At 28.5% G+C, this 57,671-nt stretch carries 56 protein-coding genes and 1 pseudogene (2 of these 57 cut by a window edge); 31 read left to right on the plus strand and 26 right to left on the minus strand.

Translation table 11 applies throughout. From position 1 onward, the window contains the following. Positions 1-1,824, plus strand: the 3' portion of a protein-coding gene (locus K337_RS0113700) for a glycogen/starch/alpha-glucan phosphorylase (RefSeq protein ID WP_028857107.1). The gene continues 573 nt to the left of window position 1, outside the view; 1,824 of the gene's 2,397 nt are visible here — the last part of the coding sequence; its start codon lies beyond the left edge, outside the window; its stop codon occupies positions 1,822-1,824. A 49-nt stretch (positions 1,825-1,873) separates the two neighbouring features. Here K337_RS0113700 and K337_RS0113705 read toward each other — a convergent pair whose 3' ends face one another. The 7 genes from K337_RS0113705 to K337_RS0113735 all read right to left on the minus strand — a co-directional run bounded on the left by K337_RS0113705 (position 1,874) and on the right by K337_RS0113735 (position 7,638). Beyond that, the gene (locus tag K337_RS0113705) at positions 1,874-2,548 is read right to left on the minus strand and encodes a phosphate signaling complex PhoU family protein (RefSeq protein ID WP_028857108.1); all 675 of its coding nucleotides are present in this window, start codon (positions 2,546-2,548) and stop codon (positions 1,874-1,876) included. Positions 2,549-2,597: 49 nt separating this feature from the next. Then, positions 2,598-3,362: a phosphate ABC transporter ATP-binding protein PstB gene (gene pstB / locus K337_RS0113710; RefSeq protein ID WP_028857109.1), complete on the minus strand. Its 765-nt coding sequence runs from the start codon at positions 3,360-3,362 to the stop codon at positions 2,598-2,600. Positions 3,363-3,404: 42 nt separating this feature from the next. After that, a complete protein-coding gene (gene pstA / locus K337_RS0113715; protein WP_028857110.1) occupies positions 3,405-4,247 on the minus strand; it encodes a phosphate ABC transporter permease PstA in 843 nt (280 codons plus the stop codon). 22 nt (positions 4,248-4,269) lie between these two features. Then, positions 4,270-5,148, minus strand: coding sequence for a phosphate ABC transporter permease subunit PstC (pstC, locus tag K337_RS0113720; protein ID WP_028857111.1), 879 nt, complete (start codon positions 5,146-5,148; stop codon positions 4,270-4,272). A gap of 143 nt (positions 5,149-5,291) precedes the next feature. After that, positions 5,292-6,125, minus strand: a complete 834-nt coding sequence (locus K337_RS0113725) for a PstS family phosphate ABC transporter substrate-binding protein (RefSeq protein ID WP_028857112.1) — start codon at positions 6,123-6,125, stop codon at positions 5,292-5,294. Between the two features lie 204 nt (positions 6,126-6,329). Further along, the gene (gene dtd / locus K337_RS0113730) at positions 6,330-6,785 is read right to left on the minus strand and encodes a D-aminoacyl-tRNA deacylase (RefSeq protein WP_028857113.1); all 456 of its coding nucleotides are present in this window, start codon (positions 6,783-6,785) and stop codon (positions 6,330-6,332) included. Between the two features lie 46 nt (positions 6,786-6,831). Continuing rightward, positions 6,832-7,638, minus strand: coding sequence for a Cof-type HAD-IIB family hydrolase (locus tag K337_RS0113735; RefSeq protein WP_028857114.1), 807 nt, complete (start codon positions 7,636-7,638; stop codon positions 6,832-6,834). Positions 7,639-7,829: 191 nt separating this feature from the next. On the opposite strand from K337_RS0113735, the gene hydE reads away from it, so the two are divergent. Then, positions 7,830-8,918 (plus strand): [FeFe] hydrogenase H-cluster radical SAM maturase HydE, encoded by a 1,089-nt coding sequence (hydE, locus tag K337_RS0113740; RefSeq protein ID WP_028857115.1) that lies wholly within the window; start codon positions 7,830-7,832, stop codon positions 8,916-8,918. Positions 8,919-9,444: 526 nt separating this feature from the next. Here the strand turns inward: hydE and K337_RS20200 are convergent. After that, positions 9,445-10,334 (minus strand): annotated as a pseudogene (locus K337_RS20200) (PDDEXK nuclease domain-containing protein). A gap of 84 nt (positions 10,335-10,418) precedes the next feature. Between K337_RS20200 and K337_RS0113750 the strand changes: the two are divergent. Both K337_RS0113750 and K337_RS0113755 read left to right on the plus strand, forming a co-directional pair. Next, on the plus strand, positions 10,419-10,628 hold the full coding sequence (locus K337_RS0113750; RefSeq protein ID WP_028857116.1) for a hypothetical protein: 210 nt from the start codon (positions 10,419-10,421) through the stop codon (positions 10,626-10,628). A gap of 106 nt (positions 10,629-10,734) precedes the next feature. Further along, on the plus strand, positions 10,735-11,811 hold the full coding sequence (locus K337_RS0113755; protein WP_037029942.1) for a PQQ-dependent sugar dehydrogenase: 1,077 nt from the start codon (positions 10,735-10,737) through the stop codon (positions 11,809-11,811). 168 nt (positions 11,812-11,979) lie between these two features. Here the strand turns inward: K337_RS0113755 and K337_RS19345 are convergent, their stop codons facing one another. Next, positions 11,980-13,227: a type II secretion system protein gene (locus K337_RS19345; RefSeq protein ID WP_028857118.1), complete on the minus strand. Its 1,248-nt coding sequence runs from the start codon at positions 13,225-13,227 to the stop codon at positions 11,980-11,982. Between the two features lie 322 nt (positions 13,228-13,549). Here K337_RS19345 and K337_RS0113765 point away from each other — a divergent pair, with 322 nt between their 5' ends. Together K337_RS0113765 and K337_RS19940 are read left to right on the plus strand one after the other, a co-directional pair. After that, positions 13,550-14,293 (plus strand): replication initiation protein, encoded by a 744-nt coding sequence (locus K337_RS0113765; protein WP_028857119.1) that lies wholly within the window; start codon positions 13,550-13,552, stop codon positions 14,291-14,293. Between the two features lie 12 nt (positions 14,294-14,305). Continuing rightward, positions 14,306-14,467: a hypothetical protein gene (locus tag K337_RS19940; RefSeq protein WP_156877383.1), complete on the plus strand. Its 162-nt coding sequence runs from the start codon at positions 14,306-14,308 to the stop codon at positions 14,465-14,467. Between the two features lie 225 nt (positions 14,468-14,692). On the opposite strand, the gene bla is transcribed toward K337_RS19940, so the two are convergent. Then, entirely contained in the window at positions 14,693-15,568 is an 876-nt protein-coding gene (gene bla / locus K337_RS0113775) for a class A beta-lactamase (RefSeq protein ID WP_084140902.1), read from the minus strand. 547 nt (positions 15,569-16,115) lie between these two features. Between bla and K337_RS0113785 the strand changes: the two genes are divergently transcribed. Then, positions 16,116-17,378, plus strand: coding sequence for a diguanylate cyclase domain-containing protein (locus tag K337_RS0113785; RefSeq protein ID WP_028857121.1), 1,263 nt, complete (start codon positions 16,116-16,118; stop codon positions 17,376-17,378). A 515-nt stretch (positions 17,379-17,893) separates the two neighbouring features. Here the strand turns inward: K337_RS0113785 and K337_RS18580 are convergent. The 4 genes from K337_RS18580 to K337_RS18585 form a co-directional block, all read right to left on the minus strand. Next, the gene (locus K337_RS18580; RefSeq protein WP_051251795.1) at positions 17,894-18,334 is read right to left on the minus strand and encodes a GNAT family N-acetyltransferase; all 441 of its coding nucleotides are present in this window, start codon (positions 18,332-18,334) and stop codon (positions 17,894-17,896) included. Between the two features lie 142 nt (positions 18,335-18,476). Further along, the gene (locus K337_RS0113795) at positions 18,477-19,493 is read right to left on the minus strand and encodes a PDDEXK nuclease domain-containing protein (RefSeq protein ID WP_028857122.1); all 1,017 of its coding nucleotides are present in this window, start codon (positions 19,491-19,493) and stop codon (positions 18,477-18,479) included. A gap of 105 nt (positions 19,494-19,598) precedes the next feature. Next, complete coding sequence (locus tag K337_RS0113800) at positions 19,599-20,093, minus strand: hypothetical protein (protein WP_028857123.1); 495 nt, start codon at positions 20,091-20,093, stop codon at positions 19,599-19,601. Positions 20,094-20,182: 89 nt separating this feature from the next. After that, positions 20,183-20,833: a hypothetical protein gene (locus tag K337_RS18585; protein ID WP_051251796.1), complete on the minus strand. Its 651-nt coding sequence runs from the start codon at positions 20,831-20,833 to the stop codon at positions 20,183-20,185. A gap of 170 nt (positions 20,834-21,003) precedes the next feature. Here K337_RS18585 and K337_RS0113810 point away from each other — a divergent pair, with 170 nt between their 5' ends. Continuing rightward, a complete protein-coding gene (locus tag K337_RS0113810; RefSeq protein WP_028857124.1) occupies positions 21,004-21,561 on the plus strand; it encodes a VC2662 family protein in 558 nt (185 codons plus the stop codon). 58 nt (positions 21,562-21,619) lie between these two features. Here the strand turns inward: K337_RS0113810 and K337_RS0113815 are convergent, their stop codons facing one another. The 3 genes from K337_RS0113815 to K337_RS0113825 all read right to left on the minus strand — a co-directional run bounded on the left by K337_RS0113815 (position 21,620) and on the right by K337_RS0113825 (position 24,969). Beyond that, positions 21,620-23,026 carry an alpha/beta hydrolase gene (locus tag K337_RS0113815; protein ID WP_028857125.1) on the minus strand — a complete coding sequence of 469 codons (1,407 nt, stop codon included), beginning with the start codon at positions 23,024-23,026 and terminating at the stop codon, positions 21,620-21,622. Between the two features lie 118 nt (positions 23,027-23,144). Further along, positions 23,145-23,369 carry a hypothetical protein gene (locus K337_RS0113820; protein ID WP_028857126.1) on the minus strand — a complete coding sequence of 75 codons (225 nt, stop codon included), beginning with the start codon at positions 23,367-23,369 and terminating at the stop codon, positions 23,145-23,147. 718 nt (positions 23,370-24,087) lie between these two features. After that, positions 24,088-24,969 (minus strand): LysR family transcriptional regulator, encoded by an 882-nt coding sequence (locus K337_RS0113825; RefSeq protein ID WP_028857127.1) that lies wholly within the window; start codon positions 24,967-24,969, stop codon positions 24,088-24,090. 540 nt (positions 24,970-25,509) lie between these two features. On the opposite strand from K337_RS0113825, the gene K337_RS19350 reads away from it, so the two are divergent. From K337_RS19350 to K337_RS19945, 3 genes are all read left to right on the plus strand, one after another. Then, the gene (locus K337_RS19350; protein ID WP_051251797.1) at positions 25,510-26,853 is read left to right on the plus strand and encodes an HD-GYP domain-containing protein; all 1,344 of its coding nucleotides are present in this window, start codon (positions 25,510-25,512) and stop codon (positions 26,851-26,853) included. A 34-nt stretch (positions 26,854-26,887) separates the two neighbouring features. Further along, positions 26,888-28,267 (plus strand): sensor domain-containing diguanylate cyclase, encoded by a 1,380-nt coding sequence (locus tag K337_RS0113835; protein ID WP_028857128.1) that lies wholly within the window; start codon positions 26,888-26,890, stop codon positions 28,265-28,267. 165 nt (positions 28,268-28,432) lie between these two features. Next, positions 28,433-28,609: a hypothetical protein gene (locus K337_RS19945; protein ID WP_156877384.1), complete on the plus strand. Its 177-nt coding sequence runs from the start codon at positions 28,433-28,435 to the stop codon at positions 28,607-28,609. 693 nt (positions 28,610-29,302) lie between these two features. On the opposite strand, the gene K337_RS0113845 is transcribed toward K337_RS19945, so the two are convergent. Together K337_RS0113845 and K337_RS18595 are read right to left on the minus strand one after the other, a co-directional pair. Beyond that, positions 29,303-30,034 carry a YjjG family noncanonical pyrimidine nucleotidase gene (locus K337_RS0113845; protein WP_211226112.1) on the minus strand — a complete coding sequence of 244 codons (732 nt, stop codon included), beginning with the start codon at positions 30,032-30,034 and terminating at the stop codon, positions 29,303-29,305. Between the two features lie 52 nt (positions 30,035-30,086). Continuing rightward, the gene (locus tag K337_RS18595) at positions 30,087-30,647 is read right to left on the minus strand and encodes a DUF6198 family protein (RefSeq protein WP_483826400.1); all 561 of its coding nucleotides are present in this window, start codon (positions 30,645-30,647) and stop codon (positions 30,087-30,089) included. A 181-nt stretch (positions 30,648-30,828) separates the two neighbouring features. Between K337_RS18595 and K337_RS0113855 the strand changes: the two genes are divergently transcribed. Next, positions 30,829-31,500 carry a cyclic nucleotide-binding domain-containing protein gene (locus K337_RS0113855; RefSeq protein ID WP_028857130.1) on the plus strand — a complete coding sequence of 224 codons (672 nt, stop codon included), beginning with the start codon at positions 30,829-30,831 and terminating at the stop codon, positions 31,498-31,500. A 418-nt stretch (positions 31,501-31,918) separates the two neighbouring features. Here K337_RS0113855 and K337_RS18600 read toward each other — a convergent pair whose 3' ends face one another. Beyond that, positions 31,919-32,392: a nucleotidyltransferase family protein gene (locus K337_RS18600; protein ID WP_037029944.1), complete on the minus strand. Its 474-nt coding sequence runs from the start codon at positions 32,390-32,392 to the stop codon at positions 31,919-31,921. 521 nt (positions 32,393-32,913) lie between these two features. Next, entirely contained in the window at positions 32,914-34,329 is a 1,416-nt protein-coding gene (locus tag K337_RS0113865) for an RNA-binding domain-containing protein (RefSeq protein ID WP_037029947.1), read from the minus strand. 833 nt (positions 34,330-35,162) lie between these two features. Between K337_RS0113865 and K337_RS0113870 the strand changes: the two genes are divergently transcribed. The 14 genes from K337_RS0113870 to K337_RS0113940 all read left to right on the plus strand — a co-directional run bounded on the left by K337_RS0113870 (position 35,163) and on the right by K337_RS0113940 (position 45,396). Then, complete coding sequence (locus K337_RS0113870) at positions 35,163-35,786, plus strand: XRE family transcriptional regulator (protein WP_169712891.1); 624 nt, start codon at positions 35,163-35,165, stop codon at positions 35,784-35,786. A 49-nt stretch (positions 35,787-35,835) separates the two neighbouring features. Then, complete coding sequence (locus K337_RS0113875; protein WP_028857133.1) at positions 35,836-36,729, plus strand: GGDEF domain-containing protein; 894 nt, start codon at positions 35,836-35,838, stop codon at positions 36,727-36,729. A gap of 126 nt (positions 36,730-36,855) precedes the next feature. Beyond that, positions 36,856-37,194: a DUF4234 domain-containing protein gene (locus K337_RS0113880; protein ID WP_028857134.1), complete on the plus strand. Its 339-nt coding sequence runs from the start codon at positions 36,856-36,858 to the stop codon at positions 37,192-37,194. Positions 37,195-37,343: 149 nt separating this feature from the next. Continuing rightward, on the plus strand, positions 37,344-37,538 hold the full coding sequence (locus K337_RS0113885; protein ID WP_028857135.1) for a hypothetical protein: 195 nt from the start codon (positions 37,344-37,346) through the stop codon (positions 37,536-37,538). A gap of 340 nt (positions 37,539-37,878) precedes the next feature. After that, positions 37,879-38,526 carry a DUF2628 domain-containing protein gene (locus K337_RS0113895; RefSeq protein WP_028857137.1) on the plus strand — a complete coding sequence of 216 codons (648 nt, stop codon included), beginning with the start codon at positions 37,879-37,881 and terminating at the stop codon, positions 38,524-38,526. Between the two features lie 348 nt (positions 38,527-38,874). Next, complete coding sequence (locus K337_RS0113900; RefSeq protein WP_028857138.1) at positions 38,875-39,498, plus strand: NUDIX hydrolase N-terminal domain-containing protein; 624 nt, start codon at positions 38,875-38,877, stop codon at positions 39,496-39,498. A gap of 52 nt (positions 39,499-39,550) precedes the next feature. Then, positions 39,551-40,012: a thermonuclease family protein gene (locus tag K337_RS0113905; protein WP_028857139.1), complete on the plus strand. Its 462-nt coding sequence runs from the start codon at positions 39,551-39,553 to the stop codon at positions 40,010-40,012. A 340-nt stretch (positions 40,013-40,352) separates the two neighbouring features. Next, positions 40,353-41,063 (plus strand): B12-binding domain-containing radical SAM protein, encoded by a 711-nt coding sequence (locus K337_RS0113910; RefSeq protein WP_245584915.1) that lies wholly within the window; start codon positions 40,353-40,355, stop codon positions 41,061-41,063. 15 nt (positions 41,064-41,078) lie between these two features. Further along, positions 41,079-41,702, plus strand: coding sequence for a nucleoside/nucleotide kinase family protein (locus K337_RS0113915; protein WP_028857141.1), 624 nt, complete (start codon positions 41,079-41,081; stop codon positions 41,700-41,702). A 16-nt stretch (positions 41,703-41,718) separates the two neighbouring features. Then, positions 41,719-42,477 (plus strand): HAD family hydrolase, encoded by a 759-nt coding sequence (locus tag K337_RS0113920; protein ID WP_028857142.1) that lies wholly within the window; start codon positions 41,719-41,721, stop codon positions 42,475-42,477. 15 nt (positions 42,478-42,492) lie between these two features. Beyond that, positions 42,493-42,906 carry an NUDIX hydrolase gene (locus tag K337_RS0113925; RefSeq protein WP_028857143.1) on the plus strand — a complete coding sequence of 138 codons (414 nt, stop codon included), beginning with the start codon at positions 42,493-42,495 and terminating at the stop codon, positions 42,904-42,906. 265 nt (positions 42,907-43,171) lie between these two features. Beyond that, entirely contained in the window at positions 43,172-44,539 is a 1,368-nt protein-coding gene (locus K337_RS0113930; protein ID WP_028857144.1) for an ATP-binding protein, read from the plus strand. Positions 44,540-44,812: 273 nt separating this feature from the next. Further along, on the plus strand, positions 44,813-45,184 hold the full coding sequence (locus tag K337_RS0113935) for a hypothetical protein (RefSeq protein WP_028857145.1): 372 nt from the start codon (positions 44,813-44,815) through the stop codon (positions 45,182-45,184). Next, the gene (locus K337_RS0113940; protein ID WP_028857146.1) at positions 45,157-45,396 is read left to right on the plus strand and encodes a hypothetical protein; all 240 of its coding nucleotides are present in this window, start codon (positions 45,157-45,159) and stop codon (positions 45,394-45,396) included. The genes K337_RS0113935 and K337_RS0113940 overlap by 28 nt, the downstream gene beginning before the upstream one ends. A gap of 299 nt (positions 45,397-45,695) precedes the next feature. On the opposite strand, the gene K337_RS0113945 is transcribed toward K337_RS0113940, so the two are convergent. After that, entirely contained in the window at positions 45,696-46,913 is a 1,218-nt protein-coding gene (locus K337_RS0113945; RefSeq protein ID WP_028857147.1) for a tetratricopeptide repeat protein, read from the minus strand. Between the two features lie 214 nt (positions 46,914-47,127). On the opposite strand from K337_RS0113945, the gene K337_RS0113950 reads away from it, so the two are divergent. From K337_RS0113950 to K337_RS0113970, 5 genes are all read left to right on the plus strand, one after another. Then, entirely contained in the window at positions 47,128-48,357 is a 1,230-nt protein-coding gene (locus tag K337_RS0113950; RefSeq protein ID WP_028857148.1) for an MFS transporter, read from the plus strand. Between the two features lie 25 nt (positions 48,358-48,382). After that, the gene (locus tag K337_RS0113955) at positions 48,383-49,639 is read left to right on the plus strand and encodes an MFS transporter (protein ID WP_281168351.1); all 1,257 of its coding nucleotides are present in this window, start codon (positions 48,383-48,385) and stop codon (positions 49,637-49,639) included. Positions 49,640-49,680: 41 nt separating this feature from the next. Beyond that, entirely contained in the window at positions 49,681-50,919 is a 1,239-nt protein-coding gene (locus K337_RS0113960) for an MFS transporter (RefSeq protein ID WP_028857150.1), read from the plus strand. A gap of 48 nt (positions 50,920-50,967) precedes the next feature. Beyond that, positions 50,968-52,071 (plus strand): TraB/GumN family protein, encoded by a 1,104-nt coding sequence (locus K337_RS0113965; protein WP_028857151.1) that lies wholly within the window; start codon positions 50,968-50,970, stop codon positions 52,069-52,071. A gap of 400 nt (positions 52,072-52,471) precedes the next feature. Next, positions 52,472-54,238: an ABC transporter substrate-binding protein gene (locus K337_RS0113970; RefSeq protein ID WP_028857152.1), complete on the plus strand. Its 1,767-nt coding sequence runs from the start codon at positions 52,472-52,474 to the stop codon at positions 54,236-54,238. Positions 54,239-54,299: 61 nt separating this feature from the next. Here K337_RS0113970 and K337_RS18605 read toward each other — a convergent pair whose 3' ends face one another. The 4 genes from K337_RS18605 to K337_RS0113990 all read right to left on the minus strand — a co-directional run. Then, the gene (locus K337_RS18605) at positions 54,300-55,262 is read right to left on the minus strand and encodes an ArdC family protein (protein WP_051251800.1); all 963 of its coding nucleotides are present in this window, start codon (positions 55,260-55,262) and stop codon (positions 54,300-54,302) included. A gap of 1 nt (position 55,263) precedes the next feature. After that, the gene (locus K337_RS19950; RefSeq protein ID WP_156877386.1) at positions 55,264-55,410 is read right to left on the minus strand and encodes a hypothetical protein; all 147 of its coding nucleotides are present in this window, start codon (positions 55,408-55,410) and stop codon (positions 55,264-55,266) included. Between the two features lie 12 nt (positions 55,411-55,422). Continuing rightward, positions 55,423-55,917, minus strand: coding sequence for a conjugal transfer protein TraD (gene traD, locus K337_RS0113985; protein ID WP_028857153.1), 495 nt, complete (start codon positions 55,915-55,917; stop codon positions 55,423-55,425). 102 nt (positions 55,918-56,019) lie between these two features. Next, positions 56,020-57,671, minus strand: partial view of a MobA/MobL family protein gene (locus K337_RS0113990; protein WP_028857154.1) — the 3' portion only. The gene runs 853 nt beyond the window's last position; the window shows 1,652 of its 2,505 coding nt (coding positions 854-2,505); its start codon lies beyond the right edge, outside the window; it ends in the stop codon at positions 56,020-56,022.

Here is a 57,671-nt window from a genome sequence, read left to right on the forward strand (position 1 = left end):
TTAGGGGGATGTTTAACTCCTGTTCATACGGGGTATGAAACAATCCTAGCGGTTCCCTATGATGTACCTATTGTAGGTTATAAGAATAAGGTTGTAAATAATCTGAGATTATGGAAAGCTCAAATAGAAGGTAATGATTTTGATTTTAATTCCTTTAGTTATGGTACTTTTTCAGAGTTAGATGAAAAGAAAAGAAACGCCGAGGCTATTTCAAAACTGTTATATCCAGATGATACCACTGAAAGCGGTAGATTACTTCGATTAAAACAGGAATATTTCTTTGTCAGTGCCGGACTCCAGAGTATAGTGGACTATAATTCTAAGAAAGGAATTACACCGAATGAATTTCCTAATACCTTCAGCATACAAATAAATGATACCCATCCTGCTCTTTGTGTTGCAGAGTTTATGAGGATTTTAATAGACGAAAAAAAAGTATATTGGGATGAAGCTTGGGAAATCACAAAAGAAGTGATGTCCTATACCAATCACACTATTTTAACTGAAGCTATGGAAAAATGGGAGATAGATAAAGTTCAACAATTAATACCTAGAGTATATATGATAATTGAAGAGATTAACAGAAGGTTTTGTGATGAAGTTTATCAAAAATACGATGATTGGGACAGGGTTATGGAAGTTGCGATTATTAAAGATAGACTAATAAATATGGCACATTTAGCTATTGTAGGAAGTCACTCTATAAATGGAGTCTCAAAGTTACATACAGAGGTCTTAACAAAAAAAGTACTGAAAAACTTTTATGAATTATATCCGGAGAGGTTTAATAATAAGACTAACGGAATAACTCATAGGAGGTGGCTTTTAAAGTCAAATAAAGCACTGACAACATTGATAGATGAGATGATTGGATCTAGTTGGAAAGATGACCCTAATCTTTTGGAAAAATTAACTGAATTTTCAGAAGATAAAAATTTTTGTGAGAAGATAGAGGGAATAAAACTAGAAAATAAAAAAAAATTAGCTGAACTTATATGGCAAGAAACAGGGATAGAGGTTGATATTAATTCTATCTTTGATACCCACGTAAAGAGGCTCCATGGGTATAAAAGGCAGCTTTTGAATATTTTGCATATAATATATTTATACAGAGAAATACTTGAAAATAAAGATTTTACAATGCATCCAAAAACATTTATCTTTTCAGCAAAAGCAGCACCGGGTTATTATTTAGCTAAAAGAATTATAAAATTAATTAATTCTGTAGGAAAGTTAATAAATAATGACGATAGAATCAATAAATTTATAAAAGTAATATTTATTCCAAACTATAGTGTGAGTAAAGCTCAGATAATAATCCCTGGAAGTGACCTAAGTGAACAAATATCCACTGTTGGGATGGAAGCTAGCGGGACATCAAATATGAAATTTATGATGAATGGAGCCTTAACTATTGGGACTTTAGATGGAGCAAATGTTGAAATAAAAGAAGCTGTAGGAGGAGAAAATATATTTATTTTTGGATTAAATTATAAGGAATTAAAAGAAATAGAGAAAAAACAATCTTATAATCCAATAAAATTTTTAAAAGAAAATCCTAAAATAAATAAAATTGTAGAGATGCTCCGAGATGGGACCTTTGGAGGAGATTTTTCAAGTATATACAGCCACTTAGTAGATGAAGATAGATATTTTGTTTTAAAAGATTTTAACTCCTACTTAGAGACTCATAAAAAGATAGATGGTATTTACCGTGATCGCGACAGATGGAATTCAATGGTAGTTAAAAACATTGCAAAATCTGGTCATTTTTCTAGTGATAATACCATAAGAAAATATGCAGAAGAAATTTGGAAGATATAAAGAAAAAACCTGATTTTAAATCAGGTTTTTTTAATTTCTAAAAGAGATTTTATTGTTTTTCGAGTTCTAATTTTCTTAAATTCTCACCACTCATAGTGTAGATAAGTCCCTTCCCAAGCTGCATAATTTTATCTGACAGCCGTTCAAATTTTTTGCTTAAAAGGAGAATGATGGATCCGCCTACAATATTTTCAGGACTTTCCTTCATAAAATCGATTATCTCGTTTACAACTTCTACTCTCATCTCATCTATCTCTTCGTCAGAAGCCAAAAGAATATATATTTTTTTTTCATCTTTTTCTATAAAAGCTTTCATATAGGTTTCAAATATGTCGTTAACTTTTTTTGCCATCTCCTCAATTATATAGAGGTGTTCCTTTGCACCATTACCGTGTTTATGGAGCTTTCTCATAAGTTTGAGATTGTTTTTTAAAAGATCTCCCATCCTCTCTAACATCTTAACACAATCTATGAAGGTTAAGAGGGCTCTCAAATCTCTTGCTGCTGGCTGGAATCTGGCTATAGCTTGGATAGAGTCTTCCTTTATTTTTACTTCGCAGGAATTTATCCTATCTTCAACTACCTTTGCCTCGCCGTAGAGTGATTGTATAAAGACTCTTTTTTCAAGCATCTCCATATTGATTTTAAAAAGTCTGTCTACATTTTTAAACATCTCAATAAATTCTTTTGTTAGTTCATCAATTCTTTCGTGAAGATTTTTCATTTTCTCCTCCTTATTTTTTAGAAGTTTCACTCCTATTTTTCATATTGTTCTATCCAAATTTACCTGTGATATAATCCTCTGTTTTTTTGTTGTCAGGATTGGTAAAGATCTTTGCAGTTTTATTGAACTCCTCCACTATACCCTGATAGAAGAACCCGGTATATTCAGAGATTCTGGCTGCTTGCTGCATATTATGAGTCACTATGATTATAGTGTAATCCTTTTGAAGCTTTCTTATGAGCTCTTCTATCTTAGCTGTAGAGATAGGGTCTAGTGCAGATGTGGGTTCATCCATGAGAAGAATCTCTGGCTTTACTGCAATGGCCCTGGCTATACAAAGTCTCTGCTGTTGTCCCCCTGAAAGGCCGAGAGCAGATTGATGGAGTTTGTCTTTTACTTCATCCCATAGAGCCACTGCCTTTAAACTCTCTTCTACAGTTTGATCTAAGATTATTTTGTTTTTTTCCCCATGAAGTTTTGGACCATAGACAATATTTTCATATATAGTTTTTGGAAATGGGTTTGGTTTTTGAAAAACCATTCCAATTTTTTTTCTGAGTTCAACAATATCATATTTTTTGCTGAAAATATCATCCCCATCTAATTTAATTTCTCCCTCATATTTTGATATATCTATGAGGTCGTTCATCCTATTTACCGATCTTAAAAATGTAGATTTCCCACACCCAGAAGGGCCGATAAGGGCTGTGACTTTATTTTTATAAAAATCCATATTAACATCTTTTAAAGCTTGAAATTTACCGTAATAAAAATTAAAGTTTTTTACTTCCAGCCTAAGTTCATTATTGTTCATTTTTTTCCTCCTAAAATTAAAGCTATATTAAATATATGAAATCTACCTCTGTTTAAATTTTGTTCTTACATATGCTCCTAATACATTGAATCCAACTGTTATTGACACCAGGACAAATAATGTTCCATCCATATTAGCCTTTGGCATATTAGGAACTTGGGTAGATATTACATACAGGTGATATGGCAGTGTCATAGCCTGATCCCAGATACTTTCAGGTAAAAATGGTAGATAGAATGCTGCTACAGTAAACATTATAGGAGCGGTTTCTCCTGCGGCTCTAGATATACTCAAGATAACACCTGTAAGTATCCCAGGTGACCCTGCAGGAAGAATAACTTTCCATATGGTTTCCCACTTGGTAGCACCTAATGCTAGGGAAGCTTCTCTTAAGTGGTTAGGTACCGCCAATAGGGATTCTCTAGTAGCTGTAATGATTACTGGTAGACACATTATTCCCAATGTGAGAGAACCGGCTAAGATAGAAGCTCCCATCTTCATATATATTACGAAGAAGGCCATACCAAAAAGTCCATATATGATACTCGGTATCCCAGCTAAATTAACTATTGTAAGGTTGATAGTTCTTCTTATCCAATTGTCTTTAGAATATTCTACAAGGTAAACACCTGTAAGTATTCCAAATGGTACAGATACAACTATAGTTCCCAATGTAAGGTACAGACTTCCAATGATTGCTGGTAAAATTCCTCCTGCCCTCATCCCATCTTTTGGAGCCTGGCTTAAAAAATTCCATGAAATAGCAGGAACTCCTGTAAAGATTATATATCCTAAGATAAGAACTACTGGAAGTATAGAAAGTAATCCTATAGTCTTTATGAAACTTTCTATTATTTTTTCTCCTTTTCCCTTTAGTATGCTCATTATTTATCTCCTTTTAATATTTTTATTTTCCCATTGTTTTTCTAGATTTATGTATAAAGTGATCGGCTATTGTATTAGTGGCAAAACTGATAGCAAATAATATAAGGGCTACTGCGAAAAGTGAGTAATAATGAGTACTGCCCTGAACTACTTCTCCCATCTCAGCAGCAATAGTAGCTGTAAGTGTTCTTACTGGTGAAAGGATGCCAGAATCTAAGATAGGTGCGTTACCTGTTACCATAAGTACCGTCATTGTTTCACCGATGATTCTTCCAAATCCCAACATAATCCCAGCAAATATTCCTGGAAAAGCTGCCGGTAAAATAATCTTAATGATGGTTTCTAACTTATTTGCCCCTAAGGCTAAAGATGCTTCTTTGTAAGAATTATCAAGAGCTCTGATGGAATCATCCGATATACTTACCATAGTAGGTATCGACATAAAGGCTAATAATATACCCCCTGTAAGTGCAGTGAGCCCTGTATTTAACCCAAAGAATTCTTTGATAGGGTTAGAAAGAACATAGAGTCCTATATAACCCAGTACAACTGAAGGTAGAGCTGCCATGGTTTCTATAAGAACCTTAAGTCTTTCTCTCGTTTTTGAAGAAGCATATTCAGCTATATATATGGCTGTAATAATACTCAGGGGTACAGAAATACCTAATGCCACTAAGGTCACCCAGAAACTTCCCATAAATAAAGGAAGTAATCCATATTTATCAGAAAGAGAGATCCATTCCTTTCCTAAGAAGAAGTTTCCTATAGGGAAGCTGGTAAAAAACTTCATACTGTTTGTAAAAACAAAGAAGAATATTAAAAATACAATTATTATGTTAAATCCTGCTATCCCGAAGATACTATTCTTCATAAGTAAATCTTTAGTTTTTCTTATATTCATTATTCTGTCTCCTTATTTATAATTATTATCTTAAATTTATAACCGACATTTATTTTCAGTTATAAATTTTAAATAATAGAACTTTTTACAATAATCCCTGTATTTAGACAGGGATTATTGAATTATGTATCTATTTATTTAAATTATTTAGCTGGTACAAATCCTTCTGATTTTACAATTTCTTGTCCCTTTGGTGAAAGGGCAAATTCTACTAATTTAGCTTCGTCACCTTTTCTGTCTCCATCAACATACCAGTAGATCTCTCTTGCAATAGGATAACTCTTATCTGCTACATTTTGGAAAGAGGGTTCTATTCCGTCGACAGCTACTTCGTTAACAGAATCTTCCATATATCCCATACCGATATATCCTATGGCATATTTATTAGATTTTACTTCTTGAAGTATCGCTTGATTCGAAGGCATGTATAGTGTTTTAGTTCCATACTCTTTAGTACTTTCTTTTTTACCGTTTCTGACAATTGCTTCTTTGAAGTAAGAGTGTGTTCCTGAAGAAGAGTCTCTAGATAAAACGACAATCTCAGCGTCTTCTCCTCCTAATTCATTCCAGTTAGTGATTTCCCCTGAGAAAACTTTTCCTAATGATTCTTTATCTAAGTCTGCAACTTTATTATCGTGGTTTACAATAACAGTAATTCCATCAAATCCAAGTACAATCTCCTCTATGTTGATACTACTTTCTTTAGCTTTTTGCAGTTCCTTTTCTTTTATAGATCTAGAAGCCATTGCGATATGAACTGTCCCGTTTAATTTTGCTGCTATACCAGTTCCAGATCCTCCCCCTGTAACTGCAATCCTTGCTCCTTTATTTTCTTTCATGAATTCTTCTGCAATGGCCTGAGAGGTATTTAATATTGTATCTGAACCCTGTAATTTAATTACCTCTGATTTAGTTTTTCCCTCTCCACATGCTACAAAGAGTAGTAATGATGCACCTAATAATATTTTCTTTAACATTTCATAACCTCCCAAATTTATTTATTTCTTATATTTAGAAGTTTACGATATCTGTGTAAAAATAATATTTATATGGAGTAAAGATCGTGTAAAAATAAAATTACAGTGTAAAATTATTGTAAAAAATCAACGTGGTGTTACAGCCAAATAAGTATAATTTTGTATAAAAAAAAGCTATCCTAAGATAACTTTTTTTGAAATATTCTATCCTCTAAGTCTTGCAGGAGAATCAATTACCAAGGTAACAGGACCATCATTTAAAAGATCCACCTTCATGTCGGCACCAAATTCACCACTTTCTACATGAACTCCTAATTTTTTACATCTATCTATAAATTCTTCATACATAGGAATAGCTTTTTCTGGTCTGGCAGCATCTGTAAACCCTGGTCTTCTTCCCTTTTCACAGTCACCATAAAGGGTAAATTGTGAAACTATTAGAAGGCTTCCGTCTACATCGGTCAAGGAATTATTCATCTTTCCATCCTCATCTTCAAATATTCTAAGTCCTATGACTTTATTAACCATCCACTCTAATTCCTTCATATTATCATCTACGTGGATACCTAATAACAGTAATAATCCATTGTCTATTTTTCCAATTACACTTCCTTCTACTTCTACACTTGCCCTTGAAACTCTTTGTAAAACGACTCTCATATCCTGTTCCTCCTAGTAATCTTTCAAAAATTTATGATTAAAGCTATTATTTTTGTATTTGAAATATTTCCTCTAATTTCTTAGCTACTCCATCGTCTGTATTGTTTCCAATAACTTCTAGATGCGGTAACGTTTCTTTTAGTGTCTGGCTTCCGTTTTCCATTATGAATCCTTTTCCTACCAGTCCTAACATCTCTAAATCGTTTAATCCGTCACCAAAGGCTATTGTTTCTTCAATTTTGATATCTTCTAATTTTAAAACTTCTACTATGGCAGTTCCCTTAGATACATCTTTGGCCATTACTTCCAAACAGATAGGGAGTGACATAGTTACATTAAGCTGATCAGGATAAAGTCCCTTGATTTTTTCTTCTAATTGCGACATTACCTTTGGATCTTCGTGAAGGTAGAAAAACTTAGTAATTTTGGTATTTTTTAGATCTTCAAAATTAGCTAAAGTATAGGTAAACCCAGATTCAGTATGAAATTCTTCCGTCCACTGAGCTTCTTTTTCTGTATACCAATGATCTCCAGCATATAGATTAACGTAAATTTCCTCATCTAGTTTAAGATCGATTATCCCTCTTGATATAGATAGGGGAAGATCTCTAGCTAAGATCTCTTTATTTTCTTCATCATGGACTCTAGCCCCGTTAGAGGTAATCATAATGCTGTCTAAATCCAATATTTTTTTTATAGCTAATACATCGGTATGGTGTCTTCCAGTTGCGATGAAAAATTTAACCCCACTATCGATGATAGATTTAATAACTGTTTTAGTATAGTCTGAAATTTTATGTTCTGAATTTAAAAGTGTACCATCCAAATCAGAAATAACTGCTTTATATTTCATAAGTATAATCTCCTTTTTTTCTTATTATTATAGCATAGATTGGTCTAAAAAAATCTAGCCTTTAACCTTGTTAAAAATAAAAAAAGAAATCCAAGAAACTCTTAATTAATTTTAGGAGTTTTTTTGTGGAAAAAATCACTAAATAATGGTATTATTTATCTATTGAATAAAGATTTATAGGGGGATTTATTTTGAATATAGAAAGAATATTAAATAAAGAAAAATTAGATCGAAGTGATTTGATCGACTTAATGAATACAAGTTCAGCAGAGGATATAGAAAAAATATTCAAAAAAGCTTATGAAGTTAAGTTAGAAAATATTGGGAATAAAGTTTATTATCGTGGACTCATAGAAATCAGTAATGAGTGCATTAAAAACTGCCTTTATTGTGGAATTAGACGAGACAACGATAATGTTGAAAAATTTAGAATGACCAAAGAACAGATCTTAGAAGGGGCTAAGTGGATATATGAAAATAACTATGCATCTATAGCTATTCAAGCTGGAGAGAGGTGTGATGAAGAATTTGTTAACTTTATTGAGGACGTTGTAATTGGAATAAAAGAGATTTCTAACAATAAATTGGGGATTACTCTATCCCTCGGGGAACAGACATATGAAACTTATAAAAGATGGTACGATGCAGGAGCTCATAGATATTTACTTAGAATTGAGAGCTCTAATAAAGAGATCTATGAATCTCTTCACCCAAAAGATCCTCTTCACAATCATGAGACTAGAATAGAATGTCTAAGAGACCTTAGAAAAGCTGGATATCAAGTAGGTACGGGAGTAATGATTGGTTTACCAGGTCAGACTACAGAAGATTTAGTGGATGATATATTATTTTATGAGAAGATGGATATAGATATGATAGGTATGGGGCCTTATATCCTTCATGATGATACTCCCATGGGGAAAAAGGAAAAAAATAATATCTTAGATAAGAAAAAAAGAGTGGAATTAGGGTTAAAGATGATAGCCTTGACGAGAATCTACTTAAAAGATGTTAATATCGCAGCAACTACTGCTCTTCAGGGATTAGATCCTCTTGGCAGAGAGAAAGGATTAAAAGCGGGAGCTAATATTTTAATGCCTATTACAACTTTAAAAGAGCATAAGGCTAAATATCAACTTTATAACAATAAACCATGTATAGATGATAATGCTGATCAGTGTAAAAGTTGTCTAGGAAAGAGGGTTGAAAGTGTAGGAGATGAGATTATTTATAACAACTGGGGAGACTCTCCACATTTTAAAAAGAAACTGCTTAAATAACTTAGTTTAAAAGATATAAGAGAAATTAAAAAGAGGAAAGTTTAGAGTATATCTAGCTTTCTTTTTTTATTGTCTAAGAAATTATAAAAATCTGAATAGTACTTGTTTGGATGAAACGTTATATTGCTTTTTTATTGATAATTCTGTTTTTTAAAAGACTTTCTTTTTATTAGACAGTAAAGAATATTATGGGTAAATAAAAAAGCTGCTATTAAAAGCAGCAATAAATTTATTTGAAATGACGCACCTAATAGGCATTATTTAAACCTATTTCTATTCATTAAACCCCCATTTTTATTAGGGTTTAATATCAATATTTTACGCGTTTTTTTGAGAAAATTATTTTTTGTCCCCAAACTGTCCCCACGGGATCAATATTTTTAGTATATAATTTGACTCAATTTCTACCTCTAAAGTAATTAAAAAAGATCCTAATTTTTTTAGGATCTTTTATTAGTTTCTGGGGCTTCAAGCACTCTAGTGAGTGCTGTAGTTTAGACCATTTTAAACCTCTATTATTATACTTTTATTTTTCATCCAATTCATTTTCTATTTCCTCTATACTAGGTAACGAGGACTTCAATTCTTTAGGTAAGTTTTGTGTTAATTGATATTCACTAATCCCCATAGGTTTATTTATGTCTTTTAAAGAATACTCTACAACTGTATTATTTTTAGACTGACAAATTAATAAACCTATAGTTGGATTATCTAATTCTTCAGCGAGTAAATCATCGACTACTGACACATAAAAATTTAATTTACCTGCATATTCAGGCATAAACTTACCTGTCTTTAACTCTATAACTAAATAGGAACGTAATTTTATATGGTAAAAGAGTAAGTCCATATAAAATCATCACCATTTACTGTTAATTTATATTGTCTCCCTACATAAGAAAAGCCAGATCCTAGTTCTAATAAAAATTTGGTTATATTTTCAACTAAAGAATCCTCTAACTCTCTCTCGTTGTAACCCTTTGTAAGAGTCAAAAAATCAAAACAATAGGGATCTTTTAATGTTTGTATAGCCAAATCAGAATGGATATCAGGAAGTTTTTCTTTAAAATTAGTTATCGCAACACCTTGTCTGGCATATAGATTGTATTCAATTTGATTCATCAAAACATTTCTAGACCAATTATTTTCTATTATTCCGTTTATGTAAAAAATAGCTTCTTCTATATCTTTAATTTTTTGAATAATCAGTATGTTATGACCCCAAGGAATTTGAAATATTCTTTCTATTTTAAATTGCGAAACAACTTGTTTCGTAATTTCATTTTTGAATATCCAATATTTATACCACTTTCTCATATGTTCTAAATTCCTTATAGAAAACCCTTTGATATTAGGGAATTCTTTTTGTAGATCTTTGCTAATTTCTTTTATAAATCCACTTCCCCATTGTTCGATTTAGTTTAATTTTTTAAATTTGATTTTTTAAAATATTAATGGCAAACTTGAATTGGTAAAACTAAATAATAAATGTGGTGTGAAATGATAGTTAGAAAATTAAAAGATACAGAAGCTGAACAAGTTAAGGATTTATTTTTATATTATATTGATCAAGTTAAAGATCTTGAGATTATCTCACTAAGTAAATTTAGAGAAATTTCTAATAATGGTTTGGTTTATTTAATGCATTCAATTACGGAGCATCAGAGTCCATCGTATAATGATACACTAAAAATTGATGACATAAACTAAAAAACTAGGGCAATCAGCCCTGATACAAAATAACTGCTAGATCATTTTTTATATCCACATATTCAATATAAAATTGATTAAAAATCAAAATCTAAGGAGGTTTTCTATGAATAAAACTATTTTGATTCTTACTTTGTTAATATCTTTAAGTATGAACACTTTTTCGTCATCATACTCTCCTAAAATTGAGGAAGTAGCAAGAGGACAGGGTATCATATGGGCTTTTGATTTTCTGCCCGGGGGTAATATTTTATTTACAGAGAGGGAGGGAAGATTAAAACACCTTGATCTGGAAACGAAGGAGATCACTGAAATAACTGGGATACCAGAGGTTGAAACTGTGGGGCAGGGGGGCTTACTGGATATCCATATAGATAAGAAGCTTCAGGTGTTTTTAACATATTCAGCTAGGGATTCAGAAGCAGGTCTTACCACTGCTGTCTACAGTGCCCGATGGGAAGATATGAAGCTGGTGGAGGGAAAGACTATATTTATAGCCACAACGAAAAAAAACAATGAGGGCCGGCACTTTGGGAGCAGGATAGAGGAGAGCAGCAGGGGAAACCTCTTTATCACAGTAGGTGACAGGGGAGAGAGGGAGTATGCACAAGAGCTAGATTCCCACCAAGGTAAGGTCCTCAGGATAACCAAAGAGGGAGAAGCAGTGAAGGATAATCCTTTTACCAAAAGAAAGGGTACCCTCCCTGAAATATATAGTTACGGACATAGAAACTCCCAGGGAATCTTCTATGACAGGAGTAAGGATGAGCTCTGGATAAATGAACATGGACCCCGTGGCGGAGATGAGATCAACTTAGTAGAACCTGGGAAAAACTACGGCTGGCCTGTGATTACCCACGGACGTGAGTACTGGGGACCTAGTATCGGCGTGGGAACTGAAAAGGAGGGAATGGAACAGCCTCTCTATCACTTCACCCCGTCCATTGCCCCTTCAGGTCTTTTTATCTATAGCGGAAAGATGTTTAAAGATTGGAAGGGAAGCTTTTTCTCAGGAGCCCTTAAACTGACACATCTAAACAGACTTTATGAAGAAGATGGTAGCTGGAAGGAGGAGCGGATAGATACTTTCGGAAAGGAACGGGTACGGGCTATAAAAGAGGCTCCAGACGGATCGATTTTTGTGGGTACAGACTCTGGCAGGATTATCCGTCTCTTCTTCTAGGGACTCTTTCTACAACATTATTTTCTCTATTTTTGATTTTTTTCATACTAAGATGAAATATCAAAAATCAAAAAGAGGGTGACCCTTTTGGATCACCCTCTTTTTAATTAATATTTTTTATTGTATAGTGAATAACACTAAATTTATAGTGTGATTATAAGTTTGATTCTATTCGTTTTCTTCTTCTTTTTTATTTATAGTAATAGGATCACCTGAATTTGTATTGTCTAAAAGTATATCTTTAGATATTTCCTCTGTTGTCCCATCTGGATGAGTAATTGTTAAATTAACACTGTCTTGAGCACTCTTTATTAGGCGTACATTTTGTACTACGTATGTACCGTTTCCAGTTGCTCCATTTTTTACTGCTCCCGATGTCAGTTCAAAATAGGAAACAGGTTCTGTTATTTCAAAAGAATATTCATCTGAATACGACCCTGAATCTCTATAACTGCTCTGTGTAGCGATTGCTTCTCCATTTTTATCATAGGCAGTAATGTTTACTTGAGTAGCGTTTCGACTATTTTCATCAAACCATGAACCTAATCCATCTAGAGTAAAAATAACCTTATTGATATCTTCTCCGTCTACAGCTATTTGTAATGAGTTATTTTTATTTAGTCCTGAGCTAAGATTAGTAGACCCTATTCCATTTCCTTGAGCCCCTGCTCCATTAAATTCTTTTAAATTTCCATTAGCAACTGTAGTAGTAACAATTGTTCCATCCTCTAATATTAATACTGCTTCATTTCCGGTGACGCTTCCCCAATCACTTAACTTAGCTTCATCTCCATCTGCAGTTCCTATATTTATTTGATTTGCATTCCCTGAAACATTATCTGAATCTGGAATATATCTTATTTCTGTATCTGATGAATAGACCTCTCCATCTACAATATCTTCCCATTTTCCATCTTCATTTTTAAATTGTAATTTTCCATAAGATAGACTATCACTACTATTATAAGTTAATTTAGATATAGCCGGTGTTTCTCCACCCCATATTTCATATTCTTCATCTTTTGTATATGCTCCATCTGGTAAATTAGCGTAGATTTCTCCTTCATCCTTATTATATACCCAACCACCCACATTACTTCTTGAATAAGTAACTTCAGAATTAGCTTTATGACTAACCCCTTCTTTATCTGTAAATGAAGGGGTAGGTTCAATACTGTAAGCTTTCAATAAACCTGGATTTAATTTATCATATAAATTTGGGAACTCATCTAAGAGAGATTCGTCTAAAGATAACCGAGATCTGATTACTCCTAAATTATGTTGTACTTTAGCTACTGTACCCTTTCTCATTTCTTTTATTAATTTTGGTGCAACAGTTCCAGCGAGAACACCGGTTATAGCTACTACAATTAATACTTCAAGTATTGTAAATCCTTTTTTTAAATTATGTTTCATAAAATCACCTCAATATATATATTGAGTATACCATAAACAATAATCAAATATAAAGTTCAAATAAAAGAACGCTAAATTTATAGTGTTTTTCTAAGTTTGACTCTATTAATTTTTAAGTGAAAGTTACAAAAGTGTTATTTTGAAACTTTCATATTGTTTTCTTCATCTTTCCCCAAACAATTAAAATATCTGAAATTAATATCTTTTCAATCCTAGCCCACCCCTACAGTTTGGTAAATTCTAGTATATGAGGTTATATATTGACTAACAACCTTACGTAGTGCTATAATCCTTTTGTAATAAAGGTTAAAATGGGATAATGATGAGTAAAACAATAAGAGATAGTAAGGCGGTGAACGATTCATTGATAACAACAGTAAAAGACCAAGGAGTGACTTTGAAAATATTTTATTGTTTAATAGAAAAATTTAATCAACAATACGAGTACGAGCCTTTACAACTAACAAAATCAGAATTATGGGATTTATGCGGATTAACAGGGGAGTATAATAGTAAAGATATACATAAATTAATAGAAGTATTGACGAGATCTGAAACTTATAATTTAAAAGGCAAAAATATCATTAATGGGGCTATATTTGTTATTGAAATACTAGCTAGTGGAAATATAGATATACATATACCAAAGCCATTTAGAAAACATTTATCTTATGAAAGAGATATGAAATTAATGACTAAAGCAAAAAAGAGAGAGAGAATGACTATTGAGGGTTTAGATGATTACGATAGAGAAGTAAAAATGAAATCTAAAGAATTAGTTTTATTAAATAAAGCACATATTTTAGGGCTTACAGGAAAATATAATATAAGGCTTTACACTCTTTTAAAGCAATGGGATAAAATAGGTAGATATGAAAAATCTTGGGGAGAATTTAAAAACATAATGGAAGTACCAAATAGTTATAAATCTAGTGATATAGACAAGCATGTTTTAAATAAAGTTAAAACAGAACTATTAAAAGCAAATATAAAGATCACCAAGATAGAAAAGATAAAAAAAGGTAGAAGTATAGATAAAATAAGAATATTGTTTAAAACTGTTTAAGGAGGTTGTAAGATGAAGTGGGATAAATTCGAGAAAATGTGCAAAGACAAAATTACTAGAAAAGAGCAGAGAGCTTTAGTAAAGAAGGCGGTTGATGAAATTAAAAAAGATGAAGAGAAGATGATAATAATAGTGTTAGCTAAAGCGTTGAGTATAAATCTCAAGAATAGATAGTTAATTTATAGATTTAAAGAAAAAATCTATAAATTAAAATCCTGGCATTCCTAGTTAATAAAATGTACTTTTGTTAACTAGGGATCATAATGGGGAAATAAAGATATTAGTTATTAAAGTCATTCTTTAAACATAAAAACAAATTCTTATTTGTTCTAGTAAATAAAAAGCACACTATTTTTTTTTAGTGTGCTTTTTAACATTATTTTTACAATATTCGGATATTTAATTCTTCAAATATTCATTAAATATTACGTCACCTATTTGAACAATAGCTTCATTTCTCTCAACAAATGTTGCATCCGTTTGAGTTAAATAGACACTGATAATTATAGGAGTTCTATCTTCAGACCAAACTACTGCTGTTATACCTCGAGAGCCATACCCTCCGGCACCTGATCTGTCTGCAATAAGATATTTTTTAGGAAGAACCGCTCTAAAGAGGTTATCTGCGACCTTATTATCCATCATCCATTTTTTTAGTTGCTCTTTTGAAGTGTTAGATAATACTTTTCCATATAATAATTTATTTAGGGTTTTTACAATAGCCTTTGGGGTTGTAGTATCACGTTCATCCCCTTTTAAAGCTTCATTAAGTTCCGGTTCTATTCTATCTATTCTAGTTGTAGTATCACCTATTTCTCTTAAAAATTTAGTTAATTCTTGAGGACCCCCTAAATTTTCTAACATTATATTTGCAGCGGTATTGTCACTCATTGACATAGCTGCTGAACAAACTTCATTTAATTTCATTGTCTCACCTACAAACTCTTTTGTAACTGGAGCATAGCTAAGAATTTCATCCTCATGTATACTTATCTTTTTTTCTAATGATAACAATCTTTGATCTGTTTTATATAAAATATTTGCCGCTGCTAAAGTTTTAAATGTACTCATCAATGGAAACCTTTTGTCACCATTATACTCTGATATTCTATGATCTTTAGTATCATATACAGCCACACCAACATTTGCACCTAGCCTTTTTTCTACCGCAGTTATCTCTTTGATAACTACATTAGGAAGTTTATTTGCAAACGTAATTGAATTTACTAGTAACATACAAACTACAGGAATAAATTTTACTATTTTCTTTATCATACTCTTCTCTCCTTCATATATATTTTTCATTGTTATATTATAATAACAATGTTTTAAGAGGAGTTCAAATTTTTTATAATCAAACTAAAAAAACTAAATTCTAAACATACTATTTAATTTTCAATGTCCACCAAAACAACTCGCTTATAGAATTTGCCCTTCTAAAAACCTTAAACTGAAATAATTTAGTCTTATGATTCCATGGCGCTATCTTAAATTCTAATCCTTTTCCTTTGAGTTTAAATCCTCCAAACACAGCGACACCTTATATTTATCCAGTTCACTGTCTATCTGATCATTGGAGGTCAAATAATCACGGACAAAATTCAAAGAAAATCCAAAGAGAAGTGAAAAAAACTACTAAGAGAACATTAAATGTTAATATAACTCTTCTTAAATAGTGTCTATTAGAGGTTGTAAGCTTTCAAATCATAATAAAATTATGGTATATTTTATTATAGGAAAAAATCACCTACATAAATGTAGATATATAATTTTTTATCTATTATTAACAATTAAAAAGGGCATAGAAAGAGGAGGAGATTAAATGATATTATTATGGACTAAAGAAAACTGCATTGCAAAAATAAAAATAAAAAATTTAGGGTATGATACTCTTCACGTCACTTCTTTTGAGAAAATGATTGAATTACTTAGAAATAATCCAACAATTAATTTGCTTATAATTGATGTCGATTCATTTGATAATGTTATAATTTTTCTAGAAGAAATTTTAGCAATTAAAAATATTCCTATTATATACCTTACGTCAAAACACGAAAGATCTTTGGATGAAAAATATAATAATACTGCTTGTTATGGATATCTCTATAGTAATTCTAATAATTTTGTTTTTGATTCTACAATTAAAATGGCTTTTAGTTTTTTTGAAAAAAACAAAAAATTAAAAAAGTTGGAAGGACAGTTAAAAAAAGGTGAAATAGAATATCAAAATATATTTAAAAATCATCACGCTATAATGTTAATTATAAATCCTAAAACTGGGGATATCATTCGAGCTAACCTTGCCGCTAGTAATTTTTATGGATGGAGTCAGAAAGAACTAAGGAATATGAATATAAGAGATATAAATACGCTAACTAAAGAACAAGTTAAAGCTAAGATGCAATTAGCAAATTCAAAAAATAAAGCCCAATTCTTCTTTAAGCACAAATTATCTGATGGAACTATTAAGGATGTTGAGGTGCATTCAGGATCAATGATGATAGAAGGGAATAAAATGCTTTTTTCTATTATTTACGATATAACCGAACGTAAACAGGCTGAAAAAAAAATTAAATACTTTGCTTACTTTGATTCATTAACAAGTTTACCTAATCGTAAAATGTTTTCTGAAAAATTAAATCAAGCAATTTTGAATTCAGAAAAAAATAATTTAAAATTTGCTCTTTTTTTCATGGATTTAGATTCTTTTAAAAATGTTAACGATTCCTTTGGGCATCTTATAGGAGATCAACTTCTCATTAACGTCGCAAAACGTCTAAAAAAAAGTCTACGTAAAGATAGTAAAATATTTCGTTTAGGTGGAGACGAATTCGCAATAATTGTAGAGGACATTACTACCTATCAAAAGATTTCTATAATTTGTAATAGAATACTTAAAGAATTAGAAAAACCTTTTATCCTTAACAATAACGAAGTGTCTTCTTCTGTCAGCATAGGTATTTCTATTTATCCTGATAATGGGTTAGATGCTAAAACTATTTTAAAAAACTCAGATAAAGCAATGTATAACGTAAAAAAATCTGGGAAAAGGGGATATAAATTTTATTCTTCAGAGATAATTTAAATTTTTCTTTATTTATAAATTTTTTTCATATTCTTCAAATTATTTTATTAGCTAGAGTAATTATTGAATAAATTAGAATAGAAAATAAAAAAGATCCTAATTTTTTAGGATCTTTTATTATTTGAATTTTCATAGTTCTTCTTTAAAAAAGTCCACAATCTGTAGGCTTTTATTTTTAGAATAAAATAGATACCATAGCAAGTATCGTTATGAACCTTTAAGTTTAAACATTTAAATACTTCTTTTTTCTAATTAGGCAACAAGTTATTGCACAATTGTAGATCAATAAAGATAAAAGTTTCTCATGTACTTTTTATTTTAGGATAATGCATTAACTTTTCTAATTTTTTAAGGTATAATGAGTTGATTTTCTTTTATAAAATTCAAAATGATTTTTTCTTGATTATTTAGTATTTTCCCAGTACTTTTGAGTTTTCCAGTACTTTCGTTTCTAAATAATCTAACTCCTACAAAATCATTTATCTCTTCTATAAATGGCTCTTTTAACCCTGCTTTTAAACATGATATTCTAAAAAATAAACTTCACGATTATTTATACTAGATTCTCCAACTCTAACAACTTTAGCTCCGAGCTTAGAGTAGAAATTTACAACTTCTGGAGTAGCAACTAGAGAAAAAGAAGCAATAGATTCTTTTTTACAATAAGAAATTAAAAAATACCACATTATTTGCCCATATCCGCTACCTATCAAGTTAGAAGATATATAAAAATGATTAAGAGTTTTACTAAGAGTTTCGAGAGAAAAAAAGCCTAAAATATTTAAAGAATCTTCTAAAATTAGGACATGATTATTTTCTATATATTTTTCTGTCACTGAATACTGTTCTTTAAATATATCAAGAAATTCTTGCCCAAATCCCCAGTAACCTTCAGAAGAAACAGCTAAATTTGTTAAGAATTTTGCTTCAGTTGGTATAGCTAGCCTAATATTCATAATATCAACTCCCATAAATACATTTAATATTTTATACCTTTATTAAAAAAAATATCAAGAACAATTAAGAATTTGTTTCTAGATTTAATGATTGTTTCAATTTAAAAAATAATAAAAGATCCTAATTTTTTAGGATCTATACTTAACTTTCATCTTCTACTATCTTTTTTAACTCTTCTTTAGAAGGGAGGACTGTATTATATCTACTAGCAAAAATTTGTGTGTTATTTTCAGGGAGAGTTATCTCCACCAAAGTATCATTTTTATTCTTACATATAATTATTCCAATAGTTTTATTTTCATCCTCTAATTTTACATATCTATCATAATAATTTACATACATTTGCATCTGTCCTATATCCTGGTGTTTCAATTTTCCTATTTTTAAATCTATAACTACAAAACATTTTAATATTCTATTATAAAATACTAAATCTACAAAAAAATGTTCTTCATCAAAAGTAAATTTTACTTGTCTACCTTGGAATAGAAACCCTTTTCCTAATTCCATGATAAATTTTTCTATATGGTTTATAATAGCCGTTTCAAGATCATTTTCACTATATTTTGTCAAACCTTCCAAACCTAAAAATTCTAAAACATATGGATCTTTCACTAAATTTTTAGGTTTTTCAATTAATTGCCCTTGTTTTGACAATAGTTTTATTTCTTCTTTATCACGACTAAGTACTAACCTTTCATACAATCCTGTATCAAACTGTCTTTTAAGTTCTCTCAAACTCCAATTATTATTAGTCGATTCTATCTCATAGAAATTACGTTCCTCTAAACTGTCTATCTTGCATAAGAATATATAGTGGGACCAACTCAATTTGAATTGGGCAGACAGTGTCTGCCCAATTGAATATTTTTGATAAAACATTCTCATTTGTTTTAAATTTCTCTCTGAAAATCCTTTTCCAAATTCTAAAGTTAACTTTTTAGAAAGAGTTTCTAGTAATTTCTTTCCGTATTCAGCTCTCTTTTTTCCTTCTTGCTCCTCCACTACTATCATCCTACCTATTTCAAAATAGGTGTTAACCATAGCACTGTTTATTACTTTATTTACATTTTTTCTAGCTTGTTGGAGTAACTCAGAGATATTTTGATAAATATTATTATTTACGTTTACTCTTTCATTTTTTTTTTTGATTTCCATTTATTCCTCCAATCTGTCATTTCTTAATTAATTTTATATATTAACTTTTAGCATAAATTTATATTGTCTTTTTAAGCTCTATTTTCTTACTGTCTCAAATGGAAGTTATAAAAGGGTTATAGCCTGCGCCTTTGCCCTCTCTAGCCTCTTACTAATATGATTTATAGTCTTAATATCATCATTAATCATCTTACTAAACTCTCTTATTTGAGTATCTGATACTTTGCTGATATCTGGTATTATTATATTCCTATGTTCATCATACATTGTCACGCCCTGTATCGTATAACCTTCTTTAAAGTCCTTATGACCCGCTAGTACTATGGTAGTAAGATGTATATCATCTCCACTTCTATCTAATATTAACTTAATTTTAGATTCCTTAGGGATATTCTTGAAATTATTTTCAAAATACTTTTTATCATCTTCTAACCTTGTTTCCTTATCTCTATCATCAGTGTGAAGTTTTATAATACTCATTAGTAATTCATCATTCTCTACATAGTCATAAATACTTGAAACACTATCCTCTAAGACTTTGAGTTCTACTCCCATCGTCAGAGTAGAAATTAATAATAACCCCATTAATATTTTTTTCATTCCTTAACTCCCTTTTTTTAATTACTTTATTGCTCTTAATTATAATCTTTACTTAATATATTTGGTATTGAGGTTAAGATTAATACAATCTATATATTAAGTTCTTTTTTTACACTTTCTAAATTATAATCAATCATTTTCTTATAGCCTAAAAATTCTTCTCTTAACTCCTCTTTGAAATCTTTATAAAAATTATTCTTAAATTTTATAAAAACATATTTTTTAAATTTCTTTGTTCTGTATAATTTTCTTTTATAAGCATCTAAATCTATAAGAACTAATTCTCCTTCACTATTCAGTAAGGCTCCGTCAGTATTATAATCAGTTGGGTATATTTTGTTTTTTAATATTATTAAAAAGTAGTCAAAAAAAGTCTGAAGAAGTTCCTTAGTATAACCACATTCGTGCATATGAATCCCTGCTTTTTCAGTTACATATAATGATTCTCTCTCAAAAAAAGAAGTTTTATTTATCGAAGTAGCCAAAGCTTTTGCATGTGGTATGTGTATTTTATTTAATTTGTTTGAGATATATTTATAATGAACTACAGGATCTTTTTTTAAACCAAAAGCAATGGGAATTTTTCTCCGACCATAGGATCTATATTTTTTGATATAGCAGGTTAATCCATATATATTTTCTACATAAACATTTTTTTTATCTCTGTCATTACTAATACACCTCTTGTTTTTTAATTCTTCATAATTAAAATAACTCTTAAAATAACTCTCTGGCAGCATCTCGAACCTCCTTTAAATAAAACTTTATTATTAATTTATTTTAATTTTACATTAGTTAGCAGATTTTTAATAGATACTTTATTAAAAAAAATTAATTTTAGTCCTAGAAATAATCTGCTATTAATAGTATAGTAATTATAGAAACAAATAAAATATTAGGAGGTTTAGAAATGAAAAGAGTTAAAATTTTATTAGGAATGTTATTTTTGTTATCTAGTATGTCATTTGCGACTGGATTTCAATTTAACGCAATGGGGAGTCAAATGCCAAAATCTGAAAATGTCAGTGGATTAAGATTAAATTTGCTTTATGGTAAAACAACTAATGTAACAGGATTAGACTTTAATCTAATTGCTTTAGGTGAGACTGAAAACTTCAAAGGGTTACAATTTGGACTTTTAGGCGCTAACAAAGTAAATAATTCATTTACTGGTGTTGGATTAGGTATTGCTAATTTACATAATGGATCATCGACTGGTGCTCTTTTAGGGTTAGTTAATATGAGTAATAATGTAAAAGGTGTACAATTAGGAACTGTTAACTACTCTACTGGAAGATCTACTGTAGATCTTGGATTAGTAAACATTTCTCAAGGTGCAGCTTTCCAAATGGGATTATTTAATATGACTAATGATCTTACTGGTGTACAATTAGGTTTAATCAATATGGCAAAAACTGGATTTTTACCAATATTTCCATTCATTAATATCGATGGAAGATTATTCTAGAATTAAAAAAATAAAGGTATCTCTAATTAATTAGAGATACCTATTTTTTAATAACTGTTTAATAGATTTTATCTGTTATATTTTTTTCAACATAATTAAAAAAATCATTGTATCTAAGCCTTCCCGAGACATTAGCAGGAATAACTGCTGTTCCATTTTCTCCTTTAATATTTCCTCCTCCTAAGAATGTATCTTTTCCATAGAGAGGGTTTTCAGGAGAGATAGGTAAAGAAATATGTGCTAATGAAAAAGTATTTTTAGACCATTTAAAGTCTAACTCATTATTCATGTCAATTTTTTGTCCATTACTATACTTTATCAGTTCAACCTTTTCTGTTTTATTCACCATATTACTCACCACTATAATATCGCCAATAATTTTAGATTCTTCTATTTCTTTTTCAAAGTTAATCTCTTTGATTTTAGATTCATATAAATCACTGTATTTTCTGTTAACATCAAAAATTGTAAGTTCATTTTTTTTATTCCTAATTTCCTCCAATACCTTAAATAGTTCTTGAGAGTCTACTGTAGCATCTTGAATAGACGTATAAGAATAAATTGGAGGTAAATCAGCTTTTTCGTTTTTACTAAGTTTTGAAAGGTTTTTTCGCGACTCTTTTATAAGAGTATATACCTGAGCTACAGAATTTTTATCAAAAGAATTATACTTAGCCATATCATATTCTGGATAGATATCTATCCATGCAAATTTATTTAACCCAGGAATCTTACTTACTAAGATATCTAAAAATACATATTTAGCCAAAGGGTCAATCCCCATTGCAGGGGAAAGCCAAAATACTCCATCTGGTCTTGGGAGTTTTTTGTCCTTACTTATGTCGTGGGTAATATATTGCAAAGTAGCGGTTGCTCCTGTGGAGAATCCCAACATATAGAATTTATAATTCTTTATTCCCTGAATTTTATTTTTAACTATTTTTGCTCCAAACTTTGCAGTTTTTGAAAAATCTTTCCAGTTTAAGTTTAGAAGTTCGCCAGGATAAGTTCCATGATAGGGATATCTTAAAGCCAACACATAATATCCCTTATCATAGAAAGTTTTTGCCATTTCTCTCATAGAATAAGGTGAACCTGTTAATCCATGAAGCATTAAAATTCCTCCCTTTGGATTTTTAGGCATCATCTCAAAAGATAGGTTAACATCTTTTTCCAAATGGCCATAAGGGGAACTTTGTGAGCCTCTAATGTATCTATTATAAGACCCCTTCTTTTTTATTTCAACTTCCTTATATATTTCTTCTAAAAATTTTTTTTCATCTGCTAAATAACTTTCGATATCACTATATTTGTCATAATCTAACTCTTTTACCTTACTGATTTTATGCCATGGCATAAGTTTTAAATTACTTTGTCTGTCTAAATATGCTCTTAAGATTTGAACTGTTATTAAGAAAAGCATTAATACAATTAACATTTTAACTATCAATTTAAATTTTTTCATATATAGCCTCCTAGCTTTTTCACGTTCATTCGATACCCGTATAATTATACATATATCTAAAAAGTGAAGATAAATCTTTGTTCACTTATATATATTCACAAAATTTAATATACATTTATTATCTAGATATTAATTGTATATTAAATTTTGAAAAATGATTAGTATCATTTGTGTCATTTTGATATATTTTTATTTGCAAATTTTTATGACCTGTATTCATTATAAGTTGTTCTTGAATTTTAGTTCTATCTACAGTATTGCTAAAGAATGGCTTTATAATAAAAAAGTTAATATAGCCATATGTAAATAAAATTAAAATAATTACCCAAATTGTTTTTTTCATATGTCCTCCATTTTAATGCACAACTTTATTAAGTTACGTATTAAAATTAACTAAAATGTTAAATTAAAGATAACTGGTAGTTATACTTAATATAAATATAGATTCTATAAGCTTTATAAGTCTATAGTTCTGTAGAATTGTTATTTTAAAAAAAATATATATAGCAATGATAACAACCGTTATCATAACAGGTGTTATTGTAACATAGCTTAGCTTAAAATAAAATTAAATAAAATTAATTCTTTTTTATTTTATTTTAGTGAAAAGAATGATTTTAAAGCTTTTAGAACCATATAAGAATGAAAAACAATTAGATGAATCAATTATAATGAAAAATTAATGTTAAATGACAGAAAAATATTTATTTAATTATCCTTTTTTCTCATTTCTTCTAATATTTTTCTTGCTATAGAATACTTAAACAGTTAAAAAAAAATAAAAAGTAACATTAAATATTATACAGCTAATATTGTAATCGCACACATTAGTGCCTACGTTTTTAAAAGTATTTAAAAAAGATCCTAATTTTTTAGGATCTTTTATTATTTAACTCTGGATTTATTAAATTGATCTTGAACTACATATACTTAGTAGTTTTCTACTATGTGACCTACTGGGATTAAAATGACTTTACAAATATTTCTCCCATCAGCTTGTGCTACTAGGATGCCTTTCTTTCTATTCATATAATTGTACAACAACAAAAAGACAACTAAATTTAGTCCATTTTAATAATATGCTTCATAAATTCATTCAACAATGGTGATAACCATTTATTTTTATGATATGATAGTTGAATTGAAAATTTAATTTTATCCCCATCCCCCTCAATAACTCTAATCTTTTTAGCTTCTATTAAATCTTCAACACAATATTGAGGTAGTAAGCTTATTCCAAGATTATTTACCACACATTGCTTTATGGCTTCAATACTTGAAAACTCCAATGTTCTTAATGGTGAAACATCTATATTGTAGAGGTAGTTTTGAAAAAAGTGTCTTAAAGCACATTCTTTTTCTGTAAAAATAAAACATTTTTTCTCTATCGCACCTTTATTTTCTCTGTTAATATTTTTAACATCAAACTCTTTACCACTAATAAATACAAGTCTTTCTTCACTAATTTTATGAGTTATTAAATCTTCAAAATCTCTTTGAGGTCCTAATGTAATAGTGAGATCAAGCTCACCAGTATATAATTTTTCTCTAAGCTTAGAACAGTTATCACTTATAAGTTTTAAATTAACATTTGGATAGGCACGATTAAATTGAGACAATCCTGAATTTAAACGGTATACGACCAGCGACTCCGAAACACCGATATTTAACTCTCCTTTTTCGTCCATTTTATCTACTGAAATATTCTTAATCATATCATAAATATTTAGCAACTTAACTACATACATGTATAATTCATTTCCTGTATCTGTTACATTTATTGTTTTTCCAAGACGATCAAAGAGAGGTGATCCTACCTCTCTTTCAAGGGATTGTATGTGCTCACTAACAGTTGATTTCCCATAATATAAACTCTCCGCTGCTCTAGAAAAACTTTTAAGTTCAACTACTTTTTTAAATGTTTTAAATTTACGAATTTCCATTTACTTAATCTCCTTTTATTTGATAGGTTCGCATTTTCCGAACTTTAAGTTCCAATACTTTGATTTTACTTGATTTTTGATACATGTTATTATAACATAGATTTGTTATTTTATTTATAAGTACATGATTTTCATTTCAAGGAAATATGTTATTTTATTTATGAATGTACTTATATATAAGAATCATGTGATAAAAAACCTTTGGAAATATTGGAATAAAAACTGTAGGTCTATAAATATCAGCCAGTTGCCTAGAGTTTGGGCGTTTTATTGATTTTAACTTAAATACATAACTTATAAAGTTGTGTGTATTTTTATTTTTTGTTTGAATGGAGGATAGTGTGAAAAGAGTAATTGGGATAATCGTTTTAAATTTAGTTTTACTTACCTATAGCTATGCCGGTTTTTCTGTGATAAGACCATCAAATGGCTGAGTGGACAGATTATAAATAAGTACTTATAGATCTAAATCTGGATAAATTACCAGGGCATTAAAAATAAGCCAGATTGATAGTGAAAATAATCACGAAGGAGGTGTTTATGAAAATTAAATCAAAGGAGTCGTTAAAAATCGTTGGATGTTATATTTTCTTTTGTGTTTTATGGATATTGTTTTCTTATGAAATTCTACATCAGATGAAACAAGGTACAGATTTATATAAAACCCTTCAAACTTATAAAGGATCATTTTTCATCCTTTTAACCTCAATTTTATTGTTTAAGTTGATTCAAAACAGTTACTTCAAAATTCAAGCCCTGGACAGCCAGCTTCAAAATCGTATCTCAGAGTTAAAGTATAGTCAAATAGAGGTAAACGATATGAATAATGCTATAGATAAACTATTTGATATTTCTTTGAAGATGCTTGACCCGGATAAGTGTAGCGAAAAAACATTTATAAAAAAAATATTTAGAATTGCTTCCAAGTTAGTCTCAGAAAGTGATCTTGGGAGTGCTTTTGTTGTCAGAGAGGGCAATCTAAAGTTTATAGACTCTATGGGGTTTAATCTGGATGAATTAAATGAAATGTTTACAGAGAAAAATCTTTATTCTTTCTCCTCAAAACGTGTAATCGTTAATAGAAATTGTGAAAAGGAAATAAAAAAGAAACTAAAGAATAAAAATTCCTCATTGAAAGATGTAAAAGAATCTATGTATATAGGAATATATGCAGATAAAAATATTATCGGGGGCTTTAACCTGGATATAAGTAAGGGTTCTAATGAGTATTTTACAAAAGAAACCATCTATAAGATTCAGATGATTCAAAACATTTCCAATAAGTTTTACAATCTAAAAAAGGCTAGTGATTACAGGTTTGAAATGCAAAATGATGTTGTCCAGTCTTTTATAACAGCCTTGGAATTCCACGACCAGTATACAAGAGGACATTCAGAATCGGTGGGATCATACAGCGTTAAACTAGGAAATTCATTGAATTTGGATGAAAAACAATTGGATGAACTGTACTGGGCTGCTCTCCTGCATGATATTGGAAAAATCATCATACCCAGCGAGACACTGAATAAAGAAGGGGAATTAACCGATGCAGAATATGAAATAGTAAAAAATCACTCGAAAGTAGGAGCTGAAATAGTTAGAAATAGCAGCAGTTTAAAAGAGGTCTCTCAATATATATTATATCACCACGAACGTTGGGATGGTAAGGGATATCCTGAGGGGTTAAAAGGAGATGAAATCCCATTGATATCCCAAATCATATCTGTAGCCGATACGTGGCACGCCATGACATCAGAAAGACCATATAAAAAAAAATTATCTAATGATGAAGCCATAGACGAACTTATTAGAAATAGAGGTACCCAGTTATCACCTAAGGTTGTAAGTGTTTTTATGAAAAATAAAAACTATTTTACCAGTTAGAATCTAATTTTAAAAATAAAAAGGAGAAAATTTAATGAAAAATAAAAAGGTTATCCATTTTATATCCCTATCCATCATTATTATACCCATATTTTTGGTCTATTATTTTTTGAATTACAAGGAAAGTATATGGAAAGATCCAGGTTTTCATTACTACTATGTTATTTTAAGCTCTTCAATAGCCGTAGCAGTTAGCTGGGTTGCATTCAAAGAGTATAAAAAAACAAGATCTAAAAGAATCTTTTTAATTTCCTTAGGATTTCATGGAGTAGGAGTGCTTTATACTTTTCATGCCTTCATAACACCTGGAAAATCACTCTTTACATTTTCAGATATCCAGACTCATATCAAAGCATTTATTTTTTTTGGAGACTCAAGCAGATTATGGATAGCTCTAATGCTTTTTTCTCCTGAAATACTTAAGGGAAAGGACGATAAAAAAAATTATAGTTCCAAAGTATTGCTTGTAAGCGGATTAATATTGATATTATTTTCAGTAATTGTATCATTAAACCCGGAAATTCTTCCGAATGCTAAAACCAGTGATGGGAAAGATACCGTTTATTCAATTTTATTTAAAGTAGTTACATTAATTCTTTTGGGAATAACTGCTTTAAAGTATTTTTATTCATATAAGATAAAACCTAATTTATCGGTTTTATCTCTATTAATCGGTGTTTTATTGATAATGGAAACAGTGGTAACATTTATGATTTCTAAACCATGGGGATCAGTCTGGTGGCTGGCTCATAACCTATTTTTACTCAGCTATATAAGTATGGGAAGCGGTATCTTATATAGTCTATTAACCAATAAAAAGTTTGAATATTTTGATGTTTTAGGAAAGATGGAGGAATACGTTAAAAATTTAAAAGTTACAAATAAAGAATTAAATATTTTAGCAAATATAGATCTATTAACAGATCTGCCAAACAGAAGTTTTTTTATGAACATACTGAAGAAGTATATTGCTAAATCAAAGAAAGAAAATAATACTTTTGCTGTACTTTTTATGGATTTAGACGGCTTTAAAAAAATCAATGATACTTATGGTCATGATACAGGAGATAAAGTACTCAAGCTGGCTGCTAAAAGAATAAAAGGTTCTATAAAGAAAGAAGATATAGTGGCTAGATTAGGTGGAGATGAGTTTATTGCGATACTGAGAAACATAGAGAGGGGTTTTGTATCTAAAGCTGCAGACAGAATACTGAGTGCAGTTAATAACCCCATGAATATAGATGGCAATATATGTGATATAAGTGTAAGTATAGGGATATCATTATTCCCTTATGATGGTACTAATATCAGTGAACTGATGAGAAAAAGTGATAAAGCTATGTATCGAGTTAAAAAAAAATCTAAAAATAATTATACATTTTATAGTGAATCTTCTACTCCCTCTACAGTTTAATAACTTTTTAAAAGTTGAAATTACAATTGCCTGACAAGAATTATATGAGTATTCTAAAAAAAGATAATACTACATTTAGAAAACTCGATTCTACGATATTTAATAAAGAAGAAGAGGATGAGATAACTTGGGTTATTATTAGAATTAAATAGGAAGAGGAGGAAAATGAAAAAAACAAGATGGTATTTAACAAGGTATTTTAAATATTATATATTAAAGCCACATTATAAAAAATTATATGGAAGTTTTGAAACATATTGTAAGCAACAAAAATTATGTAGGAAAAACTCATTTGTATTAAAAGTTAACGGAGAATATATATATGTTAGAAGAGACGGTTAAATGGTTTAATGGTGATAAAGGGTTTGGTTTTTACAAATCAATATAGAAGGTTTTAAAATTTTGAATATTAAAAGTGGTAGAAGTTTTTACCGCTTTTTTATTTACCGTTTTTAGTATATTAAATATAAAAAGTTAGTAAATCCACAAATAATATCTTGTACATTTATTTGATACTATCTCAATTTTCGTTTGTAACCCTCTTATTTTTATTGGGATTCAGACTGTCTGAGGTAGTTTAAATAGCTTAATTCTTTTTAATCACAATAATCTCAGTAAGTGTAAAGTGATTTAATTACTTTCTGTAGTTTTTAATGATTTATTTGTCGGTTAAAATTGACATAATTATATTAAATAATCGTGGACAAAAAATCAAGAAAATCGAAGACAAGATGATAAATAGTACTAAATAAAAAGACGCTAAATTTATAGCGTCTTTTTTAAACTGATTTTATTGATATGGTTTTTGAAAGTTACAAAAGGATTAAAAAGTAATATTAAAAGATGCTTATAAAGTGAGAGATCCCTAGTATATAATAAAACAAATGATGATTTGCTCTTGTTGATACCATTAATCTAGCAAATAATACCTAGAGTATAACTCTAGGTATTATTACAACTTTCAAGTAAGAAAATACATATTTTATTACTTAGGAGTGACTTTAGAAAATTGCTCATTATCTATTTATCTTCTCATTAACTTCCAGTGTTTCCGCTTATTAACATCTCTAGCATCTCTTTAAAGTTAGATACTTCATATGTTGGTTTGATATCATCTCTGGATTCTTTATTCTTTGGGTTGTACCAACAAGTGTCGATACCATAGTTGATTCCGCCAAGGATATCTGACGATAGGTTGTCCCCTACCATGATTACATCATCCCTATCTAAATGATTCATCTTCTTCATTGTGTATTCAAATATTGATGAATTTGGCTTAGATATTCCTATAGTCTCAGACACTACTATCTCCTCAAAATAGTGACTAATAATTGATTTTTTTATTCTATTGTCTTGTACTTTAGTTAGTCCATTAGTTATGATAGCCAGCCTTATCTTATCCTTTAGCTTCTCTAGCATCTCTATAGCTCCATTTAATACAAATGATCCATTTCCTAACTCCGTCATATACAGGTCAGCAAACTCAGCAGCATCATAGACTATACCTAATCTTTCAAAATACCTTCTAAATCTCTCTACCTTAAGCACTCCTATTTCTATCTTCCCCTCGTCTAGTTCATGCCAAATTCTACCATTTACCTCTTCATATAAAGATAGATGATGCTCTTTATTATAACCTATCCCTATCTTCTTAAGAGACTCCTCCAGAGCATAATCCTCTGCTCTCTTGAAATCAAATAGTGTTTCATCTGCATCAAATAATATTACTTTATACTTCATGCTTCCCTCCTCATTTCTAAACTTCATGCTTCCCTCCTTATTTCTAAACTTCAATTTGAAAACTCACCACAGAATAGTATTACGCCAAGTTTGAGGACATCTTTTTTCTCTTTTCCTCCATATGATTTTTAGTTAGTCCTATACTTAGAGACAATAAAATCATACTTATTATAGTTCCCTCTCTTACCAATATAGGGATATTAGTTGAGAATGAAATCCCTAGAGAAATAGCAATGGATATTATATCAATTAAGTATCTTAACTTAATAAATGGAACTTTAGTAACCCTATTAACCTCTATACAAATTCCTTCTAAAGGGAAAGTTATTACATTATAATACGCTATCATCCCTATAGAAGCTCCACTTATTATAGTGCCTAAACTTAGTAATAGTATTCTTTGGAAGTAATTTAGATATAATACCCCACTTAAAACATTATATGTAAAATAATTGATAAAGAATCCAAACATAAATGTAGATACTCCCTGTATTAAGTACTTCACTTTATATTTTCCCTTTGTAAGTATAATATATGCAAGTAAAAATATAGTATTAAAAACAATTGTAACTGTACCTATCTTAATATTATTAGCAAGAGCTACAGCTTGATTCATAGAGTTATAACTACTAATCCCCACATTTGATACGATACCTCAGCTGATCCCGAAAGCTGAAACTATATAAAAAATAGAAGATTTAAAAACCTTTTTAAACATAATTTTGTACCTCCTTAAACTATAACGTTAAATTATTACACTATTATTTTAATAGAATTTCGTTTATAATAATATGAGATATCTCACATTATAGGAGGATTTTATGAAAAAATACACTATTACAAAGCTACCTTCTGACCTGGCTCCAAAGGTTGAAAAATACGGTAATATCTTTTACAGTCCATTATCTAATATAGAAATTGAAAGCTTTCAAACTGGAGAAACAATTATCTCTTCCAATAATTCAATAGATAAATTTAGATTTATGATAGAAGGAAGAGCTAAGATAACTCTTATACATGAAGATGGTAAACAGTCCATAGTTCATTTTTTAAAAGCTGAGGAGTATCTTGGTGAATTAACCTTTCTTGATATAGAAAATAATCATAAAGAAGTTACTGCAATTTCAGATTCTATTTTTATTTCCATTGACATGAAATGGGCAAAAGTAAACCTAAGTAATAATAGTAGATTTCTTTTTTCTTTAAATCAATTTATTGGAAGAAAGATGTTAGCTCGGACTAATTTTAATTCTAAAAATCAAAATTACGAATTAAGAAATCGCCTTGCTGCATATATCTTGTTTTCACAAAATAATAATATTTATAGGGAAAAACATACTGAAACTGCTGAATATTTAGGTGTTAGCTATAGACATCTATTGCATACTTTCAAGGAGTTTACTGATAAGGGGATTCTAATAAAAAATGGAAAGTATTACCAAATAGATACAGAATCTTTAAAGCTTCTGTCACTTGATATTCAAATTATATAATATTGGCTTCTCAAAGAAGACTCTTTTATAGCTCAAAACATTACATAGAAATCTAAGAATTTATTTCTATTAATTAGATTATTAAATCTAAATCCTTGAAAAAGAATAACTAAAAAGTCTACCAATTAAGGTAGACTTTTTTTAGTTATTTTAACATGTAATTTATTGTACATTTATTTAGTGTTTTTTCATTTTTTGTTTGTAGTCTATACTATTTTATTAGTTCTCAGACTGTCCGCAGATACTCTCAAAACACCAAACTGGATAAACACTAATAATGTCAACGGTTTAATTTTTTGAGAATATAATATAACCGAAATTATATTTATTTTGATTACTTCCTATAATTTTTAATAGTCATACAACTAAGAAAGGATAAAGAGATAAAAGGTTATAATAAAAATATTTGCTTTAATAGTTAATAATTATTTTCCATATATTTTTTTATCAGAGTAATTTTTTCCTCTCTATTAGGCAATAATTTGTAGATACTATACCAGTCATTTAATTTAGCCAAAGGAATTTTTATATTATCAATCTCCATAAAATCTCCAATAGAGTCCTTAGTAAAGTCAAAAGAATAATCTTTGCCACCAAAACAGATACATAACCCTGCCATAACGTCTATTTCTATTCCGTCAATAATGTACTCATAAAAATATCTAGTTTTATAAATTTTATTAGGAAATCTTTCTTGTTTTTCGCCTAAATCAGATAAAATATTATCTAATTTATTAATGTCTTTTAAATCAATTAAAATATCAATATCTCTAGGACCCTGAACTATTCCATAATAGTTTAGCATTATTGATGCTCCTACAGCCCAAGTAATATTTTGATCATCTAATAATTTAGCAATTTTTTTTAAAACAAATTCCAGTTGATTATTCATTTTGTACCTCCAAATAAAATTGTATAATTGATTTATTATAATCGCATTCAATTTTAAAATGCAATGAAATAAATAAAAAGTTTTAAATCAAAATTAATCGGAGACAAAATTCAAATGGAATTGAAGACAAAATAATAAAAAATATAAAAAAAAGATTAAGTGTATTGCTTTTATCGCTCGATAAAAGTATTATGCTAAATACCATACTATTTTGTGTTGTTTTAATAAATTTTAACACACTTTATATAAGCGTTAAAAATAACATTATTTTCTTTTTTAATAAAAGAAGGAAAGGTTTGGCCCTCTCCTAAAAATTTTACTTTTTATTGATTTCGGAACTCCCGAAATAGAAACCTATTATCAGCATGGTGATATTGGTTATAGAGCCAACTACCATGCTATTCATCTGTTTGTCGCTGCCTACTTCTCCCTTTAAGATTATCCAGTATAGGTAAATACAAAACAGCACCCATACAATGTACTAGTGATTCTAATTTCTATCTGTTCATAGAACTGTATAATTATAAAGAAACCTTTTGTTTTTTAATAATATAATGAGTTGATTTTCCCTTCCCTACTTTTAAAATAATTTCTTTTTTTCTCATTTCTTCTAGTACTTTTCTTGCTCTAGAATCTTTAACATTTAAAAGTTCTTCTACTTCTTTTTTTGTAACTTGCTCGTTTTCTTTTATAAAGTTATAAATTATTTTTTCTTGATTATTTAATATTTTTCCAGTACTTTTCGAGTTTTCCAGTATTTTTCCAGTACTTTTCGAGTTTTCCAGTATTTTTCCAGTACTTTCATTTCTAAATAATCTAACTCCTACAAAATCATTGACTTCTTCTATAAATGGCTCTTTTAATCCCGCCTTTAAACAAGATAATTTAATTCTATTTATTCCACTTCCCCATTGCTCAATGTAGTTTAATTCTTTAAAGACTCTAGCAACCACTCTATTTCTTACCTCAGATCTACCTGTAAAGATATCTTCATTAGTTAACCCGTTAGGTAATCCTCCTGGAGAAACAATTTCTATCCTATTGTCGTAGATGGCGACCTTAATATCTCTTCCTAGGTTACTATAATCTCTATGGACAATGGCATTAATTAACGTTTCTCTTATCGCTACTTCTGGAATTTCATAGGTATCTACCCTTTGGAGGCCTTTAATATCACCTCTAAGGTTCAAATGATTTTTTATAAATATTTCTATGTTTTCTAGTTGAGCAAAAAGATCTTTGCTATATTCTTTTTTATCTAAAAATACCTCCATAGTGTTTCCTTTAAATCGGCTGCACTTTGTGGAGACATTTTCTAAAATACCAAGTATTATTAGAAGACCATTAGTTGGATATTTATTACCGTTTTCAATTTTAATTAATTTTAACGTCAACAATTTTTCTTCTGTGAGTTCTTTCTGGAATTCGGTAAAGACTTTCTTTAAAGTCGATAAATTTAAAGAGTCAAGTTTATAATCATAATTGATATCTTCATCAAAGGTAATATTTCTTTTTTGTCTTTCTAATTCGATTATATTTTCAAAACTAGCTTTTCTGTTAGTCGCTCCTAATCTTATATAAGTTCCGTTATTTTTCCCTTGAGATTTTAGATAATACGGAACTAAATTTCCCTTATGAACCTCTATAACCAATATTATTTGCCCTTCTATATTTTTAGTATAGATTTCAGGGATTATATTAGGATAGCAACTTTCATAGAGAATAGAAGATATTTTATCTTGAATATCAAAAATATCACCCTCAATACCAACAATATTTCTATTATCATCAACACCTATAATTAATTTACCACCTGCTGTATTAGAGAAAGCAATTATAGATTTAGCAATACTCTGATTATTAGGTAGTTTTTCTTTAAATTCTAAAACCTTACTTTCTCCTAATTTTATTTCATCTTCTAATTTCAATCTTTTCACCTTCTATTTTTTTTATTAATATAATAAGTTGTACTACCTTTTCCTTTTTCTATCATGTATTTTAATTCTGCTTTTATTAATCGACTCTATCTCATAAAAATTACGTTCCTCTAAATTATCTACCTTATATAAAAATATACAGTGAGACCAACTTAATTTGAATTATGCAGACAGTGTCTGCATAATTCAATATTTTTTATAATTTTCATTTATTCCTCTAATTTGTCATTTAATTTTTATAAACTTATATTATTATTATACCATACCTACAGTTTCTTGGATTTCAAATAATAAAATAATCACGGACAAAATTTTAAGAAAATTGAAGACAAAACAATAAATAATACTAAATAAAAAAGTGATAAATTTATAACGCCCCTCTAAGACTGATTTTATTACTCTTCAAAATGAAAGTTACAAAAAAGATATTATGGAACTTACATAATTCTAATTAAACCCATTTTTATTAATTTTTATCTAATCATTACAGATAGTATATAATTTACTTTTATTATTGCTGTTTAGTAATGATAATAATTAAACTTATTTTAATTATTATCAAGAATTTAATTTTAATTCCTTTTCTTTTCCAAAAGCCTTTATTTTACTAGCTAAAGATATTCATTGAAATATTTTATGGAGTATATTTTAATTTTCTATTTCATGATTTTTTAATATTTGCCTTTTTTTATTAATTAGCTATTAAAAATTATCCTTAGCTATTATCATTTATCAACGTTTTTTTAATCAGCTTATTCAGTGTTGATATCAAAGTTGAGTATAATATTATTAATGAGGTGATTAATTTGAGTGATTATATTGTATTGGAAAAAATGAGAATAAAATTAGGAGAATTTTTAAAAAATAAAAGAGAGAGTAAAAATTATGGATTAAATCAATTTTGTATGAATAATAATATTCAAACATCGCTATATTCTAGATTAGAAAATGGGAAGGTTCAAAAGATAAATCCATACCTGCTAAAAAAGATAGCGAGAGGGTTAAAAATAGATTATAAAGAATTATATATAATAGTTAACTACTTAGAAGATGGCAATGATATAGAACAGAAAATTAAAACTCCTACAATCAAAATCCCTTTATTCGAATCAATATCAGTAGGATACGGATTTAAAGAAGGAGCCGTTCTTGACTATATAGTCGTTCCTGAGTTAAAGAATACGCATCTTTATTATGCAATTAAATTAATGGGGAATTCTATGGAACCGACTATTAAAGATCGTTCTATAATTATTATAAAAAAAGATGAGAGTATCACGGATGGTGAAATAGGGGCTTTTATAGTAGAGGGTGGAGCTGTAGTAAAAAGAATTAGAAGAGGCGAGAATGAAAACATTTTAATTAGTGACAACCATAGCTATATGCCAATAGTTATAAGAAATGAAGAAGACTATCATGAATGTGGGAGAATCGTTAAAGTTATAACTGATTTATAAAAATATATTTTAAATTTAAATAAGATACTAAGAAGTAAGGGAGAATATTATGGATTTAACAAAACTTGTCGAGAAGAACGGAAAAGTATTAACAGAGTTATTGGATCTTCTTCCAGTTCCTGTTTTTTATAAAAATAAAGAGGGGATCTACTTAGGTTGTAATAAGGAATTTGAAAAAATATTAAATCTTTCAAGAGAAGATATTTTAGGGAAAACAAGTTTTGAACTATATCCTAAACAATTAGCAGATTGTCATTTCCAAAAAGATAATGAGTTATTTAAACAGCCAGGTCTTCAAATTTATGATGGGACACTTATATTGCGTAATGGAGAATCATCTATTTTTCGTTATCATAAAGCGAGTTTTACAAATGAAGATGGTAAAATTATGGGGCTTATAGGTGTTGCATTTAATATTAAACAGGAAAAAACTTTGGAAAAATTTGCTAACTATGATTGCCTTACTGGATTACTTAATCGACGCATAGGGTTAGAACTATTAAATAAGTCTATTAATGAATGTAAAAATAAAACAAGTTTTCTATCTGTTGTTTTAATGGATATAGATTACTTCAAACAAATTAACGATACTTATGGACACAACTTCGGAGATCAAGTTCTTAAAAAAATTTCTCAGATATTAAAAGATAACTTAAGAGAAAATGACATTATTTTTAGGTATGGAGGAGAAGAATTTATATATGTACTTCCTAATACCAGTAAAGAGAAAGCTTTTTTTATATCGGAAAGGATACGAAAGAATATATTTACAATTTTTAGTGATTATGACCTAAAAATCCAGAAAGGTATTTCGGCAAGTTTTGGAATATCATTGTTTCCAAATAATGGAACTACTATCAATCAGTTGATTAACAAAGCGGATAGTGCTATGTATAAAATAAAAAAAAATGGACGTAATGGAGTAGGGGTTGCAATTGAATAAAAAAAACTATTTTCAAAAGGTAGTTTTTTAGTGCTTGTGGCTGAAATCTGTGTTAGTGTAAATATAAGAACTAACAATAGAATAAAAGTTCTTAAGTTTTAATTGTATTTTATTAGGAGGAAGAAGATGTTAAAAAAAAGAAGTATTGGGATGTGCATAGTTTTAAGTGTTATTACTCTAGGAATTTATTCTTTGTTTTGGATGGTAGGATTAGCTAATGATTTTGCAAGTAAGAATAATGAACCTGCTCAAGGAGGTAAATTGATTTTATTAACAATAATAACTTTTGGGATTTATTTTTTAATTTGGAATTATAAAATGGGAGATTCTATTGAAAAATCAGGAGGAACAAATGAGGGAACAATTTATTTAGTTTTATCCATTTTTAGTTTAAGTATTGTTTCGCTAGCGTTAATGCAAATACAAGAAAATAAATTATGTGAATTAAAAAGTCTTCAAAGTTAAAAAATTATGACTTAAGGAGTGACCTATAAAATATAGGTCACTTTTTATTATTATTTTTGATTGGTTAATGATATGAAATTATAGTTTAAAAAATCTGAGAATAGATGTACTATTAAAATAAGTTAATGAATTAAAAGAAAGGAGAATAAATGAATAAAATATTATTAAGTATATTAATAACTGGAATTTTTTCAGCTTGTTCAAACTCAGAATTGAAAACAACCGTTTTTTCTCAAAAACAAGAGTATAAATTATTAAAAACTGAAACAAGAGAATTAAAGATGGAAATTGAAGAATTGAAAAGAGAAATCCAAAAATTGGCTGATTTTAAGAATGAAAGTTAGATAATAGAATGAATATGCAATAAAGATTAGAAAGAGAATTAAAATAAATATAAAAAAGAAAGGGGGAGCGATGTTAGAAGAAATTTTTTATACTATATGTTTTATTGGGTTCTTATTTTGGGTTCCTATTTTAGTCGCTATTATAATTTTAATACTATTGAGTTTATTATTAAGAAATAAGATTAAAAATTGGTTTGTTAGAGGCTGTGTATGTTTTATTATTACAGCATTAATTATATCACTAACTTATCCTTATTTACTAGAATTACAAGAAATGTATCTTAGGAAAATTAATTTTAATTGGCAATAAGGCATTAACAAAAGGAGAATAAAGAAAAATATGGATATTTATGCAGGATTTATAACAGCAGCAGCAATAACGTTTTGGATATGGTTTCCTTTGGTAATTTCAATTCTTTGTATGGTTATCTTGGGTGGAGTAATTTATAAAAAGTCTCTTAAAAGTCGTGTGAATCTAGAAGAAATGTCTGATTATAGAAAGATAGAAAAAAGAATGATTACAGAAAAATCGATTTTTCAAACGAAAGGAAAAAAAACATATTTCTTTACGGATGAGGATAGAAATTTTTTAGAAGAAAATTTAGAAGAAATGTCCAAAAGAATAGGTGAAAAGAGTGAATATTATATAAAAAGTTTTTATGGTAATAAGAATAAGTATAATATCGGAAGTGCGATTGGAGGAGTTTTTTGGTTGGGATATAGAGGGATGTTTAAAGAATTATTTATTACTTTCTCTCTCATCGGAGTATCAGACTATATAATTTTTAATCTAGGTATTGAATTAAGCCTAGGTATTCCTATTGCAGCTATATTGGGTTCGCTTGGAAATTATATGTATTTTAAATCACTCCAAAGAAGAATAAAGAATAATAAAGGAGAGGTACACTGGGGATGGGGGATTTCTTTGACAATATTTTTAATGATCTTTTATGTATATTTTACTACTATATTGTATAATACAATTTAATCCAAGTATTATTAAAATAATTGAATTAGAAGTAATGATGAAAGGAATAAGATCAAAAGGTTTTAGGTATAATAATTTTATGTATGATTTATTAAAATAAATTAAAGAAGGTGAAAGTTATTTTTTATTATATAGACATTCAAACTCATTATATTCATAGGCAGCGTTTATGCAATCACTTACCAAAACAAAATAGAGAATATTTAGGTCATTATAAGCGCTTAGGAGAAGCTGTGGCTTCTGCGAAAGCTAAGGGTTATTTAGATGTAAATAGTTGCGATTACTGTTGTAATTAAAGAAAAAATCAAAATTTACGAAAGAAAAGTAAAGATGGAAGGGGGAAAAATTATGGGAAATAAAAAAAATCATATTTTAGATTATATTATTGAATTGCAGTTTATAGCACAAGGAGGATTAACTTACTCTAAAGACCCTTTTGATATAGAGCGTTTTGAAAGGATTCGTCAAATAACGGCAGAGATCCTTAGTGAAAAAACAGATAAATCTCTAGAATTTGTAAAAGAAGTCTTTTGTAATGAAACAGGCTTTCAAACACCAAAACTAGATTGTAGAGCAGCTATATTTAAAGAAGATAAAATACTTCTTATACAGGAAAAGAATGGCACTTGGTCTTTACCTGGAGGATGGGTAGATGTAAATCAGTCTATAAAAACAAATACTATAAAAGAAGTAAAAGAAGAGGCTGGTTTAGATGTAGTAGCTGAAAAATTAATAGCTATCTTAGATAGGAATCTACACAATACTCCTAAATATATCTATGGGATTGCTAAATCTTTTATGCTATGTAAGACAATAGGCGGAAGTTTTAAAGAAAATATAGAAACTATCCAAAGTAATTATTTTAAAATAGATGAACTCCCAAAACTAGCTGTAGAGAAAAACACTGAGTCTCAAATTAAAATGTGCTTTGATGCTTATTATGATGAAAACTGGGAAACTATTTGTGATTGATAAATAAGTTTGGAAGAGTTGTTAAAGTGATATTGAATTTGTAGGAGGAAAAATGAAAAAAATATTGTTAATTTTTTTAATGTTTGGAACTCTGGTATTTGGAGAAACACTGGTAGGGAAAGTAATTAAAGTTTATGATGGGGACACTATTACTATCCTGGTGGATGGAGAAAAAGAAAAAATTCGATTTTATGGCGTGGATGCTCCAGAGATAAAACAAAGTTATGGTATTGAATCCAGGGATTTTATTAGAAGTAAAATTATGAATAAAGAAGTAACAGTAAAAGTAATAAATACTGACAGATATGGTAGAAAGATAGGAAAAATATATTATAAAAATGGAAAGTATCTCAATCTTGAAAGTGTGAAAGGTGGTCACTCATGGTGGTATGAATACTATGCCAAGAATGAACATGACTTGAAATTAGCACAAGAACAGGCTAAAAGATCAAAGAAAGGTTTGTGGAGGGATAAGAACCCTATAAATCCATATAAATGGAGGAAGAAAAATTAAAAAAAGGGAACTGTTAATTTTTTCAAGAGGGCCTAAAAAATAGATAAATAGAAAAAGATCCTATTTTGTAGGATCTTTTTTTTAGTTTTTTAATCTATAATAAAACTTTTAAAATTTGATTATTTTAACACAAAGTGTGTAAAAAAACAATTCTAACTGTGATAGTTATAAAATAAAAAATATATTAAAATTTACTTCTTAAGTTATTGAATTTTATATAGGTAATTCTGATTTTATTAAAAATTTAGATGAAATCCCATTTCCTGCTAGACATCTTTTTCCTGAAGAAGATTTTATTTTTAAAGGGCGGTTATCTAGAACAGACAAAACAATAACACATATACATGCAAGTAGAGGATGCCCTTATTCATGTTATTTTTGTGGTTCTTTAAATAAAAATCATCGGTATAGAAGTCCTGAAAATATTTTAAAAGAATTAAATGTGTTAAAACAAAAATATAAAATTGATGGATTTGTTATTAATGACGAAAATTTTATTATAAATGAAAAAAAAGTTTTAGAAATATGTAAAGAAGTAAAAAAATTAAACATGCCTTGGTCGGCCCTGTCTAGAGTTAATACTATTAATGAAAAAATTATTAAACATTTAAAAAAATCTAATTGTATTGAACTTAAATTTGGGCTTGAAACAGGTAGTAATAAAATGATGAAATATATGAATAAGAATACAACGTGTGAGCAAGCTGAGAAAGCTTTAAGTTTATGCAATAAATACGGCATTAAAGCAAAAATTTTTTTAATTCACGGTTTTCCAGGTGAAAATATAGATACGACAACTGAAACAATAAATTTTTTAAAAAAGAATAGAAAATTTATTAATAGAATTACACTATTTCAGTGGACTCCCCTTCCAGGCTCATACGTATATAATAATCCATCTAAATTTGGGATAGATCCTAAAATGCTTACATTTGAGAATGCGGTTATATATGGTGAAAACCAAGGTTTTTTTTTAAAAGATAAAATTAATAAAGAGATTAATGAATCTTATTTAATTTTAAATGATTTTATAAAAAATTCTTTTAATTAAGGAGGGATGGGTCTAATGAGTGTTATTATCGCCTTTTCTGGTATAGATGGTTCAGGGAAAAGTACATATATAAAATACATAAAAGATTCTTTAGAAAAGAAAAATATTAGTGTAAAAGCTTATAATCCTATGAAATCAGGTAGATATAATAGAAGTTTAAAAGAAGGTAGTAATTGTAAAAGTAACGATGATTTGTATTCAAATTTTGATAAATCTTTAATTAGTATTACATATGCTTTGGATTTAGTTGAATTTATGAATAGTATAAAAGAGTTGAAAACAGATGTAGTTCTAATCCATAGACATTCTTTATGTTGTAATACCTGTGCAGAACTTTTTTTTAAACCTCCTAAGTTATTTAAACAAATATTAGGATTACTTGAAGAACCAAACTTATTAGTACATTTAGATGTAGATGTAGAAATTGCATTAGAAAGAATTAAAAGTAGAGGAGAGAAAAGAAGTGTAAAAGAGAGTAAAAATAATTTAAACTTTTGTCGAGAAAGGTATAAAAGTAGTTTAGAAAAGAAAAAAGGAAATTATTTCTTTTTTAATACTAATTTAGATATTAGTTATAATAAAGAAAAATTAATTCTTTTAGAATCTAAAATAAGAGATATACTTAAAACTAATATGTAATTAAAGGAGTCAAATTATGTTTGAGATGGTTGTGTTTGATATAGATGGTACATTAACAACTGACAGAAATAATATACCAATTAGAACTATAAAGACGATTAAAGCACTAAAAAAGAAAGGAAAAAAAGTTGTTTTAGCCACAGGTCGTTCGGAAGTAGATCTAAAGTATATCTTAGAAAAAACAGGGATAGATAGCTTTATTGCAAATAATGGTAATTTAATAAAAATAAAAGGGGAAACTATTTATGCAAATCATTATACAAAAAAAGAAGTTGAGTTGATCAAAAAGATCTGTAAAAAATCTAATTTTTATTTTGGATTAGGCTGTAATTCTGGGATTTTTATACCTCAATTTAAAAAAGTATATAAAGAATATTTTCATGAAATGCTTAATAACAGTAAAATAATTTTTACTTTACCCAATACAACTAAAATTGAATCTATAATTATATTTGCTGAAGGTAATATAAAAAACTGTTTTGAAAAATTAAATTTTGATTTAATACCTTGGGGGGAGCGAAATTTTGATTTAGTAAGAAAAAATAATTCAAAAGCCATAGCCATTGATACAATCGCAAAAACATATAATATCCCTCCCCTAAAAATTGCGTGCTTCGGTGATGGTATAAATGATATAGAAATGATTAAATATGCGGGATTAGGAGTTGCGATGGGAAATGCTGTAGAAGAATTAAAAATTGTAGCAGATTATGTAACAAATTCTGTTGATAATGATGGTATTTATAATGCATGTAAAAAACATAATATATTTTAAAACAAGGAGGTTTCAATGTCTATGATTGTAAAAAAACATATAATAACAAATGTATATAAGAAGTATGCCGTTATTATAACTTATGAAAATGGGAAGTTACTTTTAGTTAAGCACAAGGAGAGAGAAACATGGGAAATTCCTGGAGGTCACCATGAAACAGGAGAGACTCTTATAGAAACAGCAAAGAGGGAGTTATTTGAAGAAACTGGGGCCACTGATTTTGATATAAAGCATCTATTTGACTATTCTGTTGAACAAGAAGATCATATAGATTATGGGGGTGTTTTTGAAGCGAATATAAAAGTTAGAAATAAAAATTTAAATTATGAAATATCAAAAGTTAAAATTTTTGATGAACTTCCACCGATTAATGAAATGACTCATGGGGATATTCAAACTAAACTATTTAATTATTTTAAAGGAATTTAAAGCTGATAATTTTAAGAATTAGGTATAGAGTAAAATTTTATCAATAAGACCCATTGAAGGGTTATCCAAAGATAGCCTCCTGTAGTATATTATTACTGAAGGAGGCTATCTTTTTATATTTTATTTACAAACTTTTTTAGTTAGTTCCCTCAAAATAAAATTTAAGTATAGATATATATTTTTTTGAAAGTATCTAAAGATAAATCAAATTATAATAATTTGATTTATAATAATTTATATTATATAATTGATTGAGGTGTTTAATATGAAATTTATAAATAGAAAAAATGAAATGAAGACATTGGAAAAAGAATTTACCAGAGATTCTAGTTTTACAGTGATCTATGGAAGAAGAAGAACGGGGAAAACAACCCTGATTAAAGAATTTATAAAGACAAAAGAATCATTTTACTTTTTTGCAGATAAGCAAAATGAAATTATACAGATAGAAAGATTTAAAAAACAACTAGCAATTTATTTTAATGATGACCTGTTGGATAAGATAGAGATAAAGGACTGGGATACATTGTTTACTTATTTAATCTCAAAACTGTCTAAGAATGAGAAATTTGTCCTGGTAATAGATGAATTTCAATATCTCTGTATGACCAATAAAAACTTTTCGTCTATATTTCAAAGGATATACGATGAAAAATTAAAAGACAGCAATGTAATGCTGATATTATGCGGGTCATTGATCTCTATGATGTATTCAGAGGTCTTAGCCTATGACAGTCCCCTATACGGAAGGAGAACTGCTCAGATAAGGCTAAAACCTATTAAGTTTGATTATTACAATGAGTTTTTTACAGATAAATCCCATAAGGAATTGATTGAATTTTATTCAATTACTGGAGGGATACCTAAATATATTCAGGAATTTAATAAAAATAGATCCCCCATATGGAATATAGAAAATAATATTTTTGATAACAATAATTTTCTCTATTCGGAACCTAAATTTTTACTCCAGGAGGAAATAAATGATCTTTCCAGATACTTTTCTATAATTCAGTCCATAGCCAACGGGGATACAAAGATGGCAGCTATAGCAACCAGACTGGGACTTAATTCCGGCAGCTTGAGCCCCTATCTGTCAAAACTGATAGATCTGGATATACTGGAAAGGGAAGTGCCTGTAACTGAAAATATAGATAACAGCAAAAAAAGTCTGTATTATATAAAGGATAATTATTTAGCATTTTGGTTTAATTATGTATATCCTTATCAGAGTTATCTGGAGATAGAAAATCTGAAATATCCCCTGGAAAAAATATCTTCAACCTTTGACCTATGGGTTTCTAAAGCATATGAAAGATTATGTCTGGAAAGTCTCATAACCCACGAAGAAATAGATTTTCCCATAAGTAAGGTGGGAAGATGGTGGAGTAAGAATGAAGAGATAGATGTAGTGGGACTGGGAGAAAATGAAATTATCTTCGGAGAGTGTAAATGGTCTAAAAAACATGTGGGATTAAGTGTATTATTTGCATTGAAGGAAAAAGCAAAAAAAGTTAAATGGAAAAATAATAGCAGGGAAGAATATTTTATATTGTTTTCTAAATCCGGGTTCAGCCCTGATCTGATAGAGGCAGCTGAGAAAGATTTGAGGATTATATTGAGTGAGTTTTAATACTTGTAAAGGCATCATCAAGGTTTCTAGAGATGTGTAATCCACTAAATAAAAATAAGATCTAAGAATGCTATCCTTAGATCTTATTTTTATTTAGTTTATTTAGCTTATTTTTTTTATTTAGTTAATCTGAATATTACTTGATTTATATATATTAAAACAATACAATTGTACCTTGGTAGAAATTTAGTTTCTATCAAAATAAATGGAGTCTATCATAATCGTTAGGCTCTATTATATTCTAAAAATATAATCAAAAGGAGTAAATAAAATATGAAACAATTAATAATTGGAATATTTCTACTGGCTAGTCTGGTCTCTTATAGTTCAGAAAATGAAAACTATATAACTTACACTACTAAAATAAATGGTGTGTCTACAACTAAAATCAGGTCTAAAACAGATGGAACTATAGAGGGCACTGTAGAAGTAAGAAAAGGAATTATCCCAGTTGAGGAAATTAACAAAGACTATCCGGGTAAAATAAGAATAAAAGAGGGAATTAAATATATAGATGATGAAACAATTATCGTAAATGTAAATTATTATAAGGGGAATACAATAATCTCTAAAAAATATATTGATATTGGAAATACAGAAAGTACAAAGGCTATTGATTGGGAATTGAAAAACATAATGAGTTAGTAAAGGGGAAAAAGGGTATCAATGGAGTATCCGCAGCGGCAGATGATGTAGAACATCTAAAATCATTCTTAGAGGCTAAATACAAACAATTGGAAAGATTAGGGTATGATGTAGAGGGTAGACTCGATCAGTCAGAGCTTAGACCATATATAGATCGACAAATTGGAATCCAAAAATTTAAAGTGGAGAATAAAGATTTTTTAAATTACTAACTGATGTTTTGCAGGTCTGTTTCATATTTTATATAAACCTCCAAATTGGTGTAAAATAAAATCAGACTAATAAGCAGATGTAAGAATTTCTACACCTGCTTATTTTTATTGACTAGCTATATAATTTATTTTACCTCTAAATTTTATGCTTTTTTTAGTTTGATTCAAAACTTGTCGGTGTTAGTGGGGGATGTTTACCAATTTGACCTATATCTTCATCACATAAAACTAAGGTAAAAAACATTAATAACCCAATATAAATCAATAATTTTTTATTCATAAATAAAGCCTATTTTTTTTTATAAATTAATATTTTTAATTAGAAGCGATGCTTCATATTCCATATTGTTATTAAAATAATACTTTAATATAGAAATAATAAATTCTGAACTTAAATATTTAAATTCAATTTGTTGGATATGTTTTATGAGTTTTTCCTGTTTTAAAGGTCTCTTCCCATAGAGAATAACAAGATGTTTAATACTATCTAAATGTTTTTCAATGCTAAAAGAAGTATTATGTAAGTTTATTTCAAAAGAAATTTCTTTTTCAAATGCTTCTACAGCCTTTACCCTATCTTTTAGATGTAGATAAATCTTTCCTATGTTCCAATAAGTTTGATAGATATTTTCCCCTTTGAGGTGCTTTAAGGTAGTTTCTAATTTTTTTAAAGTATTTATCATAAGGGGTTCATATTTCATCTCTTTAGCACAAGAAAGAATATTGACATAACATATTTTTAACTGTTTATAGTTTGTGGGATCACTTACACCTTTTTTAAAAAATTCGATAGCTTTTTCATATTTTCCTAAATTTTTATAACAAATACCTAAGTTGGTAAAAGAATGGTAAAAATGTTTGGTTACCTCCTGTATATTAATAACAATTTCAAAGCATGAGATAGCTTTACTCCATTTTTTTGTTCTCAAGAGGTTCACTCCAGTATTATAAGCTAAGAGAGTCTTTGTTTTGTATGGAGCTATATCGATCTGTTTTTTATATTTCAGGTATATATCATGGGTAAGTTCGAATTTTTCCAGTCTGATGATCTCAATTAAGATAGAGTAGAAAAGATTAGAGCAAGGGAAGTTATTTAATAGATCATGATAGATCTTTAAAGCATCATCTTTCTTACCCATCTTTTGATTATATTTGGCTATAATATATCGATATTTTAAGCTATAAACTTCTTTTTCTCGTCCAAATAATTCTATTTCTTCTTGTTTTTCTTTGAAATAAATACTTTTATCTATGAGACTTTTATTTACTAATTTATCTAGTTCTTCTTGGGGAGTAAAAAAGATTAATTTAGATAATTCATCTATAGTCATTATTTTATCTGTTTTTCTTTCGTGGAAAACTCTATTGAAAGATCCAACCAATAAAGGGATATGTTTTTCTTTAAAAAAATTATGACCTCTTTTTATTTTAGAAAGATATGTTGAACTAAGTCCTTGCCCTGAAAGTTCTTTTAAAGTTATTTTATGTTCTTTTGCTAGTTCAAATATTTTTTGCACGGTAATCCCTCCCTATTAATATTAAGAGTATATCTTTAAAATTCAATTTATCAAAAAAACTTTAAAATAGATGAAAAAATGAATGAAATAGTCCTTTAAAATTCATTTTTTGTCTATTTTTCAAGTTTTTTTGATATTTCAGAAAAGCCCAGTATATATATATTACAGTAATGAAAATATTTAGTTTTTTATTGATTAAAAAGGGGAGGAGAATATGAATTTTTTACTATATTTAATATCATCAGTTACATCAATTGTAGGTTCGGGGATGCAGTCAGTTGTTATTCCACTATATATTTTAAAAGTCACAGGGTCAGGCCTAGAGATGGGAAAAGCTGCCAGTGTATTTTTAGTTCTAAGTCTTATTACCGGTCCAATAATGGGAATAGTAGCAGATAAATTCAATAGAAAACACCTATTAATAATATGTGATTTTTTGTCTTTTATAACAATATCAATTCTACTTCTGAGTGGAAGAACTAGCACTTCTTCTATAATTCTTATGCAAGGAGTTCTGGTTGTTATTTCAAGATGTTTTTCATCTGCATCTTCGGCAATTTTTTCAGAATTAGATTCTATAAAAAAAGTTGAAAGAAATAACAATATCTATAGTGGAGTAATCACCTTTACACAAATATTTACTCCAATTTTAGGAGTTGCTTTGTATGGATTTATGAAAATAGAATTAATCTTTCTTTTAAACGCAATAACTTTTTTAATTTCAGGATTCTCTGAAGTTTTTATCAAATACACTCCTAGTGAAAAGAGGAAAGAGATAAAGATTCAAAGTATTAAGAGTGTCATAGCATCCTATGCTCCTGTTGTAAAATATTTAAAGGAAAAAGATGAAATCTTAGGGGTTTCAGGGTATATTATTGTTCTAAATTTCTTTTTTAACCCTGTGACAACGATTGTATTTTCATACTTTATCTTACAAGAATTAAACTTAAAACCTTCATATATAGGTTATTTAGAGAGTGTATTTGTTATTGGTCTTTTATTAGGTAATATTATCATTGGTAAATTTTTTAAAACAATTGAATTTAGAGAAAAAATAACTTATTTTTTGATAATTCAACTAATGATTTTAGCATTATTTATGAATATGGATCTATATATTCCTAATCCATACTTTATTTATATAAATGGATTTCTTATCTTGATGCTTGGTATTTTTAATAGTTTAGTCAATGTTCCATTTTTATCTTATCTACAAAAAACCGTAGACTGTGATATTAAAGGGAGGTTTTTCTCATTATTGGATACAATGGTTAGATCTGTAGTTCCTTTTGGTTTAATAATTTTTGGTCTTTTGATAGATTATAAATTCAATATAAGATCTGTTGTTACTATGGGATCAATCACATTAACAATAGCAACCTATTTGTTTTTTGGAAAAACTAAAGCAGGAAAAAAGTTTGTAAATAAATCAATTGCTAATTAATTGTAACGAATAGGAGGAGAGGAAGATTTTTAATAAAAAATTATTAAGAAATTCAAATTTTATGTTGTTAATTGTAGGTCGGTTTGTTTCGATTTTTGGGACATATATTCAAAACTTTTCATTATCACTATATGTACTTCACAAGACTGGAGATGCTGCGTTATTTGCGTCTACGATAGCAGTATCTTTTATACCTAGAATTATTTTAGGGCCATTTGCAGGAGTATTGGCAGATAAGTTTAATAAGAAAAAAATTATGGTTACCTTAGATTTTATAAGTGGAGGAGTAATAGCCATCTACTCTTTGATATTTTTTTTAAAAGGAGAGTTTTCAATCTTTGATATCTATGTTATCCAAATAACGCTTTCTCTTCTTAATGTAATATTTGCTCCTGCCTCAATGGGAGTATTACCTGTAATTATAGAAAAAAGCGAAAGAAAAGATGCCAATAGTTTAAACTCATTTTTATCTTCAGGTTTGGAGTTTATTACTCCGTTAATTGCAGGATTCACATACAGCTTTGGATTACTTCCTATAATGATATTTAATAGTTTAAGCTTTGTTATATCAGGAATAAGTGAGATATTCATAAAACTTCCTGTGAGTAAGAGAGAAAAAAGTAAACTGAATGTAAAAAGTTTCTTAGTAGACCTAAAGGAAGGTGTAGTTATTTTAGGTAAGGATAGATCTATATTAGGTCTTATATTTATAGGATGCGGCTTAAACCTATTGATAGGACCTCTTTTCTCCATTGCTTTCCCGTATATATTAAAAACACAACTATTAGTTGACGATAGAACTTTTGGAATTGTTCTATCCATAATGATCAGTGCTATGGTTATCTCTCCATTTATAGCCAGCAATATATTAAAGAAAGTTAGTATCAATACACTACTAAAAAAAATCTATCTATTAATAATAATTATGACAATCGCTTGTGGTGGAATCTTTTTAGGAACATCAAATTTCTTAGTTCTTATAATTTCACTGACTATATTTGGATTTTTAGTAGCAGGGTTAATAAATATTCTTGGAATATGTCTAGTAGGAAGTTTTCAAGATATAGTTCCGGAAGAGTATTACGGCCGAATAGGAGCTCTATTTAATAGTTCCATGGATATAGCCACACCCTTAGGTCAATTGCTGATAGGGTTTATATTAGCAGGGGGAAATTCTGCATCACTTTTTATTATTACCGGTATATTACTATCTACTTATCTTATAGTTTTTAGATGGTTAACAAAAGAAAATAAAAATAAAAATAAGTATAGAAGTGTATAATTTATACTAAAATTATTTTGTAGGTATAGGGAGGAATAAAAATGAGAAACTATTGGTTATATTTTTGGTGTAGGATCGCATCAATACTAGGAGGATCGCTCCAAAATGCTATTATTCCCATTGTTATACTAGAGGGGACTAGATCAGGTGGTACTTTAGGTTCTGTTTTAGGTGTACAAGAGATTTTACTACTATTAACTTCTTTTGTAGCAGGGTACATAGCGGATAAATTTAATAGAAAATATATAATGATCATTTGTGATCTAATAAACGCAGGGTTATTAGGTGGATACATATTTTTAGCAGAAGGAGACATAAACTATCTTTTTGCCCTTATTTTTATACAAAACTCAGTAAATAAGATGTTTTTTGCAGCTTCTGGGACTATTTTTAGTCAAATTGTCAAAAGTAAAGATCTATTAAAAAGAAAATCATTGATGAAAACTGTGATCAGGATTATAAATATATCTGCACCTCCCATAGGAATTTTTCTCTATACGAAATTAGGATTAAACTTTATTTTAACTATAAACCTATTATCATTTTTAATCTCCGGAATTTTTGAGTTTTTTATTAGATATAAGTCACATCTAACAAAAACAAAGAAAAAAGAAAGGGTAAATATTATCAAAGAGTATCAGGAACCATTGGTATATATCAAAAATGCTGATTCGAGTTTTAAAGGTCTTATGTTGTTTATTTTATCTGTAAATTTCTTCTTTAATCCTATAATATCGGTTGTTTTTCCATTTATTATCACCAGCTATCTAAATCTTCCTGTGATATTTCTAGGATATACAATGTCTAGTATCGCAATAGGATATATTGCAGGAGGAGGGATTTTAGCTAAATATCCTGAGAAATTTGAATTAGGAGGGAAGCTATGGAAAAAGATGGTTATAATTAATTTTATAGTTTTAGCAGGAATTCCTGTTTCACTATATGTTTTTAGTAATAATTTACTATTATGCCAGTTGAGTATAATCAGCTTATTTTTTATCTTTGGGGCTACAAATATTATTTATGTTGAAACTTTATTTGTATATTTTGAGATAGTGATCCCTCACAAGATAAAAGGCAGGGCTTTCTCATTGATAGAGATATTTGGATCTATACTGACTCCTATCGGATATTTTTTAGTAGCTGGAATTATAGATAAAGTTAATCCACTTTATTTATCTCTTACAGCCAGTGGCTTATGTGCTGTTTTTTACTTTATTGTAGTGGTGAGAAGGGTAGATTCAAAAGATATAAAAATGAATTTGGGAAAATTTATATAAAAGATTCTTCGAAAATTTTATTAAAATAAAATTAAAAAGGAGTATATTATGAAAAAAATATTTTTAATAGTTTTAATATTTGTAGCATTAGTATTTATAGGAAAAAAAAGGATAGAAACTACTTATTTTAATGAAACATTCCAAAAAACAACCTTAGAAAAATTTCAAACTGAAGTAGTTGAAAAAGATATAAAATTGATTACAATAGGTGAAAATCATCGTTATTTTTTATCGTATGATATTTCTTTGGATTTTTTAAAACTTCTTTACGAAACAAGAGGGATAAAACATTTTTTATTAGAATTCCCTCCTGCAAATGCAGAATATGCTAATAAATTTGTATTGACTGGCAATGAAGAATACTTATATAAAGCTATAAATTTTCCAGGTGTAATAAATAACAAATTTAAAATTCAACATGTTAAGTTTGAAAATTTTTTTAGAGATCTTTATGAATTTAATAGATCAAAGACTTTTGAAGATAAAGTTAAATTAGTAGGTGTTGATCTTGAGTTTAGACCTCATCCATTTTTAAACTTTTTATTAACTGAAGTAGTAAAAGATAGGAACTTAAAGGGGGAAATAAAAGATTTGTTAGTGAAATATCCAGATACCCACACTAAAGATTACACTAAAGATCATAAAACTTTTTTAAAGAAACTTCAGCGTAAATTGGACAAAGATTTAGACCCTATGACTCGTTATTTTATAAAATCTGCAATAGATACCTCAAACATACATCAAACTAAAGCCGTTGATTTTAACAAAAGAGAAGTTCATATTTCAAAAAATATTGAATATATTTCAAAACTCTACCCTAATGAAACATTCATATTAGTTATAGGTAAAGATCATATATTTAAAAGTAAAGTTAATAGTTATTCATCTTGTGTTTATTTATTAAAAACTCAGAGTGATTATTTTAAAGATAAAACTTTATCTCTTGATATTGAACGAAGATCAAATATAAAATCGAATAGTTTTTTAAGTAATAATTATATTGAAGACAAAATTTTCTATAAAACTATAAACTCAGATATGTTTAATAATATTGCAAATTTTATTTTTCCTAAAAAGAAAATATCCTCTAACAAAACTTTTGAATATGGCCAAAAATATAGTGATGTTTATGATTATTTAATTATTAAGTAAGTAGCTTTAAATTTCTTTTATTTGTTATAAAAATATCTAATTTTAAATGTGATTGATACGATGTCAAAGAAAAACCGAAGCTAAAACCATTTTGTCTTGGTTTAGTAGGTCACTCATGGTGGTATGAATATTATGCCAGGAATGAGGAAGATTTAAAATCGGTACAAGAGCAGGCTAAAAGATCAAGGAAGGGTTTGTGGAGGGAGGAAAATCCAGTGAATCCATATAAGTGGAGGAAGAAGAATTAAGAAAAGTAGAGGTAGAATTCTCTACTTTTTTTAGTACCAATGAATATACTATTGCTTAAATTTAAATAAGATTATTATTAATTTTGACTTTGGATATTAATGTTGTATTATAGATATTGTCAATATTTTGTAACTATAGAGGGGGAGAGAATATGAAACATTTTTTAACAGTTATTCTGTTATCACTTGGTCTAGTAGCATGTGGGACTAGTAGCAATGATAATAAGGATGCAGGAAACAAAGAAAGAGCAATTATAATTAAATCAAGTAACTTTAATGGTGATTTTTATGATGGTTGGACGAATACTGTAGATGATAACAATGTTAGGAAATTAGTATGGGGTGAAGGGTTACTTGCACAAACTCCAACTGGCGAAAGGATACCATCAAAAATTATCGAAAATCTAACTAAAAGTAAGTCAGATCCTAGTAAGACAAACGATGACGTATGGACATTTAAAATTAAAGATGGGGTAAAGTTCTCTAATGGTAAAGAACTTACTGCGGAAGATGTAAAATTCACTTATGATTTTTTTATGAATGATGTAGAATTACAAAAGACAGGGGCAACAAGTACATTAAACCAATTCATAGATAAAGTCGAATTGGATAAAGAGAACAATAGTGTATCTTTCTATTTTAAAGATATGATCTACATAATAGATGAATATATGATGCAATATATAATGAATAAAGATATCATTGAAGTAGGAGCTAAAAAAGATGGTATAACAGTTCAACAATGGGTAAAAGCAAATATAAGTACACCCACTGGAAATGGTCCATATAAAATAGTTGAATATGTTCCTTCACAATATGTTAAATTAAAAATAAATCCATATTATGAGGGGAATTATGAAGGTGATAAACCAAGTATCAAAACTTTGATATTACAAAATATACCTTCAGAAACCGCTATGAACCAGTTAGTAGCACATGAGATAGATATATCAAGTGGGGTAACTTCAGAAGAGGACATAGATGTAGTTACACATGATCCTAATCTTACAACTAATGAATACCTAAGACATGGTGGAGGACAACTTACTTTCCATACAGACTTTGGTGCAACCAAATTAGAAGAAGTTAGAAAAGCATTTGCCTATATGTTAGATAGAATTAAATTTAGAGAAATATTAATAGGTAAATATGCAATAGAAACTAATGCACCATTTTCAAGAAATATGTGGATGATGTATGATGATGATGAAAAAATAGGAACTCCTAGTAGATTTGAAAATACTTTGACATCTTATGACATTATAGATGAAAATGGAAATTGGGATGAAAAAGCTAATGTTAAAGAGGCTAGAAAATATCTTGATATTGCAGTGAAAAAGACTGAAGGTGAGTATAAAAATCTAACTAAAGTAAATGGTAATTATTTATGGAAAGGTAAACCATTGGAGTTGACTTTTGGTATGTCTGCTATGTGGGTAGATCCTGTAAATCTTACACTTACTAAAAAAATACAACAAGAAGTAGGAATGTTGATAAATATTGAAAGTATAGATTGGTCAATTTTATCTAAACATTTATATGGTTCTGCCCCATTAAGTGAAAGGAGATATAACATATTTGCTGGAAGTACTGCTTATTCTATCAAGACGGATTATAGTACAACTAAAGCTGATAGAATTTTACCATTCGGTCAAGGTGTTACATCAAATACAACAAGATACGCTATATCTGATGATATTTTATATAGAATGAGATATGCGGATCCATCATCTGAAGAAGGAAAGATCCAGTATAAAAAAGCATTTAGAGAATATATAAATGTTATAAACCAACATTTACCACAATTACCTCTATATACGAATATATACTTTGATGCATATAGTTCAGATATCATAGATTATGAGACTAATCCAATGTGGGGATTCCCTTATGCAATAATAAAAGCAAAAATTAAATAAATTAAAAGATGATTTCTGTATTGTGCAGGAGTCATCTTTTTTATTTAACTTATTTTATTTATTATCTTTCTAAATCATTGTTTATGTTTCTCTTTTTAGGAAAAATAATTTTTCCTTTATATTTTTGTTTTTCTTTCTCTAATTTGTTAAAATTACCGATCAACCTTTCTGCTATTTTTTCAGAATCACTTGCTGCTTTGTATATCTCATTATTATCTTCTTTCAAAACTTTTATCCAGGATTTTATATAAGCACTATGATTTTCGATATGATTATTCTTTAGTTCTAAGCCTAATTCATTTTGTGTGAATACAGATGACATCTCAGCTCTAAGCTCCTCTTTTGCGTATTCTGGGCTACCAAATTTATTTCCTAGCACTCTATCGAGTCTACTACTGTGACCAGTACTATGAGCCATTTCATGAAGCATTGTCCCTAAAAATTCTTCATGGGACTTAAAATTTTCCTTCAGAGGTAAAACTATATGATCACTAGCTGAGCTATAGTAAGCTCTATCTTGGTTCTTTTCTAAAATTTGACATTCTGATGATTTTTTTATCCTTTCAATGAATTCTATATTAGTTTTACTAAATTCTAATTTCTTAACTTTGTTAAGAGGAGGGATTCCTTCTATATCACTGGCATTGAATACTCTAAAATAATTGGCAATAGGGTTTTCTAATTTAATAAGAATTTCTTCTCCTGTTAACTTATTTTTTTCTTTTTTTGTAAATATCCATTTTTCTAATGCTATAGATTTTGCGCCTTTTTTTATTTTCCAACCTTTAGTTTGTGCTTGCTTAAAAGTAACCCATCTAGGATCTTCTAGTTCTTTCTGATCAGCTATTATCATTAATTTTATTTTATTTCCACGACTATATGGTAAATCAGTAGCTCCATTTTTAGGTGTACATTGACTCCTCCACCCTTTTATCCAATTTAAGCCATCTTTTTCAAGGTTTTTAATAACTATTTCTGTTAATTTCTTTCTTTCATCATTAATTATTTGGCGAGCTGTCCCCATTTTACACCTCCTTATTCTTATTAAAAAAATCTTCTAATTCTACTTCATCTCCTGGTGTCTCGCAATCATCTAAAGTTATTCCATCATTCTCTTCAACTACTCCTAATTCTTCTTCAAATAGCTTTTCCATTGACTTCTCTTTACTCATTTGATTAACCTCCTAGTTTTTATGTTTTTTAAATTCAACTATCCCTATCTCATAAAACCTCTGCAACTCATAGCTATTACAATTATGAAACTCTACAAAATAGCCACCTAATATTGCTTTATTCTCTTTTAGGAGCCCTGCTTTTTCTATTAGAGCTCCTTTTGATATTAGTTTATATGCCCTTTCTTTTTTTTCTTTGGTAGTAAGATGAAATAATGGAGCTTCTCTTATCTCCTCTTTTTTTAACAGTTTTTTCCCTATTGGCTCTAATATCTTTAACTGAGATCTCTTTTTAAATTCTAAAAAATATCCCAGTAAAATCTCTTTACCTTGAGTAAGAATACCGGCTTTTTCCATTAAAATACCGATCATTAAAAGCTTTCTTCCTCGATCTTTTCTTGATTTATATTTATTGTCTTGTAAAATTTTGTTTCTTTTCATAGATAATTTCTTTAATTTATATGATATTTGCTCTTCCTTTAAAGAAAGGTTAATGTGAGTTTTCATAGTTACTCCTATTTATTGCGGATATTTTTATAAAAAATATTCAATCTAGGGGATTTTGGGGTGTGGGGATATGGGGAATAATTCCCCAGAGTCTCCCATAGGTTATCTTTCTAATTCCACTATATCTTTATCTTTTTTATCTCTTAATGAGACTTTAATTCCGTAATTGCTATTTTTATTCTCTAATATTTTTTTGAGATCTAGGCCATTATTAGATCTTGAAGGTCCAGGAACATATTTTTTAGTTGTTTTTAAAGTCTTTGTAAACTCTATTTTTTTATTTGAGTAATTAATCTGCATATCGATGTTTCTTTTAGCATTTTTGAAGCCTTTTCGAACTTTTTTTCTTACTTTACCTAAGGTTTCATCGCTAAAATCTTTAGTTATATCCTGCTGTTTAGTATTTAGTTTAGTTAATCTAATTTCTAGATCATTTAAACTCTTTTTTAAATTTTTCTTTTCTAAAACTTTAAACATCCCCAAAGATCTAATCTCTTTTTCTTTCCTAGTAATCTCTATTTTAAGCTTATTTTTATTAGCTTCTATCTTTAAATACTCTCCTTTAGTTAAAATGTTTAAAGCTAATTTATCTATATTTTTATCACTAGCTTTTAAGTTTAAATTTTCTTTAATAGCTTTCAATTTTTTAATATTGTCATATTCCTGATCTATTACTTTAAAGGCAACTTTAGATTTAATATTATTTTCTGACTTATACCATGGGATTTTATCTTCATTTTCTTTAACTTGGAGCTCTTTTACATGAATTTTTTTACTTATTAAATCTATTTCAAAGTTAACTTTATTAAGCCTATTTAATTGCCAGTTCTTATTATCTAAATTATATGAATTCTCTTTTTCTTTCTTTATTGGATCTGCTGTTGCTTGTTTATTTGATTTTTCAAAACTGTTTGAAATAATAGAGTGTTCTAGATAGTTTTTCTCATCTTTTAATACGTTATATTGAGCTTTATAATCTATTAGATCAGTAACTATCCGTTCGTCTAGTAACTCTTGTAGTGGTGGTTTTAAGCTGCTTAAATATCCTTTTAATATGTCTTCTTCTTTATATAAATCTTTAATCTCTAAAGACTTGTTAGAGGTTAATCTATCAGATTCTTTATTAATTAATTGAGAGATGTTAGGATCTTTTAATTGACTATGAAACAGCTTCATTTCATCTCTTAATTTGTCTTGATCTTTCTTTTCTTTATCAGTTTTAAATAAATAATTTTGATACATATTTAAAGCACTAAATTTGTTTCCAGAGATATTGTCTACAGCTTCTGTATAGATCATATCTGTATCGTTTAATTGCTTATTTAAAGTCTCTTTATATAGATTTATTTCTTCCAATCTATTTTGCACTGTAAAATAATCACTAGTATCAATAGTGATTTTGTTGTTATATGTATTTAGATCCATCTCCTCTATTTTTTCTTTAGGATGTAGTTCTTTTAAATCGGATTTTGAGACATTATATTTTTCATCTAATATACTCAGACATTTCTCTAATTTTATTTCATAAGCATCTTTAATTTGTATATATTTTGCTTTATATTTATCACTAATTTTTAAATCATTTTTTAGATAATCTAAATTATTTATTGTTTGGGTTAATTCAGATTTCAATTCCAGATCTGTAGGTTTTTTTCTTATATCTTTTCTTAAGGTTCGTGCCCTGTTAACCATCTTATAGTAAGCTCCATTACTACAAAAATTAAGTGCAGTTTTATCTAATTTATCTTCTTGGA

Origin of the sequence: Psychrilyobacter atlanticus DSM 19335, from assembly GCF_000426625.1 — a bacterium.
Taxonomy (GTDB): Bacteria; Fusobacteriota; Fusobacteriia; order Fusobacteriales; family Fusobacteriaceae; genus Psychrilyobacter; species Psychrilyobacter atlanticus.

Excerpts from the sequence above, each read along its gene's own strand:
- K337_RS0113875 (WP_028857133.1), top strand. The coding sequence starts at position 35,836 with ATGGATTTAACAAAACTTGTCGAGAAGAACGGAAAAGTATTAACAGAG.
- K337_RS0113810 (WP_028857124.1), top strand. The coding sequence starts at position 21,004 with ATGAAAAGAGTTAAAATTTTATTAGGAATGTTATTTTTGTTATCTAGT.
- K337_RS0113915 (WP_028857141.1), top strand. The coding sequence starts at position 41,079 with ATGAGTGTTATTATCGCCTTTTCTGGTATAGATGGTTCAGGGAAAAGT.
- K337_RS0113950 (WP_028857148.1), top strand. The coding sequence starts at position 47,128 with ATGAATTTTTTACTATATTTAATATCATCAGTTACATCAATTGTAGGT.
- pstA (WP_028857110.1), bottom strand. The coding sequence starts at position 4,247 with ATGAGCATACTAAAGGGAAAAGGAGAAAAAATAATAGAAAGTTTCATA.
- K337_RS0113815 (WP_028857125.1), bottom strand. The coding sequence starts at position 23,026 with ATGAAAAAATTTAAATTGATAGTTAAAATGTTAATTGTATTAATGCTT.
- K337_RS0113885 (WP_028857135.1), top strand. The coding sequence starts at position 37,344 with ATGAATAAAATATTATTAAGTATATTAATAACTGGAATTTTTTCAGCT.
- K337_RS0113965 (WP_028857151.1), top strand. The coding sequence starts at position 50,968 with ATGAAAAAAATATTTTTAATAGTTTTAATATTTGTAGCATTAGTATTT.
- K337_RS0113920 (WP_028857142.1), top strand. The coding sequence starts at position 41,719 with ATGTTTGAGATGGTTGTGTTTGATATAGATGGTACATTAACAACTGAC.
- K337_RS18580 (WP_051251795.1), bottom strand. The coding sequence starts at position 18,334 with ATGAATATTAGGCTAGCTATACCAACTGAAGCAAAATTCTTAACAAAT.
- K337_RS0113930 (WP_028857144.1), top strand. The coding sequence starts at position 43,172 with ATGAAATTTATAAATAGAAAAAATGAAATGAAGACATTGGAAAAAGAA.
- K337_RS0113880 (WP_028857134.1), top strand. The coding sequence starts at position 36,856 with ATGTTAAAAAAAAGAAGTATTGGGATGTGCATAGTTTTAAGTGTTATT.
- K337_RS18605 (WP_051251800.1), bottom strand. The coding sequence starts at position 55,262 with ATGGGGACAGCTCGCCAAATAATTAATGATGAAAGAAAGAAATTAACA.
- K337_RS0113845 (WP_211226112.1), bottom strand. The coding sequence starts at position 30,034 with ATGAAGTTTAGAAATGAGGAGGGAAGCATGAAGTATAAAGTAATATTA.
- K337_RS0113925 (WP_028857143.1), top strand. The coding sequence starts at position 42,493 with ATGTCTATGATTGTAAAAAAACATATAATAACAAATGTATATAAGAAG.
- K337_RS0113800 (WP_028857123.1), bottom strand. The coding sequence starts at position 20,093 with ATGAAAAAAATATTAATGGGGTTATTATTAATTTCTACTCTGACGATG.
- K337_RS19945 (WP_156877384.1), top strand. The coding sequence starts at position 28,433 with ATGAAAAAAACAAGATGGTATTTAACAAGGTATTTTAAATATTATATA.
- K337_RS0113900 (WP_028857138.1), top strand. The coding sequence starts at position 38,875 with ATGGGAAATAAAAAAAATCATATTTTAGATTATATTATTGAATTGCAG.
- K337_RS0113835 (WP_028857128.1), top strand. The coding sequence starts at position 26,888 with ATGAAAAATAAAAAGGTTATCCATTTTATATCCCTATCCATCATTATT.
- dtd (WP_028857113.1), bottom strand. The coding sequence starts at position 6,785 with ATGAGAGTCGTTTTACAAAGAGTTTCAAGGGCAAGTGTAGAAGTAGAA.
- K337_RS0113765 (WP_028857119.1), top strand. The coding sequence starts at position 13,550 with ATGAGTAAAACAATAAGAGATAGTAAGGCGGTGAACGATTCATTGATA.
- K337_RS0113895 (WP_028857137.1), top strand. The coding sequence starts at position 37,879 with ATGGATATTTATGCAGGATTTATAACAGCAGCAGCAATAACGTTTTGG.
- traD (WP_028857153.1), bottom strand. The coding sequence starts at position 55,917 with ATGAAAACTCACATTAACCTTTCTTTAAAGGAAGAGCAAATATCATAT.
- K337_RS19940 (WP_156877383.1), top strand. The coding sequence starts at position 14,306 with ATGAAGTGGGATAAATTCGAGAAAATGTGCAAAGACAAAATTACTAGA.
- K337_RS0113750 (WP_028857116.1), top strand. The coding sequence starts at position 10,419 with ATGATAGTTAGAAAATTAAAAGATACAGAAGCTGAACAAGTTAAGGAT.
- K337_RS19350 (WP_051251797.1), top strand. The coding sequence starts at position 25,510 with ATGAAAATTAAATCAAAGGAGTCGTTAAAAATCGTTGGATGTTATATT.
- K337_RS18600 (WP_037029944.1), bottom strand. The coding sequence starts at position 32,392 with ATGAATAATCAACTGGAATTTGTTTTAAAAAAAATTGCTAAATTATTA.
- K337_RS0113905 (WP_028857139.1), top strand. The coding sequence starts at position 39,551 with ATGAAAAAAATATTGTTAATTTTTTTAATGTTTGGAACTCTGGTATTT.
- K337_RS0113825 (WP_028857127.1), bottom strand. The coding sequence starts at position 24,969 with ATGGAAATTCGTAAATTTAAAACATTTAAAAAAGTAGTTGAACTTAAA.
- pstB (WP_028857109.1), bottom strand. The coding sequence starts at position 3,362 with ATGAACAATAATGAACTTAGGCTGGAAGTAAAAAACTTTAATTTTTAT.
- K337_RS0113960 (WP_028857150.1), top strand. The coding sequence starts at position 49,681 with ATGAGAAACTATTGGTTATATTTTTGGTGTAGGATCGCATCAATACTA.
- K337_RS18585 (WP_051251796.1), bottom strand. The coding sequence starts at position 20,833 with ATGCTGCCAGAGAGTTATTTTAAGAGTTATTTTAATTATGAAGAATTA.
- pstC (WP_028857111.1), bottom strand. The coding sequence starts at position 5,148 with ATGAATATAAGAAAAACTAAAGATTTACTTATGAAGAATAGTATCTTC.
- K337_RS0113795 (WP_028857122.1), bottom strand. The coding sequence starts at position 19,493 with ATGGAAATCAAAAAAAAAAATGAAAGAGTAAACGTAAATAATAATATT.
- K337_RS0113735 (WP_028857114.1), bottom strand. The coding sequence starts at position 7,638 with ATGAAATATAAAGCAGTTATTTCTGATTTGGATGGTACACTTTTAAAT.
- K337_RS0113785 (WP_028857121.1), top strand. The coding sequence starts at position 16,116 with ATGATATTATTATGGACTAAAGAAAACTGCATTGCAAAAATAAAAATA.
- K337_RS0113855 (WP_028857130.1), top strand. The coding sequence starts at position 30,829 with ATGAAAAAATACACTATTACAAAGCTACCTTCTGACCTGGCTCCAAAG.
- K337_RS19950 (WP_156877386.1), bottom strand. The coding sequence starts at position 55,410 with ATGAGTAAAGAGAAGTCAATGGAAAAGCTATTTGAAGAAGAATTAGGA.
- K337_RS0113755 (WP_037029942.1), top strand. The coding sequence starts at position 10,735 with ATGAATAAAACTATTTTGATTCTTACTTTGTTAATATCTTTAAGTATG.
- K337_RS0113970 (WP_028857152.1), top strand. The coding sequence starts at position 52,472 with ATGAAACATTTTTTAACAGTTATTCTGTTATCACTTGGTCTAGTAGCA.
- K337_RS0113725 (WP_028857112.1), bottom strand. The coding sequence starts at position 6,125 with ATGTTAAAGAAAATATTATTAGGTGCATCATTACTACTCTTTGTAGCA.
- K337_RS19345 (WP_028857118.1), bottom strand. The coding sequence starts at position 13,227 with ATGAAACATAATTTAAAAAAAGGATTTACAATACTTGAAGTATTAATT.
- K337_RS0113870 (WP_169712891.1), top strand. The coding sequence starts at position 35,163 with ATGAGAATAAAATTAGGAGAATTTTTAAAAAATAAAAGAGAGAGTAAA.
- bla (WP_084140902.1), bottom strand. The coding sequence starts at position 15,568 with ATGATAAAGAAAATAGTAAAATTTATTCCTGTAGTTTGTATGTTACTA.
- K337_RS0113820 (WP_028857126.1), bottom strand. The coding sequence starts at position 23,369 with ATGAAAAAAACAATTTGGGTAATTATTTTAATTTTATTTACATATGGC.
- K337_RS0113705 (WP_028857108.1), bottom strand. The coding sequence starts at position 2,548 with ATGAAAAATCTTCACGAAAGAATTGATGAACTAACAAAAGAATTTATT.
- K337_RS0113935 (WP_028857145.1), top strand. The coding sequence starts at position 44,813 with ATGAAACAATTAATAATTGGAATATTTCTACTGGCTAGTCTGGTCTCT.